The organism is Pseudoalteromonas luteoviolacea DSM 6061 (assembly GCF_001625655.1).
GTDB lineage: Bacteria > Pseudomonadota > Gammaproteobacteria > Enterobacterales > Alteromonadaceae > Pseudoalteromonas > Pseudoalteromonas luteoviolacea.
Genome location: NZ_AUYB01000104.1, coordinates 1 through 57,671, shown reverse-complemented (window position 1 = coordinate 57,671; position 57,671 = coordinate 1). Strand labels below are relative to the sequence as shown.

Here is a 57,671-nt window from a genome sequence, read left to right as displayed (position 1 = left end):
ACTCTAACAGGATTTCAATACTGCCTATAAAGATGAAAAATGCCAGTAGCATAAGCCCATATACATAACTTACCCAAAGACCTAACGCTAAACCTCCTAAACAAGCCAGTAGACCAATCCAAGAGCGCATTGAAAAGCTGATGCTTTTTAATACATGTCCCCCATCCAGTGGCAAAATTGGCAATAAATTAAATAGATTTAAAAGCGCGCTCAGTACCGCAACCCCTGCAAAAATTTCAGCCCCCGTTGCGTAGTAAAGCACCACCCCCAGTATTGAGGTAAATAACCCGAAAGCAGGGCCCATTAAGGAAATGATTACATTTTGCCAACGCGTACTCATTTTATCTTCACTCATAGCAAGGCCACCCACAAAGGGAATAAGATAAAAGCCTTTGGTTTTAAGACCAAAATACTTCATAGCCCGCACATGTCCGTATTCATGAACAACCAAACAAGCCACCAGCATCAATGCGAACTGCCATGAAAATAGCCACGCATATCCGGCAACGGATGCTCCAATCAAAGCCGCTTTAACTACTTTCGCACTTTTAAATAATTTAAACCCTAGAGCAGCTAAGCCGAGCCAATTTCCCTTGCGATCTTCGTTGCCATTTGGCACTTCAACCCATCGCCATGGCGACTGATTAATTGCAACCGCCAACAAGTTTTGAGAAAGCTGCTCGGTGTTTAACTGCAACTTGCTTTGACCCAGATCTACCTCTAGGTGATGCACATTATCCTCATCTATCGGTATTGACTGCTGTTCTTTAAATACTTGGACCACGTTATGACGATTTACTATCACTGATACCGTCATGCCATCAATTGGCAATTCAATTCTGACCATTGCACGTATAATTAAGTAAAGTTTTTTCTATTATCCTAAATTCAGGGTTTCGATTGAAGAGACAATGAGTGAATTATTGCCAACTTGTACTACGCTTAGTGTGTTGTGCAAGCAGAGCCTGTTACGACCTCTTTGTAACTAAAGCGTGATAGATTGTGAGTGAGTTAAGCTTCGCGTTGCCGACACAAGCATAGACTTCTACTGTGAAATTAGCCCTAGGGATAGGAAACTATGAAAGATCGTAGCCGACGTATACTGGTCGTTGATGATTCACAAGCAATTTTAATCGTAATGCAGGCGATATTATCTGAGCTAGACGTTGAGCATGTCACTGTCGTTAATAGCGCTGTAAAAGCACTGGAAAAAATGCGTCAATCTACCCATCAGTTTGACGCTATATTTACCGATCTAAACATGCCAGAAATGGATGGAATGGAATTTATTCGCCACTTGGGGGAACTACGCTACCCAGGCGGCATCATTATCATTTCTGAAATGGAAAATAGAATTATTGATCTTGCGGCCAATTTAGCTAGACAGCACAATACACACTTGATTGGTAATATCGCAAAGCCCGTCCAGCTTATTGATGTAGAAAGGACATTGAAAAAACTCGATAGCTTTGTGGGAGTTGAGGAAACTTACGAACAACCAATCACCGAGGACCGTTTACTTGAAGCGATCAGCCACCATGAAATAACTCCTTTTTATCAACCTAAAGTGCATAGAGGCACCAAACAAATAAAAAGTATTGAGGTGTTGGCCAGAATCGTGTCCAAAGAAGAAGGGCAAGTGATGCTGCCAAAACGCTTTATCGGCGTAGCAGAAGATTTAGACCTCGTAAACTTGCTGACCTTTCAGCTTTTCGAAAAGGCAGCCAATGAATTTCAGCGTATCCGCAATGAGTTAAACTACCCATTTAAATTGGCTTTTAATCTCTCCCCTATTCAACTCAATGATACAAGTTGCCCCGATAAGCTGGCTTTGATTCTAGAATTGAACCGTTTAAAACCTCAGGAAGTTATCGTAGAGATAACGGAGAACCAGCCAATTATTTCCAATGTCCAACTTGAAACAATAAATCGCTTGCGTCTGCGCGGGTTTGATCTGGCGCTAGACGATTTTGGCACTGGTTTCACTAATTTACAGCAGCTCAAAACGCTCCCGTTTACTGAAATAAAAATAGACCGCTCGTTAATTACTTATATCGAGTCAGATCGATTCTCTCAAGTGCTAGTAGATAGCCTAATCGATATTGCACAAAATGAGCATCTTGATATTGTCGCTGAGGGAATTGAGCGCATTGAGGAACTACAGTATTTAGAGCGCTATAAGTTCAGCCTGCTCATGCAGGGGTATTTAATTAGCCGACCAAAAGCGCTCAACGAATTTATCCGTTGGATCCATTCTTGGCAAAGAATGATTAACTCAAATCCATAACTAGAAATGAAAGTGGACCCTATCAGGGTCCGCTTTCAAGCTTTGAACTAGCTTTTATCACTCGTCTTTGGCTTTGTATCTGCCTCTTTTTCAGGCTCGTTTTCAGTCACTATTAAATGACTATGATTATCCACTCGTTGCTGCCATTTCTGCTTAGCCGCAGCCTGCATGTCGCTGGTTTGCTCTCGTTCATCAACGATATCCATCCCCATCAATGACTCAAGTAAGTCCTCTAGAGTAACAATGCCTTGAATATCGCCATATTCATCAATGACCAAGGCAATGTGAATACGCTTTTCAAGTAGGGTTTGAAACAGTGTCGGTGCAGCCAATGTTTCGGGAACCGTATAAAGTGGCTTCATCAGCTTACTAATTTTATACTCTTCACCTAGACGGTGATAAGCCAGCATAATGTCATTTTTATGCACGAAGCCAACGATGTCATCACTATTTTGATCAAACACTAAAACACGTGAAAATGAAACTGAGCCGTGTTCCGCTAAATAGTCATGTACAGACATGTCTTTGTGCACCTTAAATAAAACAGTGCGCGGTGTCATCAAGTTTTCAAGTTTGGCATGTCTAAATTGTAGTAAGCTACGAATTGTTGCTGACTCTTCTTCTTTTAGGGCACCGGCCTGTGACCCCATCTCCGCCATCGCTTCTATTTCTTGGCGAATATAGATGGACTCATCTCCCTTTTTGCCAATCAGTTTTGTTAACTGATCAGACATCCACACAAATGGTTTTAATAGCCTAACTAGCCAAACTAATGCGAAGCTCACACTCGGAGTTAAACCTCGCCAATACGTCGCACCTAATGTTTTAGGAATGATTTCGGACAACACTAATACCAATAATGTCATCACCGCAGAAGCTAGACCTACCGCAGCATCACCAAAAACCACTGCGGCTTGAGCTCCCACTCCTGCGGCACCGGCCGTGTGTGCTACCGTATTCAGCGTTAAAATCGCAGCAAGCGGTTTATCAATATTATCTTTCAATTTTTGTACTCGCGATGCCAGTGCAGGATTTTGCTGTTTCATCATTCCTACGTGGCTGGGAGTGATACTTAACAGCACTGCCTCCATCACAGAACATATAAAAGAAATCGCAATAGCTAGTAACATGTAGCTAATTAACAAAAACAAGGTCTACTCCTCACGTAATAACCGTTTACTTATATCTTAGCTGTACGGCACTTAATCGCACAGCGCCTATTAATTCTTATTAATATGTTATATTAACGCATATTTTACCTACAATAGGCGCACACTATGAAATTAAAATCAGCGGTAACTTTACTATTTTCCGCAATAGCTACGCAACTGAGCGCAGCGCCAATCGATCCGGCAAATATCCAGTTTATAGGCCCAATTGGACAAAATATCCAAACTAAGCCTCACCACACAGGTCACCAGTCGGCAATTGTGGGTAACCTCCTTGGAAAGCTTAGTAGCGATGCAAAATCACTGGATGTATTTGGCCAAACCATCAAGTGGCAACCTTTTGAAGATGTAACTGCATTAACGATGGGTGGTTTGCAAGCGCTAAAAATGGAGTTTTCTACCCCACGCTTTGTTCAAGGTACCTTACAAGTAAGTGGCATTGAAAAAGGCCATGTATTTTTAAATGGCCAACTTCTTGATAGCAAGTCAGATTATCAGCTAAATGCAGTAACTGGTGATCACCAGCTCCTCATCATTGCAGAACAAGTCAGTGACTGGAAAAAAGTAACAGTGGAATTCAAGGGCAAAGAAGCCCACGACACACTTACTTTCAACAACAAAGAAACCAAAGCTCTGTCAGCAAAACAGCTTTTTGATTCCCCGACTATCAGTGCGATTTCTGTTTCTCCTGATGCAAACTACTATGTTGCAACTACCCAACACTATCAAGATAATCAAGGAAACAAAGCACTAAACGACACCACTATCCACAATGAAGATGGTGACGTTATTTACCGACTACCTGGTGTGAATGCAGGGACAGTACATTGGCGTAAAGATGCTAAAGAGCTCGTTTTTGTTCAAAATAAGCAACTTAAAACGCTTAACATTAAGAGCCTAAAAGAAAACGTCATTGCTGAAGGCCTAGCCGGTGCCAGCGGATTCAAGTACTTCAACGACAATAGTTTAATTTTTACTTGGACCAAACAAGCGCCGAAGGGCGATAAAATAGTTAAGCACCTAAAAGGTCTTGAAGATCGCTGGTCTTATGCCCGTAATAAGAGTCAGGTATTTCTAATTGATATCAGCACAGGCCTGATTCAAGCGGTAACTGAGCATAATTTAAGCCATAGCCTAGAAGACTTTGATAGTAAAAACGGACGCATTCTTGCTTCTCGTAATCCGCAAAATTACTCAGCGCCCTATCATGGTGTCACTGAGCTTGTTGAATTTGATATTAAAAATAATAGCCACAAAGTGATTGGCCAATATGGCACCTTTAACGACGCGCGTTATGGTAATGATGGGATATATATCTCTGCCGGTGCTGAGTTCAATAATGGTGCAGGTCGTGTTGTGGCAGACGGAGTACTAGCGAACAACTACGATACACAACTTTATTGGACCAATAGTGATGGCGCGCAAGTCAAAGCCCTTAGCAAACAGTTTGACCCTTCTATAGATTCATTTAAAGTGCTGAATAATGGTGACTTAATACTCAAAGTTACAGATGAAGATCGCAAAAAGCTGTACTTCTATGACGAAAGCAAGGCCAAGTTTAAAGCGTTAAACACTAAACTAGATGTGGTTGATAGGTATAGCATTGCCGACAAGCGTAGTCCGATTGTTTTCGCTACAGGTACTACAGCTTCAGCACCGCAGAAGTTGATTCAACTAAGCGTTAAAAATAATCGTGCAAAAACGCTATGGGATTCTAAGCCTATCGCATATAAAAATGCAGAGATCGCGACATTAGAAGAGTTCAACTTCACCAATTCAGCAGGTACTGAGATTAAAGGCCGCGTGTATATCCCACATGGCTTAGATAAGTCCAAACAGCACCCTGCGCTCATTTATTACTATGGCGGTACATCACCGGTGTCACGTGGTTTTACTGGTCGTTATCCATTTAATTTCTGGGCAACAAATGGCTATGTGGTTTACGTTCTACAACCTTCTGGTGCAACAGGGTTTGGCCAAGACTTTTCAGCTAAGCATGTCAATGATTGGGGCAACCGAGCAGCAGACGACATTATTGAGGGGACTAAAGCCTTTCTAGATTCATATCAGTTTGTTGATAAAGATCGCCTAGGTAACTTAGGTGCGTCATATGGTGGCTTCATGACAATGACACTAGCCACTAAAACAGATATGTTTAGTGCTTCTATCTCACATGCTGGGATCTCAAACTTAACGTCTTATTGGGGTCATGGCTGGTGGGGTTATCTATATTCATCAGAAGCCTCTAAAAACAGCTACCCGTGGAACAATATGAAGTTATACAGTGAGCAAAGTCCTGTATTCAATGCCGATAAAGTTAAAACGCCACTTTTACTGATCCACGGTGATGCAGATACCAATGTACCTGTTGGCGAAAGCCATATCATGTACACTGCTTTGAAATTACTCAATCAAGACGTTGAAATGATTGAGTACAAAGGCGCCGATCACCAAATTTTTGCCCGCGACCGCCGCTTCCAATGGTGGGACACTATGCTGGCTTACTTCGACAAACACCTAAAAGATGAGCCACAATGGTGGCAACATATGTACGGTAAATAAGAAGAGATAGCAGCACTAAAGTGCTGCTATTTTTTTATGTGCAAATAATAAATAGCTAAAACTATTTCATTATTTTTAATAAGTGGTTATTAAGCGCACGATTTACTGTCAATTTTCATTAGAGTTTTTATATAAAAATAGATAACTTATGGTTCTCAGCCGAGAATTCTCGGTGCTAAGATATATATTAATTATTGAATAAGTTTCGAAACCATGAGCATAAACGTATTATTAGTCGAGGACGACGAGTTATTGGCTAAACGAGTCGAAAGCCATTTTGCACAAACGGAATTTCAAATCACCGTAGATAATACCGGTGCTCGCACGCTTGAACAGGTTCAGGAGCAAGCACAGACCGGTAATCCTTTTGTGATGGCGATCATAGATATTGTATTACCAGCCACTGACGGCTTGCAGCTTGCTAAAGAGCTCAACACTTTAACTGATCTTGGCGTGATAATGTTATCTAGCCGAGACTCTCAAGCAGATAGAATTGCAGGGCTCGCCCAAGGTGCTGATGACTATGTATGCAAACCTGTAGACCTTCTGGAACTAGAACTACGGATGCGCGCATTATATAAGCGCCTTGCAGGCTCCAAAGGTGAAGATGAATCGGAAGAGTTCATCGAATATGCTGACTTTAAGCTGCATCCAGATAACCGCACACTGATCAACCCTAATGGCGATGAAGCTCGACTTACAGAGGCCGAGCACAAAGTGCTAATTTGTTTAATCGCCAATGCGGGTAAAGCCACTTCGCGTGCAAAAATATCCGAAGATATTGGACAACCTGATTGGAGCCCGAGTGACCGTACCGTAGATGTCCTTATTGGCCGACTACGTAAAAAGCTCGGAGATGAGAAAGATCAAAAGCGCATAGTGACAGTACGCGGTAAAGGCTACATGCTGTCGACTTAGTTCAACCAGTTAGCTGAGCAAGTAAGCGTTCAAACGCTCGGTAGCTCAGCGCTTCTTTCAAGTCATTTAAAGTAATTTCTTCATTGCCGGATAAATCCGCAATTGTTCTAGATACCTTGATCACACGGTGATACGAGCGCGGTGACAAATGCAGTTTGTCGGTGGCTTTCGCCAAAAAAGCAGCCACGGATTCAGACAACCGACAATACCTGTCAATCTCTTTGCTTGATAGCTGCGCGTTTACTTTGCCTTGCCTTTGTAGCGCCAAACAACACGCTCGTTCAACCCTCAAACGAATAGTCTCACTGCTTTCTTCAGATGCGGTTGATTGCAACTCTGTGGTACTAAGTCTCGGCAGTTCTATTTGCAGGTCAATACGATCGACAAAAGGCCCAGATACTTTGCTCAAGTATTTAAGAACCTGTTCAGGTGTGGCACGTTTATCCGTATGGCTGCCTGTCGGACTCGGGTTTAGCGCTGCTATCAACTGAAAACGAGCAGGAAAATCAACTTGCTGTGCTGCACGTGAAATACTCACCATACCGGTTTCCATTGGCTCACGTAAAGAATCCAAGACCTTACGTTCATACTCTGGGAGTTCATCCAAAAACAAGATGCCATTATGTGCCAATGAAATCTCGCCTGGTTTTGGGTTTGACGAACCGCCAACCAATGCCACGGCCGAGCATGTATGGTGAGGTGCACGAAAAGGCCTTTGCCGCCAATTGTCAGGATTAATTTCTTTACCAATAATTGAGTAAACGGATGCTGTTTCCAAAGCTTGCTGCATCTCCATCGCAGGCATAATGGTAGGCATTCGCTGCGCAAGCATAGACTTGCCAGTACCCGGTGGGCCCAAAAAAAGCACGTTATGTCCGCCAGTTGCTGCAATCTCAAGTACGCGCTTTGCAGCCCCTTGCCCTTTAACGTCATTCATATCCGTATTTGCTTCTAACGTAAACACCGCAGAACATGGAGTCTCTTCATCCCATGGCAAAGCCTGCTGCCCACATAAGTCAGCCCATACTTCTCTCAAACAGGTAACAACTTTACGGCGGCTCATAGAAACTAGCCGAGCCATCATTTCATTGGGTTTTGGGATATAACAGCAGTGATGGAGATTTGTCGCGGCAATTAACGCGGGGACCAATGCTGTGATCTCTCTAATCTCACCGTTTAATGCCAACTCCCCATAAAACTCACACTGCTGAATCTCTGGATTTTGAATTTGACCAGAAGCGACTAAAATGCCGATAGCAATCGCTAAATCATACCGCCCGCCTTGTTTTGGCAAATCTGCGGGAGCTAAATTAACGGTAATACGCTGCTCAGGGAATAAAAAGTGGCTATTGCTAAGCGCGCATCGAACACGTTCTTTTGATTCTTTGACCGAGGTCTCCGGTAACCCAACAATATTAAAGGCTGGCAAGCCATTACTGAGGTGTACTTCCACAGTTACTAATGGCGCGTTTATGCCGACTTGAGCTCGCGTATAAGTTTTTGCTAATGACATTCCTTGTCTCATTCCCCTGGCTACAAACTCTAGGGTTATCTATCACATTCTGTTTTAAAATTTCGTATTAAAAACTTTAAACCTTTTATCCGATCCAGCTTGTTAGTCCCTGTATTTAAAAACATGGAGGACCAATTTCCAGCGTATTGCTGCCAAACGTAACATGAGAATACTGATCATTGCGCTCAGCATAGTGATTTCAAGAGATAAACCTAGATGCGATAATTGTGTGTACACTACCCCACCTAAAATACAGGTTATCGCATACAATTCCCCCTTAAGTAACATAGGGATTTCATCCGCTAAAACGTCGCGTATGACACCCCCAAAACAGCCAGTCAAGACACCCATAATAATGACAGTCGTATCTGGCATACCAATACTCATGGCTTTTTGCATGCCCATTACTGCAAAGAACGCCAAACCAAACGCGTCGGCGGTTAATAGCAATTGCATGGGCACAGTTCTTTGCCGATTGAGCCACCAGATACTCACCGCAACCGCGGCAAAAATTGCAAAGAAATAACTGCTGTCGTGCAACCAAAATACCGGAGTATCTAAAATCACATCTCGAATGGTACCACCACCAATGCCAGTAACAGTCGCTAGCACCACCACACCGAACCCATCCATATGTTTGCGGTGTGCGAGCAACGTTCCTGAAATGGCAAATACCATTACACCTAACAAATCAAACCAATGGTAAAGTTCTGTCATACAAGTCACTATGCATCCATAAAAACTAAATGTTAGCCGACTTTTCAGCCTCTCACCAAGCTTAATTTATTGTTTTATTGACAATAAATATGAAATACCCACATGTACTCTACATTTGGTTTTTCGGTACACTTGTATGTTTACATTTGAATTCAGCTAAAGATAAAAACAAATTAAGTGTAAATTAAAGCATCCATGCGTATCGCTCTTATTTCAGCAATCCATCGCCTCAATCGAATACTAAGTGGGTTACCCATATACGGACAGTTTGGCCACCCTCCCGTTCCCACACAATTCGCCCTAAAACTGGTCAATAAATAAAAAGTAGGGAAGAGCAATACGGTTAGCAACATTGATAAATATGAGTGACTATAACTACACAACCACCAGTTATAGCATCTCATCCGCAAGAGAATGTATTTGCTAACTGCCGCTAAAAGTATCAATTAAAATGGGAAGCATTCTTACCAATTCAAAATCAAAATTCACATTAAAAATAATTAAATTAATAAGTTAGCGAAAACCATGCATCATCAGGAAGTGTAATGAATTAATTAATTTCAAACTTTTTTGAAGTTATTTTAGGCGTGTAATTTAAGTGGGTAAAAAACACACGCCATATATGCGATGAGAGTATCACGCTTGCACTTTTCCATCATAAAAGAGTACAACTGGCTCAGAGTAGTTCGGTACGTCATCATAGCTAAATACAGCATAGTATTTATCTAAGTTAGGGTTACCAAAATTATCCAACGTATATTCATCTTTCCCCCCATACAATTTTACTCCGTCAAAAGGGGAGCGAGGGGGGTGAAAACGATTACGCACTACAAAACAACCCACAAAGTCCTCATCATCAGGGTTTTGCCAAGTTAATTTCACCACCCCCCCTTCGACTTGAGCAGTTAAACCTTGAGGTGCTTGTAATGGGTTCTTACGACGATTGATATAGCCAATTTTTAACTCTGCGGGGTGTTGATCCTGACATGCAGTCCAGTTGATCAGCGCATTTGTCGCCTGCGACTCAGAGGTTGCACGAATGATAAAGTAAAAGGGTGTATGAGCCTGATGAAGTCGCTCTAGCGCTTGAAGGCTATAACTATCAAAAATAAAGTGGTGTTCGGCGCGCTCTTTGAGTTGCTCGTTACTCACTTCATATCCAATATATTCTATTTTTTGCCTTTGTTTTACAGCTTGAAAGTCCACATCTTGAAGCTCCACTAGCTCTATGGTGAAGCGCATATCTTTAGCACTGGCAATGCTATTGCAGCTGCGTAACGTAAGGCACGCATGTCTAAATACAGTTTTCTCAACTGGTAGGTCGGCATTTAACTCAAACGCCATTTGTCCATATACTATCTCGCCTGCTTCATCAAAGCCCGACGCAAGTCGATCTGGTAAAACGCGATCTTTGAAGATGGTATTGCATCTTGTAGGACTCAAAGCCAATAGCTTTTCAGGCACTTGGTACACCAACTCCAAATTCGGACGATAATGTAGCCCACTACCAAATGGTCCGTAACCGATGTCAAATTGCATCACTTGCGAATCATTACCCAGAGGGAGCTCCTTAGGTCCCTGCAACCGCAAAAGCAAAGAGTTTTTTGCAACTAACTCAGTGAGTAACGTACGTTCCACACCATTAAAAAGCCACTTCATCCAGATCCCTTGAGTCATTTTGTCTGACTCAAATGTCTGCCCAAGCGTGTGTAAAGGTTTGGCTTCATTCACCTCTTTGAAATCATAAATATCAGAAATACTATCCGCGTCCAAAATCGCCACTGACCACTCGCCATATTTTTCTATTTTAGCTGCGACTCGGTTCATCGGATATAAAAAGAATTCAGCTCGCTCTATGTGCGATCCGCTTGGCAAACTACTCAGATCAAATTGCACAACTCCTAAACTGACGCCACGCTTTTTATCTACCCCAATGAACATTGAGTTATATCCAAAATGTTCTTTGTTTTTGCTCAAATAATTTTCTGACAAGTAGCCCACCAACTCCCTTGAAGGAAATAAGGTACGCGCACTTTGATGGCGTGCTAAATGGGTCTTTAACCTAAGCTCAGGGCTAAATGGCGATTTAATTTTTGTGACCTTATCTACAGCGCGGATATTATAAAAGTAGCTTTGGCCGCTTGTTAGTTGAGAGTCTCTAAAAGACAAAGACTTAGTGATTGCAATTAGGCTCTCTTCACCACAGGGACTCTTATTGTTTTCACTTCTGTAAAGTTCAAAATATATGTCATCTCGATCGACATATTGCCATTCCAGTTCTACCCCTTCATGGTCCACCGATTTGATAGTAAAATTGGCCACTCTTTGCGGTGCTAGTGGTGAGTAATTAATGGCTTCACTCAACGCACATAACACAGCGGGAATATTTTCAGCGACACTTTCAGACATGTTTTTCATGTAGTCTGGAATATTGCGGGTTCCTACCTCAACGACAGTTGCAATGATGCCTTTTCTATAATAGTACTCTCGGCCGCTACCATGAATAAGCTGCGCAGGCGGTTTGCCGCGATGAATACCATATTGCCGACCTGTCACTTTTTTGATCTCATGGTTCATGTTAGCGCATAGAATATTGAGATCTGCACCTTCAATTTCTACTTCATGATTAAACTTATGTGCGGGGAAAAATACATTACCTTGAGAGTGATAATCTAGCGCAATACGAATGTTATCATGGGCTTCCACAAAGTCTCTGATAGCACAAGTTTCTGGTTCAGAGAAAGCATGTGGTCCCCCATACGTGTTGGAGCCCGTATTTTGATTGCGCATAAACTTTGCGTCAAAGTTGCGATTTAGATCCACCCCGAAGGTGCCATCACCATTATTGCGACGATTTTTACGCCAAAACGAAAAATGATTACGAGAATACTCGAACCCATCTGGATTTAAACAAGGCACCATATACAGAGTGTTGCGTGTAAGGGCGGTCTGTAACTTTGGATTAAATCGATAGTTGTCTATTACATACTGGATGAATTTGAGAGCCAGTTCATTACCAATCCACTCTCTCGCATGAATCGAGCCTGTGTATAACAGTGCCGGCTTATCATCTGCATAAGTAACATCCAATGACACCGTCACTAACATGATCGGTCGCCCTTCCCAAGTCTCTCCAATGCTTTGTAAGCGAATTAAGTGTGGATGTTCATTCATGGCTTTTTGCAGCGCATCGATTGTGTCTTGGTAAGACGCATATTGAATTTTCATGTAGGTGGCTCTCAGTCAGGCTCATAGCGACAGCTCGTAGCTGTCGCATAGTTGAATTATAGGGATAAAAGTACTAGTGGATTTGCGCTACATGGCTTTGCCAATGCTCGACAATCTTCTCGAGCTTTTTATCTTTGAGATTTTTTACAGCACAGAGCTTTTGTGGATCTGTATTGAGTGCCTCAACCACACCATGGGCGCCAAATGTGGACATAATGTCATCCAACATTTTTTCACCAATTCCTTTTACACCACTCAAAATTTCTCGGATCTGCTCCTCGTCAAAGGTCGGAGCTTGATAACTGTTTAAATCAACACCAAGCTCATCGCTTGAAGGAACTGTCTGTAATATTTTTGCTTCTACTGCTTTGGCTCTGAGCACAAAATTATCTTGCAGGTTCCATACTTCACTTGGCCACTCTTCGCCATGCTTTAACTCGGTATCCAAGATCGGAAAGTGATGCTCATCTATTTGGTTAAAAATTTCACCCGAATCTTGGCTCGGCGTATAAGATGAAAATCCGATATGACGCATTGTTCGCAACATTCGCGAGTCAATTTTACCGAGCTCCTCCCAATTATAGAGAGGAATAGATGGCTTTCTAAAATAACCATCTGATAACAGCCACATTAGGTACTGGCCAATCCAATCTCGAATATAGGGGAAAGCAGCAAAAGCGGTCGCACACTCTAAGATCCTTAATTTTCCATCCTTACCCAATGCGATATCGCATGCCCAATACTCAGCATTAGCAGCTTTAGAAGCCGCTGTCGCCAGCTTAAGTACGGACTTAGGTACAGCTTGATAGTCCATACTGCCACCTTGACTGGTATTCGTCAGCCACTCACCTTCAGGGGGACGACGCCAAAAAGCACAAACAGGTTTATGCCCTATCAACATGACACGTATATCGGCTTCCATAGGCACAAAATCTTGCACATACACTGGGTAATAACGCTTTTCACCAAGCAAGTTCATTGCTTCCTCAAAGTTGTCCACTTTATGTACAAAATAGCCGCCGTAGTTTGATGGGCCATAAGAGCGCTTAATGATTTTGGGGTACTGTGCGTTAGACAAATACTGCTGTGCTTTTTCAGGAATATAGAATATTTCAGTATTTGGAGCAGGGAGCTTATACTTTCGGCAAAAGTGCGTCACATTTTCTTTCGATTTATTTGAAAATTGGCTATCTAGAGAAGGTAAAAAGCGTACTTCGGGTAAAGCCCGCGCTATTTCTCTAAAAGCCTCGTAGGCTGTCGCAGGAATATTTCCAATCAGTACGTCAATTTTCTTTCTCTTTACTTCAGCAATAAAGCGAGCCTTATCATTACCCCAGTGATATACCACAGTTTCAATCTTATCCGGCCAACCTTTAAAGTTAGACTTGTCAAAGAAACGCAGTACATAGTCCAGATAAAGTAATCCAATTTTCGGGAGTTTAGTTTGTGTTGTCATAAAATTAAGCCACCTTGGCTGATTGGAATGAAGTTTTCTTTGCCACTGTTTTTTCGATCAAATTGACCATGGCCTGGATCTTTGCTTTATTGAACATGAGCCCAAGTTGTTCTTGTTCAGGTGTTGCAAATGCGGGGATGGTGTTGACTTCAAGCACCACATATTGCTCTCGTTCGCGATCGTAGATCAGATCAACTCCGGCAATTTCCAATCCCAACGTCTTAGTTGCATGCAGTGCTAACTCTATGACCTCGTCATTAGCTTCTCGGACAAACACCGTGCCGCCGCTGGTTACGTTGGTTTTCCAGTCATCCTTTGGCGCTTTCCTGCCGTAACATCCAACAAACTCACCATCAACAACATCTACACGAAAATCAGTGTTGTCGTAATTGATAAAGCGCTCTACGTAGAAATAACGGAGATCTGTACGACTCAAAAATGGCATGATCATATCGAGTGCTTGTTCACCTTCAATTTTCACGATACCTACACCACCCCAACCATCCGTGGGCTTGTAAACCAATTTGCCACCAAAATCATGTAGCGCTGCGCGCAATCCAGCCATATCATTTTTGTGACACAACCTATAATCCGGCGTACAAATTCCGTGACTGTTAAGCAAATGTGCGGTGCGAAATTTATCTTCCGCTAGCGCGAATGAGCGATAATTGTTTAAGGTAGGAATCGTTTCATTCAAAGTTTCGTATAAATAGAGCTGATACTGAGTCTGCTGACCTGCGTTGTAACTTAAAAAAGCATCCAATTGCTCCATTGCCACACCATTACACTCAATTCCACCATCTCGCGCTCTGGCATCACGTAAGTTAAGGCCTGTACTGGCTAAGATCCCACGCTCGGCTAGCGCGTGCACCAACTGCTGTTCAATTTCTTTTCCTCCGCCATTTTCGTACATCCAAATACCAACATGAGGCGCCTGCGATACGGCTGTCATAGAATATCTCCTTGGTTCTAAAATAGGTGCTTAATTATTGAACGGTCATATTAGTTAAGAACATCTGTGTGACAGTATTTTGATCCTTTTAATGATCTGAAAACTGTTCATAAAAGCTTCACTGAACTGCAACCGAAAAACGCCACGATGAGGCCAAACCTTAGCAGGGAGAAGATTAAGATGAATCTGGACTATGCAGAATTAGCAGAGTTAATACGCTGTAACTCGCACAGTAAAAATAAGATCGGAGTGGATCAACATGGCGAGCAAATGATCGCTCTCATTGAACCATTGGGGTTTTCACTAACACGATACCAAAGAGAGCATATCGGTGATCATTTACTCTTTCGCTCAGCGCGCGGTAATGGAAAACGGATTCTGCTACTTGGGCATTTAGACACGGTATTTCCTAAAGATACATTTACCGAGTTTCGAGAAGACGATCACTATGTTTACGGCCCGGGTGTTTGCGATATGAAAGGTGGTAACTGGGTTGCTCTCAATGTACTGAGAAACCTAAAGGTGCAGTTTGGTCACTTAGAAAATATCGATTGGTTACTGGTGAGTGATGAAGAAATTGGGAGCGATGACAGTCAAGCTTTAACGCGGAAAATAGCCAAACAGTATGATGCTTGCTTTGTTTTTGAGGCAGCAGGTAAAGAACATGAACTGGTGGTTGCGAGAAAAGGCATTGCGACCTATCACATCACTGTCACGGGAAAACCAGCCCATGCAGGCAATCACTACCGTGATGGCATTGACGCCAATTTCGCTATGGCTAATATGTTAATGGAAATGACATCATTAACTGACCTTAAAAAAGGCAGCACAGTAAATGTTGGTAAAGTGCAAGGCGGAATTGGCGCAAACACGATTTCGGGTAAAGCTACAATGCAAGTTGAAGCACGATTTACCAACCAAGCTGAGCAACAGCGCTTATTAGAAGGTATCGAAAACATCTGCATGGCAATTGAAATAACAGGTGTCACCGTCGATGTCCAAGGTGGGCTACAACGTACGGTTATGGCACCAAACGATGGCCAACAAAAACTGTTGGACGCGATTAACCAAATTCTTGGCCACGACCAGCCAGTTGAACACCGTGGTGGTGTATCAGATGCAAATACAGCAGCTTCAACAGGCACGGCAACGCTAGACGGATTTGGCCCTTATGGAGATGGCGATCACACCATGAATGAGCGAGCGCTCAAGTCGAGCTTTCAATTACGAATTGAGCAAATGACGGCCATCTTGTCACGCCTGTGCTACCGTACACAGCAAGTCAAGCAAACCGCCGGTCATATATAATTGAGCGAGGTCAGCGCTGGCACTTTTTACAATAAACAGTACTGCGTTGGCCTAAACGAACTTCTTGTAATTCAGAGCCACATACCACACATGGTTGACCTTTACGTCCATATACGAGTAACTCTTGTGCAAAATAACCAGGTTTACCATCACTTTGCGCAAAGTCTTTAAGTGTCGTGCCGCCTTGTAAAATTGCAGCAGCTAAGGTGTCTTTAATAATGGGGGTTAATTTCTGGTACCGCGCCAAAGATATTTTACCTGCTTCTCTTTTGGGATTGATGCCAGCTTTAAACAACGATTCATTGGCATAGATATTACCTACACCAACTACAACATGGTTATCCATTATAAATTGCTTAACAGCCACTTTTTTGCCTCTACTAGATTCATATAAGTGCTTAGCATCAAATGCATCTGTCAGCGGTTCAGGACCAAGCTTGGCAAAAACAGCATGCTGCTCGTCGGGAGCTTGCCATAAAAACGCACCAAATCTTCGTGGGTCATTGAGCCGTAATGAGAGCCCATTCTCGAAGATTAGCTCAATATGATCGTGCTTTTTTAGTGGCTCTGACTTTTCAACTACGCGTAGACTTCCTGACATACCCAAATGAAGAATAGCAGAGCCAACTTTACTCTCTAATAAAAGGTATTTAGCTCTTCGATGCACCACGTTAATTGTTTTACCAGATAAGAGTTTGACGTCATCTGGCACTGGCCAACGTAAACGACCATTGTGGATACGTACTTCAGTAACTACTTTTTGTTTAATGTGGGGCTCAATCCCCTGTCGACTAACTTCGACCTCTGGTAATTCAGGCATAACTAAACTTCTATTGGTTTAAATAACTGCTGTGCTTGTTGCGGACTCAACTGCAACCAGCGTTGACTCCTTTTGGCAAACAAAATGTACTGACCATTTAGCAGATATAATTGGTAACTAAGCGGTAGCTCCTCAGCAGCTAGCCAAAATGTTGCCACTGATACCGCTTGTTCGGTGTTCACTTTAGGTGCACTGATCATCTCCAGTTCGCTGTTCTGCCAGAGCTTTATAATCCCGATTAGGTCTTGCTCAGTATAAAGCTGGCTGCCATCGTGCGGCAATTCAGACTCAATTCTCCATGATGTGCCAATACGCTCAATTTTGACACCAGGGTACGCTAACGCGAGTATAAAACTCTGCTCAGGGAGTATAAGTACTCTGCCTAGCTCCTCTTCAGGCGGATTAAGCTTGTGATGCAACCCATTTAAGAAAAAGATCATGATGAGCATGGAGAAGATCACCACATTATTCCATGCTTTTCGGCTCAAACCCATACAGGCTCCAATGATACTAATTGTTCTGATATTTAGATCACCCTACTATACCTTACTCGTGGTATGACAACAGCTTCAAGCTAAAAAAACCCGACACTTTATAGCCGTATCAAAACCAATAAGACTATAAGCTAAGATCCAAAATACCGCTTTGATGCTGTATTAATGTGATTAAATTTTGCTAAAATAGGCAGCAAAATTTTTGAGGAGTCCGTCAATGGCAATGTATGTAGTGGGTCATAAAATCCCAGATTCAGATTCAATTTGTGGTGCAATTGCACTTTCTTATCTTAAAAACCAAATCGGTGAAGAAGCAATCCCAACACGCCTTGGTGATGTATCACCTGAAACACAATTTATTCTGGATCGTTTTGGCTTTGAAGCACCTGAGCTGAAAATGAACTACGCAGGCGAAGACGTATATATTGTCGATCACACTGAAAAAACTCAAGCACCTGATGACATTGATGAAGCAACTGTTGTTGGTGTTGTAGATCACCACAAACTAGGTGACCTAACTACCTCAACTCCACTAGAATGCTGGATCCGTCCAGTAGGCTGTAGTAACACCATTATCAAGATGATGTACGATTTTTATAGCGTAGAGATCCCAAAAGACATCGCAGGCCTTATGTTAGGCGCTATTCTTTCTGATACTGTTATTTTTAAATCTCCAACTTGTACAACTGCAGACATCAAATGTGTTGAGGTCCTAGCTGAAATTGCAGGCATTGAAGACTACAAAGCATTTGGAATGGAAATGTTTAAAGTTAAGTCAGCTGTTGAAGGCACACCAGCACGTGATCTTGTAATGCGTGATTTCAAAGACTTCAATATGAATGGCAATCTTGTGGGTATTGGCCAGCTTGAAGTTATTGACCTATCAGTATTTGACACAATCAAAGCCGACCTTGAAGCAGACATTGTGAAGCTGAAAGAAGAAGGTGGCCGTCACTCAGTACTATTGCTACTTACAGACATCATGAAAGAAGGTTCTCAAATGCTGATTGCCTCTGATGATGAGGGCATCATCGAAAAAGCTTACGGCGAAACACCTGAGCAAAGCCGTGTATGGCTAGATGGTGTATTAAGCCGTAAGAAGCAAGTAGTACCACCACTACAAGATGCATTTGCATAAACAAATTTAAAAAGCCGGGATTTCCCGGCTTTATTAATTAATGCACATTCAACCAGGTATTTTTGCCGTATATACGCGCGTGATTGACACAGCGCCTCATCGCCACCACCAAATTCAGTTAACGCTGCCAAACGAGAGCTGCACACTATATTGTGAACAAGGTATTCTAAATGGCGCGCATATCATACCTAGCAATTGCCCCCATCAACTTAAGATGGATAAAGGGTGGGTCATACTTATAGAGCCACACTCAGACATGGGCCAGCAGCTCAATCAAAATTACTGCTCAAATCAAGCCAATCTGCTACACGACGAAATACTCCAAGTGGATCATAACACCCCCTTAAGCACTCTAATGGATGTGCTAAGGCTTGATTACAGCAAGCAATATACTGCGCTGGATCCCCGTATAGCTTTGATAGTGGCGCAACTTGATAACAGCTTTAAACATGCAACTCTACTTGAACCCAAGCACTGGCGGGCATGTAAAATAGCAGCACAAACTCACCTCTCTGAAAGTCGTTTTTTGCACCTGTTTCGTGAGGAAATGGGCATTGCATGGCGGCCTTATTTACTTTGGAAACGCCTCATTTGTGCAATCGGCTACTTGCGGCAACAGCAAAATATTACGGTGGCTGCCACACACGCTGGCTTTTCGGACTCAGCGCACTTTAGCCGCAGCTTTAAAAAGCAGTTTGGGATCAGCCCAAAAGAAGCTTTGCGGCGGGTTGAGAGGTAACTCGACACCTCCAAATTTTAAGCAATAAAAAACCCAGCACAAGGCTGGGTTTTTTTAATCCGAAAAGCGAAATTATTTGATTTTCGCTTCTTTGAAGATCACGTGCTTACGTACTTTAGGATCGTACTTTTTGATCTCCATTTTTTCAGGCATGTTACGCTTGTTCTTGTCGGTAGTGTAGAAATAACCAGTACCAGCAGTTGAAACTAAACGGATCTTATCACGCATGATTTAAGCTCCTTATACTTTTTCGCCGCGAGCACGGATATCTACTAATACCGCGTCGATGCCTTTTTTATCGATAATACGCATACCTTTAGTAGTAGTGCGTAGAGTAACGAAACGCTTTTCGCTTTCAACCCAGAAACGGTGTGTTTGTAGGTTAGGTAGGAAACGACGCTTAGTTGCGTTGCGCGCGTGTGAACGGTTGTTACCAACAACCGGGCGCTTACCTGTAACTTGACAGACTTTAGACATGTCTATGTATCTCCAATAACTTCGCTCGAGCTTAATTTCCCCTTAGGCCTTACACTGGTGTGCCCCGGGTAAAATCAAAGGGCGCTCTTTATACAGCATCTGCAGGCAGAGATCAAGGATCTGATGATATCCTAGTCAGCTCATGGGTAAATTTGATAGCGGCCAATTATAATGATCATAGGGCCATGTGGAAAGTAAAAACTGCATTTAAATTAAACTATTTTATAATTTTTAGGCTAAATAAAGGGTTGCGGGCTAAAAAGCACCCACTAATCGCTCAAAGTAAGCCCATTCCAGCAAATGAAGAATGTCGATTTCCAGCCACAATGATGTGATCTAACACTTTGATATCTAAAAGCGACAGAGCTTTTTGCAATTTCTCCGTCAAAACTTTATCTGCGTAGCTCGGCTCACACACTCCAGATGGATGATTATGTGCAAAAATAATCCCCGCAGCATTGTGCTTTAACGCCGCTTTTATCACTTCTCTCGGATAAACTGATGCAGCATTAATTGTACCGTTAAATAATATTTCATCTTTAATCAACCGGTTTTGACTATCGAGATACAATGCCATAAACACCTCGTGCTCAAGACCCTTTAATTGAATGCTCAGGTAATCATAGACTCGCTCAGGTTTATCAAAGCATATTTCGCGGCAGCAACCCTCTTTCAGGTAGCGTTTACATAACTCCAAAACGGCTTGAAATTGCACATATTTTGCGTCACCCACCCCTTTAAGTTTAACAAAATCATGTTGAGAGCTGTTAAATAACCTCTGTAGAGAACCTCGTTGATCCAAAAGTGACTCTGCAAGCTCAATGGCATTCATTCCAGTAACTCCGGTTCGTAAAAAAATTGCCAACAACTCTGCATCACTTAAAGATGCGGGCCCTAAAGCCAATAATTTTTCCCTAGGCCGAGACTGCTTAGGTAGTGCATTCATTTGCATATCAATTCCTTTAAACATCTTCACTCTGATGCGCCACCTCATATTTATCACTTATGATGATAAAAAAACCGCCCACTGGGTGTGTAAATTTTCAATTTCTACGGCTTCGCACTGCGAACATTTCAAAACTGACCATTGGCTATGATATCTTAGAGACTGTTTGAGTCGTGAGAATTGTTGAAAATGAACTTATCGGGCAAAAAAATTGTTTTAGGGATAAGCGGTGGGATTGCCGCTTACAAATGCGCAGAGTTAGTAAGACGCTTAAAAGAGCGTCAGTGCGAAGTCAAAGTTGTTATGACTGACTCCGCGAAACATTTTATTACCCCGCTTACTATGCAAGCAGTATCTGGTGAACCTGTGTCAGACTCCCTGCTAGACCCAAATGCAGAAGCAGCCATGGGGCACATTGAGTTTGCAAAATGGGCAGACCTTATCCTTGTAGCTCCAGCAACGAGCAACATGATTGCTAAGATGGCCAGTGGTATTGCCGATGACCTCCTCACGACACTTTTACTAGCAACCCCAGCTAAAGTTGCTGTAGCACCAGCAATGAATCAACAAATGTATGCACACCCTGCAACACAACGCAATTTGGCAACATTGGCAAATGACGGTATTGAAATTTGGGGTCCAGGGCAAGGCGAGCAAGCATGTGGCGATATAGGCAAAGGACGCATGCTGGAACCAAATGAATTGGTCGAATTGTGTACCTCTACTCTCCTTCCAGCTGCGCAACCTTTGTTGGGTAAAGTAGTTACAATCACAGCGGGCCCAACAAGAGAAGCACTGGATCCTGTGCGCTACATTAGCAACCATAGCTCTGGGAAAATGGGCTATGGACTCGCACAAGCTGCGCAAAAAATGGGAGCTACCGTTAATCTAATATCAGGCCCTGTGAAACTAAACGCCCCATCAAACGTACAAGTGAGCTACGTAAATAGCGCAATTGAAATGCGTGATGAAGCAATTCGCTTAGCTATTGAATCTGATATTTTTATTGGCTGCGCCGCTGTTGCTGATTATCGTGCCGCAGATATCGCAGAGCAAAAAATAAAAAAGCAGGGCGATGAAATGACACTAACATTAGTTAAAAACCCAGATATCATTGCTGAAGTCGCAGCTTTGACCAAGGACCGCCCGTATACAGTGGGTTTTGCGGCAGAAACACAGGATGTTGAACAATATGCACGAGGCAAACTGAAGAATAAAAAACTCGACATGATTTGTGCTAACGACGTATCACAAGCAGGCCTAGGTTTTAACTCAGATAACAATGCTTTAACTTTATTTTGGCAAGATGACCAAGTTTCCTTGCCGACTTCAAACAAAAATGAGTTAGCACTTACTGTCGTCAAAGCAATTGCAAGTAAACTTGATTGAGTTGATGTTAAAAGGCTGGAAAGAAGCTGAATAAAACATTAACATAGGTCCTTACTTAGTATGGACCTAATAAAAATACACCATACAGACCAGAATAACGATAATTATTAAAGGAAAGTTCATGCCAGCGACCAAACGCAGTAATCGCAAAGAGCAAATACTTCAATCTCTTGCGCAAATGCTTGAAACTAGCCCGGGTCAAAGAATCACAACTGCAAAGTTAGCAGCTGAAGTTGGCGTATCTGAAGCAGCCTTATATCGCCATTTTCCTAGCAAGGCACGCATGTTTGAAGGACTCATTGAGTTTATTGAAGATACACTACTTTCTCGCATTAACTTAATTTTAGAAAATGAAAAAGATACACAAAGCCGTGTCTATAATATTTTAACGCTACTTTTGACCTTCTCTGAGAAAAACCCTGGTATTACCCGTATTCTAACAGGCGATGCACTGCAAGGTGAGCAAGAACGTTTAAGGGAGCGTGTTCAAAGCCTGTTCGAGAAACTTGAAACTCAATTTAAGCAAGTCTTGAGGGAAAGGAAATTACGCGAGGGCAAAACCTTTAATATTGATGAGACCGCACTGGCTAACCTATTCCTCGCCCATGTAGAAGGCAAGATGAATCAATTTGTTCGCAGTGACTTCAAAGCTAAACCGACGGCGACTTTCGCTATCCAATGGCAAGAACTACAACGTATTTGGTTATAAAAAAAGCGGTGAAAAGCCGCTTTCATCGATTTTTCACTCCCACACAACGCAGCATGATTTTGTTTGCCTGTTAAAAGTGTTACAAAGAAACAAATTTATAATACAAGAACAGATAAAATCATGAAGCTTGCATACTCGCTCGTCGCGGCAGCTTTGTTTTCTGGCCAAGTAATGGCCAACAAAGCGCCATTAAAATTTGACGATGTTTTCGACTTTAAATACGCACATTCAACACAACTTGCTGAAGATGGTAAATTTTTAGCCTTCAGTGCCAAACCATATCGCGGTAATGCTCAAGGCCAAGTTTATAACCTCACAAACAATACACTAATTACCACTGTTGAACGAGGCACCAAAGCACATATCAATAGATCGTCAACTTGGGTTGCTTTCACTCAAATTCCGACTCTGCTTGAATCAGAAACAGCGACGAAAAAAGAACGCAAGGCACTAAAAAATAATTTAGTTTTGGTCGATACACAAACAGGCCAACAACAACTATTTGAGCATGTTAAAGATTATCAATTAAGTGATGATGGCCGTTGGTTGGCTTATCGAGAGGATATCGAAAAGAACAAAGCGGAAGACAAGCCTAAACAAGAAAAGTCCGCGATTAAGGCCGATAAGAAAGACAAGCCACTGACTTTAGTTGTATTAGATTTGCACACTAAAAAAACACAACGCTTTGAAAATGTAATTTCTTACGGACTAAGCCCTGCAGAATACGGAGTCTTGTTTAGCCAACACGATTCTGTAACGGCAAATAATCAAGTGAAATACCTCGATTTAAGCACCCAATCAGTGGATGCTTTGTTTAATGAACCAGGTGTTACTGTGAGCGCTATCGCATGGCACCCCTACTCCAGCATCGTGGCATTTAACCTAAGCAATTATGTCAATGAAGATAAGCGCCGTCGCAGCTACGATGTGACTCTTTGGGATGCGAGTACCAATAAAATCACTAAAATTGAGAACCCCAGCGGCTGGTACAGTGCCAAAACGGCAAAATTGAAATGGTCAGAGCAGGGTGAAAGACTGTACTTTGAAAATAGACCATTGCTCGACAACAAAGTCGAGGCTCAAAAATATCATGACGAAGCTTCCCTACGTGATTTTGATACCATTCGAGAGCAGTCAGGGCTGAAACTTTGGCATAATAACGACCCTGAAATCAAACCGCGTGAACAGCATACGTGGAAAAAGACCAACCGAGACCGCCAGTACCAAGCGGTATACCATATAGAATCTCAAAAAGTCATACAGCTAGCCGATGAAACAGTGCGAGATGTCACACTCAATACTGAAGCAGACTTTATGCTTGGTCGTAATGACCAACCATATCTTAAAAAGATAATGTACGATGGCTTTTATGCTGATTACTATGCTGTAAAAGTGAGTACAGGAGCCAAAGGTTACATCGTAAAAGACAGCCCTAACCGCCCCAGCCTATCACCAACTGGGCGACATGCAGCTTACTTTTTACATGATCAGCTTTGGCTGAAGGACCTGCACGAACAAAAAGAGCACGCTGTAAGTAAAGCAGTACGCAACGCCATTTTTGCCGACGATAGACACGATTATCCAGAGCCAAACCCGGGCTATGGATTTGCAGGCTGGCAACTTGATGGCAGCAAGCTATATGCATACAGTAAATACGATATTTGGGCATTTGATAGCAAGAGCGGTGAAGCAAACAGGCTGACACAAGGTAAAGAGTCCAGTACACAATATCGTGTAATTAAATTGGACAAGAAACAAGTAGGGTTCGAAGCAAACGAAACCCTCTACTTATCAGCGCACAACTTGGAAAACAAGCAAACCCATATCGCGAAGCTTAATTTGAAAACAGGCTTGCTCACCACTGTACTAAAAGGCGATGCTCGTTTTGACTTAGTAAAAAAAGCTAAGCATGCTGACAAATTGATATTTACAGAGCAAACATATCACCAGTTCCCTGACTTTTGGCAAACCTCTAGTCAGTTTGACACGCCTCAAAGAGTAACTCATTTGAACCCACAGATCGCTAATTTTGCTTGGGGTCAAAAACCAGAGCTAGTGCAATATCAAGGTTATAATGGCGAGAAGATGCAAGGAGTTCTGATCAAGCCAGCCAATTATGTACCTGGCCATAAACTGCCTGTGGTTATTTATTTCTATCGCTATATGAGTCAACGCATGTATGACTTCCCAAAAATGGAGCTAAACCATAGGCCTAATTTCCCGATGTTTACATCAAATGGATACGCTGTTTTCCTACCTGATATTCGTTTTGAAATAGGTAAACCTGGCCCCTCCTCTACGCAGACACTGATTAATGCTGCGCAGAAATTGGTTGATATGGGCGTTGCGGATAAAAATCGCATCGGCCTTCAAGGCCACTCTTGGGCTGGCTACCAGAGCGCATTTGCCGTCACACAGACAGACATGTTTAAAGCCGTTGTTTCTGGCGCGCCAGTATCGAATATGACATCAGCATACAGCGGTATCCGACTGAAAACGGGTTTGGCCAGACAATTCCAATACGAATCTGGACAAAGCCGTATTGGACAGCCACTAACAGCGGCACCAGATCTATACATTGAGAATTCACCAGTATTTTTCGCTGATAAGGTGAATACCCCAATTCTGCTTATGTTCGGAGATAAAGATGGTGCGGTTCCGTGGCAAGAAGGCATCCAGTACTACTTGGCCCTACGCCGCCATGATAAAGATGCCATCTTTCTACAGTATGAAGGTGAGCCGCATCACTTGAAGAAATTTCCAAATCAGGTCGATTTCTCAGTAAGAATGATGGAGTACTTTGACCACTACTTACGCGGTATGCCAGCAGCGGAGTGGATCAAGTCAGGCAAGCCACACCGTCCGGAAGAGTAACTTTTAAATCGTCCTCCTTCAGTGAGGGCTGTGACGCAAAGAAAAAGCCGCTTGTAAAAGCGGCTTTTTCATTAATGGTGAGTTGGCTTTTTGTTATTTGGTTTTCGCTTGTTTTTACCCACTCGAGGCTTGGTGTTTGCTTGATTAAACTGGCTAAAACCAGTGTGTTTAGTGAGCGCCTTATTACCGCGCCTACTACCACTTTTACTATTTCGCTCACGACTGTTTTCATCTGGCACCAAGCACTCTGGACCGCGTCCAATCAAGTGTGCTTTGCCCATTTCTTTTAGCGCTTCACGGATCAAAGGCCACCCAGCTGGGTCATGATATCGCAAAATAGCTTTATGTAAGCGGCGTTGACGAGCCCCTTTTGGTACTGGGACTTGCTCATGGTTATTTTTAATATTTCGCAGCGAGTTCATCTCAGTGTGATAGATTGTGGTGGCATTTGCCATCGGTGATGGGTAAAAGTTTTGCACCTGATCTAGCTTAAAGTCATGGGCTTTAAGCCACAACGCCATATTCACCATATCTTCATCCGTTGTACCTGGATGAGCTGATATAAAATAGGGGATTAAATACTGCTTTTTACCCGCTTCTTTGGAGTACTTGTCAAATAACTCTTTGAACTTATCGTAGGTGCCCATACCTGGCTTCATCATTTTAGATAAGGGCCCAGTTTCCGTATGCTCTGGTGCAATTTTTAGATAACCACCAACGTGATGCGACACTAACTCCTTTACATAACGAGGGTCCTCAATTGCTAAATCATAACGAACGCCTGACGCAATGAGGATTTTCTTCACCCCCTCAACATCACGCGCTTTGCGGTATAGCTCAATTGTGGGTGTATGGTCTGTATCCATGTGCTTACAAATATCTGGATAAACACATGATAAACGTCGACAAGTACTCTCTGCTTTTTTGCTCTTGCAACGTAGTTTATACATATTGGCAGTGGGTCCACCCAGATCTGATATTACGCCAGTAAAACCAGGTACTTTATCGCGAATTTGTTCAATCTCTTCAATGATTGATTCTTCGGAGCGGCTCTGAATAATGCGTCCTTCGTGTTCGGTAATCGAACAGAAGCTACATCCGCCAAAGCAACCACGCATAATATTAACCGACGTCTTGATCATGTCATACGCAGGAATTTTTTCGTCCCCATAAGTTGGATGAGGAATTCGCTGATAAGGCAAACCAAACACGTGGTCCATCTCTTCTGTTTCGAGCGGAAATGCTGGTGGGTTGACCCATACAGAGCGATCCCCATGACGCTGGAACAGCGCTCTTGCACAGCCGGGATTCGTTTCTTGATGCAAGATACGTGATGCATGGGCATACAATGGTTTGTTAACACTCACTTGTTCGAATGCAGGTAATTTAACGTAAACTTTTTCCCAAGGCTTTAAACGCGGAGGCTGAACGGTAATTGGTTTTGCAAGGTCAGCTTTTAAATCAATGCCCGCTTTTGCAAACTCAGACTTGCTGCACCCCATATCATCAGCGCCATAAGGGTTTGGAATAGGGTCAATCTTTCCAACTTTATCAATTGCTGTCGAGTCGCTACCTCGCCACCCTTCTAACGGAGATTTGCGGATAACAGCGGTACCACGCACATCCTGAATGGTGTCAATCATTTCACCATTGGCAATACGGTGTGCAACCTCGACTAATGGGCGCTCCGCATTGCCATAGATAAGAATATCGGCTTTTGCGTCGAATATTACGCTACGCCGTACTTTTTCTTGCCAGTAATCATAATGCGCAATTCGACGCAAACTCGCTTCAATGCCCCCAATGATGACAGGCACATCTTTATATGCTTCTCGACACCTTTGACTATAAACAACCACAGCACGATCTGGACGTTTACCACCAAGGTTTCCAGGGGTATACGCATCATCATGACGCATACGTTTTTCTGCTGTATAGCGATTAATCATCGAGTCCATATTACCCGCTGTAACACCAAAAAATAAATTTGGCTTACCCAAAGATTCAAACGCGCTTTTATCCGACCAATCAGGTTGTGCAATAATACCTACTCGGAACCCTTGTGCTTCCAAAACCCGCCCAATAACAGCCATGCCAAAACTTGGATGATCGACATAGGCGTCCCCTGTGACAATAATGATATCGCAGCTATCCCAACCAAGCGCATCCATTTCTGCTCGGCAAGTTGGCAAAAAAGGCGCTGGACCGAAACATTCAGCCCAATACTTTGGATAAGAAAATAACGAGCGCTCAGCTTGAAGTGGTGCGGCTTTTGATGTGTTCATAGAGTGACGGCTCTGAGTAAAAAAGATCCAGATTATATCTTAATTAGGTAGAAAATTCCCTGCCATCACAACTTTTAGAAAAAATAATGAAAATGCTATTTAGAATGCAGCTATTTAAGCGTCAACTACCTTTTATCCTTAATATGCTAATAAGAAGTAAACGAGCTTATTAATTTATTTATAAAACAACGAATAACACAATAAAAGCCAGTTTATTCAGCTACATTTTATGTAAAAAATAATTGAAACTAGAGTGGTAGTTGTATCATCGATATAAAGTCGCTAAGGTAGGTATATGTGGTGAAAAATAACCCAACTTTTTGCCGCTGATACAATTAACTTATAAAAATAGAGGGAGTTTGATATGAAAATGATACCAATATCACTTGCAATTGCTCTACTTGCAGGGTGTAACTCAACAACATCTACGGAAAACCAAAGTGCAACTGCAGATCAAAACACTACTGCGGACAATGGATTAATTTGCTCAAGAGAAGCCAGAACAGGAACACGTTTCGGTAAGCGTACATGCCGTACCCAAGAACAGATTGATCGCCAAGAGGAAGAAGCAAAGCGGATGCTAGATTCTCGAGGTAATAACACTGGAGCACAAGGTGGCCTTTAATTCTATCTAAACTTTGATAACGAAGTTAGTGAGAAACTCACCTAAAGGCTAATGTTTGTATATACTTTTTTCGTAATCAACAGGCAACAAAAAGCAAACCTAGAGGTTTGCTTTTTTAATGGCGTTTATAAAGTAAGCTCTACTACCTACTTTATTGCTTTGATACTTAGAATCTAAATGTTGCGCCAGCGAACAGGTAACGACCTAATGCATCGTATTGACCTGGGTACGTATTACCGTTTGCTTCACCTGCTGGACCATTTGGCACAAGTGGTGGTGTTACATCAAATAGGTTGTTAATACCCGCTCTAAGTGTAATGCTGTCTGTAGCATTCCACGTTGCAGCTAAGTCAAAGTATGTCATAGCTTTAAGCGTAGTCGGACCATCTGAAACAACGTTATTAGCATCTTTAGTGTATTCATTCACCTCACCATAGTAACGAACTGTTGCTGTAATATTTGCATCCCAAGGTGTGATCCAAGTCGTTGCTAAGTTCTGACGTAGTTCTGGTACTGGCACTTCACAGGTGTTTCTATCCCAATAACCAGTACAATCATCAGCAGGGCGACCTGGGTAGTTCTGAGTAGAATACTTATCTAACCAAGTACCCTTAAGAGAGAAGCGAAGAGAACCTAAATCGTTGATATCATAACGGTAAGTAATATCATAATCGATACCTGAAGTTTCGATGAAACCGATATTTCTATCTAAAGAAGTAATGGCATTTGTACCAATCCAAAGGTTACCATTGTTAGGATCACGAGAAATCGCCGCACATGAATCAGCATTACCAGCAACACACTCTGCGTGAACATCACCTTCTGGTACTTGGGTAATCGCCTTTTCAACAGAGATATCAAAGTAATCTATAACAATATCTAAACCTTCAACAAACTCAGGTGACCAAAGAATACCGTAAGAGTATGTATCTGACACTTCAGGCTCAAGTAAAGGGTTACCACCATTTACAGCATTGTACTGACCTGCTGGGTTCGCAGGAACTCTGCCATATTGGTCAGCTGTCACACCAGTTTTAGCACAATCAGCTTGTGACATTGTAGGAGATGCACCACTACAAGGGTCTACCCAGTTAAATAAGCCTTGAGCCGTTGGACGGAATAACTCACGAATATTACCAGCACGTACCGCACGTTGGTAGCTCGCACGCACACCTAAGCTATCGCTAAAGCGAACGTCAAATGCTGTTTTATAAGTGTCTGTCGTTTTACCTGTTGAGTAATCAGAATAACGATAAGCAAGTTCTAGCGTTAAGTTGTCAACAAAGCTTGTATCTTCTAAAAGAGGAATATTAAGCTCAGTGAAGAACTCATCTACATCATACTCACCAGCTACAGGTGCAGTTGGACCACCTTGACCCGCACCATCACCAATTTGGAAGTTGCGGTCTGGACGAAGTACTAGCTCTTCTTTACGATGTTCCAAACCAAGAACAACACCAAGACCAGTAGAAGTGCCTGGTACCATAATGCCGTATTCAGTTAAGTCACCAGCCACATAACCACTGACTTGCTTAGACTTGGTTTCACCACGAGAATAAAGTGGAATGATTAGGTAATCTAACTGCTCTTGAGTAACTTTGCCTGTTTCAAAAATATTCCAAGGCACACAGTTCGTGTCATAACCTTCAACAACTGAACGACAAACAATGTTACCATCAGCATCTTTAACAGCGTCTAACGCTCTTGCGATGTTAGTGATAGACAAGTCATTTTCATACGTTTGAACATAAGATACTTCACCAAAGTTCACGTACGCATCATACGTCCAACTATCGTTAATTTCACCTTTTACACCAAACACATAACGTGTAGATGTGTGACGTCTATCGTCTTGACGAGGACCACCCTCAACATTACGCTTACCGATGAAAGCGCCTTCAACAAGTGCGTCTGCTGCTAAACCACGATCTGTACATAACACTTTAACTTGCTGCGCTGAGAAAAGCGGGTTATTACAGTAAATATTCACACCGTCAGGGAAAAATGCACCAGAAGGCGCGATTTGCGCAACAGTACGGTTATCCATGTAGCTTAATTCAGTATAAACGGTCGCATTGTCATTCAGGTCATAGTGACCAATCATGCCCATTGTTTTACGTTTATCAGGACGTTGGAAGTAGTTTAACGGACCGTAGTTGAACAACGTACCATCACGAGGCACAAACTCGTCGCCAGCTACTTTAAAATCGAAAGTATCGAAGTCTGTAATACGACCATCTGGAATGGTGCCCGAACCAAAACATGCACGATTACCATCTGCGTCTAAGTTCATAGCACAAGCACTGAAGTCACGGCTGTCTTGCGTAATAGCGTCAATTTCACGATAAGTCGCGTAAGCAACAACGTTACCACGACCGTCCGCAGTATTCGCACCAAACATGATAGTGAAGTCTTCTGAGCGACCATCTGTTACGCTTGACTCTGGGTTTTCAAAGCCACGTGCAGCAACAGCGGCTTGCATTTCATCGTGATCATTGTTGTGTTGGTACATACCTGTCTGGTATTCAAACTGGAAGCCTTCAAAGTCATCTTTTAAAATGAAGTTAACAACACCTGCAACCGCATCAGAACCATAGGTTGCCGATGAACCACCTGTTAGTACATCAACACGTTTAACAAGTGCTGCCGGAATTTGGTTCAAGTCCGCGCCGATACCACCTGCTGATGGAGAACCAGCTGGTAAACGACGACCGTTTAATAGAACCAAAGTACGTTCAGGGCCTAAGTTACGTAAATCAACCGTTGCTGTACCCGTTGCACCATTCGCTGTACCAGATGTTTGGCCTGCAAATACCGCTGGCATATCATTTAGGATATCTTCAATACGTGTGATACCCGCAACTTTGATATCTTCCGCCGATACGGTCGTTACTGGACTAGCACCTTCAAGCGCGATACGTTTAATACGGCTTCCGGTTACCTCAATACGTTCAACCTTGCCTTCAGCACCGGCCTCTTCAGCGACTGCTAATTGTGAAAAACCTGTTGTTAAAATAGAACCCGCGATTAACGAGGTCTTGATCGATTGAGACAGTTTAGAGTATCTCATTGATATTTCCTTATTAAAAAATTACGTTTTTTTTATAGTACATGTGAAATATCTTCATCCCACGTTATAGAAGTTACTAATTTACCCACCTACAGTCAACAGCATGTAAATAGGTACATTGCATATATTACGGAAAAAAACTTGTAACTTTATAAATAAGAAAAGAAATAACCCAAAAAACAAAATCTTGATTATTGCAAAAAATAAAAATATTAATATCGAGACACTAATTTATAAAAAAATTAATATTTAAAAAGGGGAAAAATATTAAATTAAAAAATTAATATTTATAAATAAAAAAGAAGGTGCAGCGAGTGCTAACACCTATTGTCGGAATACCTTTAAGTGTTTTGTGCTAAAAACTCTAATAGCTCTTTTTTAGGCATCGGTTTAGCAAGTAAAAATCCTTGTACTTCATCACAGCCTAAATCTTTTAAAATTTTTGCTTGAGCTTGCGTTTCAACTCCCTCTGCGATTGTTTTTAAACCAAGATGACGGCCCAGAGAAATCACCAGTTCAGCTATTGCTCCACTATCCGTATCAGGAATATCCTTCACAAAAGCGCGATCTATTTTTAAACGTGCCAAAGGTAGTTGTTGAAGATAACTGAGAGAGGAAAAGCCTGTGCCGAAATCATCAATAGCCACTTCAACACCAAAAGACTTTAGCTCGGTTAGTGTCTCTATAACTGTGTTAATCTCATCCATTACCACACTTTCAGTCACTTCTAGCTCAATCTTGTTTGGTTCTACACCGTGGTTTAAAATAGTTTCTTTCACAAGCTCCGCGTAATTACTTACCTTGAACTGGGGCACTGAAACATTCACAGCCACACTCAGATCGAGCCCTCGTTCGGTAAATTGCTGTTGTAATTTGCACGCTTGTTCCAACACCCACTGTCCAATATCAACAATTAAGCCTGCATCTTCTGCCAGCGGAACAAAGATCCCTGGAGAAATATAATCCCCATTACCAGATGGCCAGCGTAATAATGCTTCGCATCCAATGACTTTGTTTGAAGAAAGACTAAATTGAGGTTGATACCAAACTTCCAGCTTATTTAATTCAAAGTCTTGTCTCAATTGGCGAATCAAACCCAGTCGCCATGCCATTTTTTCTTCTAGATCGGGTGTATATCTATCAAGAACTGTTCGCGCCTGCTTAGCTTGATTGAGCGCAATATAAGCCAACTTTAAGGTTTCTAAACCAAGTGGATGAAAATCTGCTTGATTACATACGCCGATATGGAAGTGCATAGTCAGCACATGCTCTCCAACTTGGTAGGGAACTGTAATGGCTTCTATAAATCTTTGTTCATCAAAAGTGTGCGAGGGTAACAATAGTCCAAAAACATCTGCCCCAATGCGAGATAACAGCTGGCATTCTGGAAACTCCAGTCGCAAACGCTCTTTGACCGCAAGCAACAATAGATTACCAACCTCCTGCCCCAAACCATTATTAATATCAGAAAACTGAGCAATATCGAGTAGCACAAAAACCAGCCCATCATTATCAGGTTGATAATATTTAGCGATGGAGTCTACGAAATTTGCTCTATTTGGTAGTCTAGTGAGAGTGTCTTTATATGCAACATCTCTTAATTCATTTATTAATTTAATATTGTCAACGCCAACACTGACATTTGCTAGAAATATCTCAGCAAATTGCAATTGGGCAGCACTAGGTGAGTGATCTATTTCAATATAAATAGCCGCTCTGCGACTTTTACCTTGTAATAAAAAAGTAATATCGTGTTCAGTATGTTGATGAACTTCTCGATCAAAGCAGTTTTGAACCTGCATTATAACTCGACCGTTGTCTAACTGTTCTAATCCGTCTCCAAAAAACTCAACGTAATTTTGTGTACCACCAAAAATAATTACTCGTGAGCTACCCGTAATCCCCGCAACAATGCCATTTTCTGGCGCGCCGATAATTTTCGCTATCTGTTGCACCACAGCTTGGCTGAAAGACACCATATCTGTATGACCCAGAATAGCTTGTGAAGCCTCTAAGATATTTGTTAACGCAACACTTTGTTGCTCAAGTTCACATATCTGTTGATATGATCGTATTGCAGTCATCAATGAGGTAACGAGCTTTCCTCTTGTCAGCTCCGTTTTCATTTTATAGTCATTGATGTCATATTCACGAATAACTTTTTCTTCAGGGGCATAGCCTGGTTGGCCTGTGCGCAGAATAATTCGCACAGCATGGTTACCTATATCCTCTCTGACTTGTTTAACAACATTTAGCCCTGCATCGTCGCTTTCCATTACAACATCGAGAAGCAACACACAAACGTCTGGGTTGTTTTTTAACGCTGTCACAGCTTCCTGACCTGAGTAGGCGTGATGAAAGCGTAAGGTTCTTCCCCAAAACTCCACACCAGATAAAGCCAGTTTGGTCACTGAATGGATCTCTGGGTCGTCATCCACAACCAATACATCCCAAAAGCCAGTATCAACCTCTTGGGCCTCGTGAGACACTTCTTGATCTGCAAACAAAAAATCTTCTTGCTCAGACGCCATCATCCACCTTATGCTAAATCACATCATTATCTGCAAGAGCAGCTTTCTCTATGGTTCATCTTATAAAATATGATAGATTTTTACTATCACGATCCGCATCCATTAACACCTAAGTAATATTATAGACGATGTTCAAATACTTGCGCTTGCTTCATACGCAAATAAAACGACAAAGGTGGCGTTGTGCAGCTATTTAAAACAACTCTTAAATGTGCAGCTTTTGCTTTTGTTTTCATACTACTTGCTATAAATGCACTGCCAACCACGTACCAAATATCAACAACAGTCCCTTTCACAGAGCAATCGGCGCAGAGATCTGAATTCATGCTTTCGACCAAGCAGTGGGTACAGGCAATTAACGTTCTACAGTCAAGTCATATCAATTTAATTTCACTCGAAAATAGCGAAAATGTTGGCGGTTTTGTAGCATTTGAACACGCAAGAGGAAAAGTCGACGCGACACTTGTCTCACGTCGAAACAACGAAGTGCAATTTCATTTGCGCTTTAATGAAGAGCACCAAGCTCGGTTGCAAATAGCATTGCAACCGACCTTAAATCAAGTCACTATAAACGTAAATGGCGAAGTACTGACTCCCATTATTGGTAGCCTAATCGCATTGCTTACCAAACATTACTTAACGCAAATACTCCAAACCGCAGCAAACGAAATGAGTTCTGAACTTCGGTTACAACAGGTAGAGTCTTAAAAAATGACTATAAAGAATGCGCAAGCTCGATCCAGTTTGGCTTTACTAATTGAAGAAAAGCTCGGCTACGCCATGACAAAGCAAGTTAAACCTGTTTCCACTAACAGCCGTTATAGTCACACAACTTCGCAGAATAACTTCTCTATTCAAAGCCCTCACGGAACATTAAAAAGAGCTTTAAAACGTAGCCAACTGCAGCGTATTCAGCGCCAACAAAACATTGAAAGCATTATGGGCATGTCATTAACCTTATGTCCTGATGTTACAAGCCGAGGTAGGCCTGATCCTGATTGGCTTGAGCATTTCATTACACTCGCCGAAGACATTGCAAATCAAACAATGCAAAAGCTCTGGGCAAAAATATTGGTAGGTGAATCAATTGCTCCTGGCACATTTTCCATAAAGAGCTTACAAACTCTCAAGTTAATGACGCAAAGGGAAGCTGAAGCGTTACAAAAGTGTGCATCCCTCTGTGGCTACTTGGAAAAAGAAGACAGTTATCTCATTATTCTTGGATATTACAAAAAGCCTTCAATATTAGATTTGCTGCGTAAAGGCAGTACAGAGACCATGAATTTGTCACAGGCTGGCTTAAGTTTTCCACAAATCCTAACCTTGATGGATATCAATTTGATGTACAGACAAGAGATTGAATCTGCCAGCTTACAAAAAGGACAGTCATTAACTCTGGTATATCAAAATAAAAGAATAAATTTTGAAGCGAAAAGTAATGACTTGGTACTGAGCTATTATAAGCTGACTCAAACAGGAGATGAGTTAAAAAAACTAATTAACACACCAGTGAATAAGGCTTACAAACAACTTCTGAGCAAAACATTAGAAGAAGAGTTCAACTTAGTGTGGGAATAACAAAACAGTCATCGGCCTCATAGAGCAAGAATAGATGAGACCGATAACCTGACTTTGAATCTTATTGAGTCGATTTAGAAGTGTACTTGTAACCCTGCAAACGGACCTGATGCATCAATATCAGAATCAAAATCGTCAATGTCATCAAGTTCTAATACAAGAGAGCGATAGCCCGCTCTTAACGCCACATCAACCGCTAGGTTATCAATAAACTCCCATGCAATGCCAATTTGATAGTCTTGAATTTTACTATCATCAATGGCCAGTAAGCTGCCCTCTGCAAACACACTCAATCCAGTCAGCGGGAGTCCAACTTCTGCACGTAAATAGCCAAGGGGTACGAAACCTGAAAAATCCACAGTTTCTGTTACTTGGGCGCCGTTTACTTCACCAGTTACAGTAACGTCTGCATCAAACTGTTTCGCATTGATACCAAAGTCAAAAGATACCAGATCATTGTCAAACAACTCGTAATACAGGATGTAGTCAATATGGCTTAAATCCGCTACTGTATTTGCAGTTGTACCAACAGTGAAGTTACTACCACCGAACTCGAAGGTGTCTGTCAGAGTTGTATTACCTGTTAACTCAAGTTCAGTGTACTTCAATTTAACATTTGGCACTAAAGGAACTGGGTGTTCCAATGAGGCGTATAAACTTGTGTATGTCTCATCTTCAAAGTTAAACTCTTGAAGGTTACCTTTTTCTGCAAAGCTACCTTCCGGTTCACTTTGCCAACCTTCGGCTCCCAAATACAAACCTAACAAAGTATCAGCATGTGCTGCAGGTGTAAGGCAAGCCAAAGACAACGCTGCCGCTAAACAATACTTTTTCATTTTTTTATCCTTGCGCTAAAAGTTCACTGAGTTCTATAAGAGCCGCATTCGCTCTTGAAATATAATTAGCCATCACTAACGAGTGATTAGCAACAAATCCAAAACCACTACCATTTAAAATCATCGGGCTCCATACTGTCTCTTGAGTTGCCTCAAGCTCCCGAATAATTTGCTGTAAGCTAATCTTAGCATTCTTCTTTTCTAATACATCGGAAAAGTCATGCTCTACTGCTTTTAAAAAGTGTATAAGCGCCCATGTGGCACCGCGAGACTCATAGAAAACATCATCTATTTGCCACCAAGACGTTTTTACTATTGTTTGCTCCATACCTGAAGTCGCTTGCAAAGCCGCGCTGTCTCCGGCTAGATCTGTATTAATACGCTCTTGCCCTACACTTGCACTTAAACGCTGGCTCAAACTTCCCAGGCGTTTTTCAGCTTCTTTTAACCAACCTCTTAAGTTGTCAGCACGCGCATAAAATTGGCTACCGACTTCAGCCTGATTAGCAATTTGAGTCTGATATTCACGTAAGTAATTTATACCTACTTGGTATTCACCTTCTGCACTTGGTAAAATCCATGCAGTCGAACTGATATTAAACTTTGGCTGCGCCTTTTTTAAGCTTGGGTGCTCAGTAGATTGTGACTGCGATCGACTAAAGTCTTTTCGCATTGACAATGCCAAATCCCGTGACATTTCTAACACACCAAATTCCCAAGCTGGCATATTGTCCATTATAACACTCGGTGGCAGCACATCATTTGACAGGTACCCACCCGGCTTATCTAGCAAAGTCTGCATCACCTCTATTAGAGTGTTGGTTGTTACATAGCCAGTTACAAGCTTTGCATTTTGTTCTTGGGCTTGTGCTTTTGCTCGCTCAACAACATCAAACTGCTCAGGTTCAAAACTCCAATACACCGCAAGAATATATCCAATCAACAGCAATCCTGCGAGTGCAGAGAATACCTTGCCCTTATGTTCGTTCATCCTATCTCCTAATGATGATGGTGTGACTCAGATGAAAACGCATCTTTTAGAGAAACAACTTTAATTTCATTTTCAACTTTCTCACCATTTGAAAAATATAGTGTGAGTTTACGGGTTTCGCCTACTTTTAACTTTACTTTTGGCTCAAAGCCCATCAGGTGGTAACCACCAGGTTTGAATTCTACTTGTCCATTTGCCGGTACGACTAGCTTTTTGACTGGCTGCATTTTCATCATGCCATTGCTATGTATATGCTCATGAATTTCAACACGGCCCAGTCCTTCAATCTTTGCTTTTACGATGGTAACTGACTCTTTCGTACCATTATTTATGGTCATATAACCAGCAGTTGACTTTGCGGCCGGTAAAAACGCGCGAATTTTTGCGTTTGAAACCTGAAGACTTGCTGAATTATGCTGGGCGTGTTGATGAGCACCATGTTGGTGACCATCATGTTGATGATTATGCGCAATGCCATAACCAGAGAAAGAAACAAGCGAGATAAGTGCAACAGTTCTAAGCATGATTGGATTCCTATAATTCTGACTAAACCAGTATTGGATATGCTAAGTATACCGTTGTTATACACTGAATTCACAGCAAAATACTCATTTCATAACCATCTACCTATGCCCTAACACAATGACCACTCATCACTAATTAGCCACGCGAATATAATCAGCAAACACAGCGGTAAAGCAATTACGACTGATCCGAATAACAGCGCTAACACTAGCCCAATGAGCACTACTAAACCAACACCCAGTATTCCTATACTGAGCAACGCAACCACCGCAAAAAACACTAAGATCAATGCCAAAAACCCGCCAAGTTCCATTCCTACCCAACTCATTTCATAAACGAATTCAGGCATGCTTAGTACTGCAACTGGAGCAGAAAGCCAGGACATTGCTGACAAAGCCAGCAACAAAAATACAATAGCAACTGCCGCTTTCATAATTTCTCCTACCTGTCATCTGACAAACACAACCAACCTATCCCATAACCAACAATACAAAGCCATGTAAATTTCAATGCGAGTAATACAAGCAAAACCCTCACTAGCCATACCGGTAAATCAAATCGCTTAGCAATTTGAATACAGACTCCTGCCAGCTTTTTCTTTGGCGCTTTTTGGAATTGAGATTTGTAATATTGCGAATCCATGTGGCCTCCTAATTAGCTGTTGTCGTGCGTGATGAAGCAGAAGCCAGCTTTTCCTTTAAAGACTTCAGCGTAGATTCTACCTTTTCATGTTTGAGCAATTCATTAAACGCACTCTTTGTTTGATTTGTTTGTGTTTCCGTTGCCTCAAAGCTCTCAACTTTCGACTCTGCTTTTTGCAACTTCCTCTCCAACAATTCAAGTTGAGCAGCGACTCCTTGGATCACGGGGTTGTGCAATAATTCCTTGATTTTTAGCCGTGCCAAAACGGCTTGCTCTTTCACCGGTTGCGTTGAATTTGGTCGGGTATTTAGGTGAATTTTCTCTTTAAGAGTCGCAATGTCACTGTCCAATTTTTCTATCGCCGAAGATAACTCACTCAACTGATGCTGCGCATGGTCAAGAGATTGCTCACACTTGTGCTTTTCTATGATTGCAGCTTTGGCCAGATCTTCTCTTTCTTTTTCCAGTGCATACTGGGCTTTGTCATACCAATCTTGTGCTTGGCTAGTTTGATGTTTAATCTGTCGCTCAACCGTTTTCTTTTCACAGATAAGTCTTGCTGACAACGCTCTGCACGAGTCCAAAGCGTCTTGTAGCTCTCGATAAGAGCATTGGCGGGATTTATTCGGGCACTCTGATTTATCTAAAAGTGCGTTGAATTCCGATTTGATGAAATCTTCAATACGATTAATTAAAGCCATAACATGTTCCTTTAAGACATATAATGACTTTAATATTCCAATCATTGTGCCAAAATAAAAAGTAAAATAATTTCAGATAGTTAGCAAAAAACCATGAAATTCATTTAGTTCAGAAGCACAAAGTATTAGCGAAATTGGCCAATAAGTAGCTTAATGGCCAACACCAATTTAAGTGTTTTCAGGTACAAATGTCAGCGCTTTTTCCATAACATTAATATCAGCATCTTTTTTGTGCCCGTTTTCAGAAAGGTGACGTCTAAACCCTCTCGCACCCGGCTGATTCTGAAAAATACCTAACATATGCCTTGCTATGTGCCAAAAGTTCGCACCGCGGCTCATCTCTTGTTCAAAATAGTCATACATACTGCGAACCACCTCATGACGAGTTTGGCTAAATGGCTTATCACCATAGAGCTTTTCATCTACCTGAGACAGTAAAAATGGGTTGCTGTATGCTTCCCTACCGACCATAACCCCATCAATGTGTGCTAGATGATGCTCACATTCTTCCAGTGTTTTAACGCCACCATTAATACTAATATGAAGATGGGGGTAGTCCTGTTTTAGTTTATATACACGAGGATAATCGAGTGGCGGGATTTCACGATTTTCCTTAGGGCTTAAACCTTGCAGCCATGCTTTTCGAGCATGAATAATAAAATCATCACACCCGATCTCATGTGACGCTTCAATTAAATTGGTCAAAAACTCATACGAGTCTTGCTCATCAATACCAATTCGCGTTTTTACTGTAACTGGTATAGATACTTCGGATTTCATTGCAGCAACACAATCTGCCACTAATTTGGGTTCAGCCATCAAACATGCACCAAAACGACCGTTTTGCACACGATCTGACGGACACCCAACATTCAAGTTAACTTCATTGTACCCATACTCTTGGGCTCGTTTTGCACACTCTGCCAATGCTTTAGGATCAGAACCGCCTAATTGCAACGCAACTGGCATTTCATGCTCACCAAAAGCTAGATAGTCTCCTTTACCAAAGATAATTGCACCTGTGGTAATCATTTCTGTGTACAGCACCGCATGTTTGCTTAATTTACGATGAAAAGTACGGCAATGCCTATCCGTCCAATCCAGCATCGGTGCAACGGAGAAGCGGCGAAACGCCGAATCGCTTATGTTTAGTGGGCTAACGCCTGATTTATCTGAGTTTTGCATACAACCTCAATCCGCCTCAACCCCCTTGAATTTGACCGAATTAGACACTAAAACCACCCTCTATAGGGCCGAAAAGATCAATATCTTGGGGATTAGAAATGGCATCGTTTAGAATTGAAAAACGAAATTAAAATCTGGCGAAGCACGCTAAAAATGCATAGTTCGCGAGAAATCCAAGGGCGTAATTATACACAACGAAAGTAAATTTTTCAGTAAAAATGCCACAGCAAAAATGTGAAGTGCTCTACAGGGTATAAAAAACGAGAAAAGGCGAAAAAGAGGCTTTTAAAACTCCTATAGTGAAGGAGCAAAAACACGATAAAGCAGCATACATCTTGAACATTCTTGCTGCTCTCATGCGGTCATATTTGATATCTATAATTAGGTTGAATATTCGGTATCAGCACAGAACTCAAGACGTAACATATCCATCATTTTACAAGTTCTTTATAGCTGTCAAACTTGGTTTTTATCATTAGTTTTACAGAGTAAATAGCAATAACCATAAACGCCATAACGTTAATGAACATAACCGAAAACTGGTATAGCGGTGATAACCCATTAAAATCAAAGTACCCCCTCGCTACCAGCTGCATCATATGTAATGACACCGAAAACATTGATAAGTAACCTATGCTTTTTGCCACTCGGGAAAATAAGCAGCCCCTAATTGAGTGCAGAATATACAAAGTTGCCATAAATGAGGCCATAATCACCAGCTTGGAAAAGTAAAAAACACGTCTGAGTGCAAATTTCTCCATTGGGAGAGACATAATGTATGCACTGGTTTCCACACCAATGAAGTAGAATAGAAGCGTGCATAAAGCTGTTAAAAAGCAAGAATGGAGCTCATGATCATCTATCGTTTTTAAACTATCTTTTCCACCAAAAAATAAACTAAATCTATGCTTCCAAAATTTAAGTATTAAAAAGCAAATGATAAGTAGCTCAAAAAACCTAATTAGCCATCCCAAATTGTAGAAAAATTCATTCATGTCTTACCTTCCGCGACTCCTTTCAATTCTGGATTATACTGACTAGGATGCCTTATTGTAGCCTGAATCAGCGACTCTCATTGCTTGTGGCGGTTCATAATGGTCTGAACTTGCACTTCCGCCTTTCACCTTTAATAACTGCAGATTAGACAATTGTTTCAACTTAACTTTTTTTAGTTTCATTGCGTTAGTTCCTTATAATAAAATTATTCATATAAAATAACCACCTTTTTTACATAAAGGCAAACAAACCTAATACAACCTTAACATTGAGTGAACTGGCACTAGGTTAGGATTTAAAATATCGAGCCCACAAACTCTAGTGCTTGTGAGCTTAACAATGTGATATTCAGAATTGTGCAATAGCTGGGGGAAATTGTCTAATTTACGACCCATAACCCTGAGGGTTATTTTTCTGCCAGTTCCAAGAATCTGCCATCATCTCATTAATACCCCTTTGTGCCTTCCAGCCTAATTCTTTGTACGCTTTCTCAGGCTCAGCGTAACATGCAGCAATGTCACCATCTCTGCGAGGTTTAATTTCGTAAGGAATAGCTTTGGAAGATGCTTTTTCAAATGCTTTAATCATATCTAAAACAGAATATCCATTACCCGTGCCTAGATTGTAGATGTGCACACCTTTGTCTTTAGCCAGCTTTGACATTGCTTTGAGGTGCCCTATGGCCAAATCAACAACATGAATATAATCTCTTACACCAGTGCCGTCTGCTGTATCATAGTCATCACCAAACACACCTAGACTGGCAAGCTTACCAACTGCAACTTGTGTAATATACGGCAACAAATTATTTGGGATGCCATTTGGATCTTCACCAATTAAACCTGAGCTGTGCGCACCAACAGGGTTAAAGTAACGTAGAATAGCGACTGACCAACGAGGATCTGACTCAGCCAAATCCTTTAATACCAGCTCCACCATTAGCTTTGATGTTCCGTAAGGGTTCGTTGTGCCACCAGTGGGAAAATCTTCCTTTATTGGCAGGCTAGTAGGGTCACCATAAACGGTTGCAGATGAGCTAAATACAATCTTAAATACGTTCGCCGCACGCATTGCATCTAGCAATGTTAAAGTGCCTTGCACATTAGTTTGATAGTACTCGATTGGTTTTACTACCGATTCTCCAACTGCTTTTAAGCCTGCAAAGTGAATTACTTGTTCAATCTGGTGCGCAGAAAATACAGAATCAAGAAATGCTCTATCTAAAACATCCCCTTGGTAAAACTTCACCTCATGTCCTGTGAGTTCGGAAACTCTTTCCAATGAAACCTCAGAAGCGTTGGCTAAGTTATCAATTACAACAACTTCATCACCTTGATTCAAAAGTTCTAAAACGGTATGAGACCCTATATAACCTGCACCACCAGTTACTAAAACAACCATGTTTACCTTACTAATCTATATAATTTACTTGTACAATTTTCGCTTTTGACTGAATGTGTTCGTGAGGATTCACTGACGACATACAAAAGCTAGAGTACCCTCATTATAACTCAGCCGAGTGATGTTTGCCGTACAATAATCCTGTAGATTTCTCCATAAACTAACTCGCTTGGGTTCCGATATTGTGCGTGTGAATATGCGGCTACCAATAGCATAGGCTACGGTGTCTGCGTCAAGCCAAGTGTAATCTCGTACTTTTGTAGGTAAGGCAAAAAGTTTGCTGATCGATTGTAATTGGTTGGAGTATGTTGCAAACCAATGCGTATTATTTTCTGTATAGGTAAAACTATATACGTCTTTTTTTGCATTATACGCTAGGCTTCTACCAATATCGCTCGCCACCCGCTTTGGCAAATGTCCATTTAAGTCTGTAAATTGCAATGTATGTGGCGTCCCTAAAATAAACATCATCACATCCGTGTTTTTACCCCAAACGTGATACCCAACTGGCTCTAAATGTTCAAATATTCGTGACGGCGCCACTCTATCATCACTTGGGTAAAACCACAGTTTTTGCTCTCCTGATGGTTCAACAACGACTGCCGATACACCGTCACCATGTGGGTATAGCGTAGGAGAATATTCAGAAACAGGCGTATTTGTTAAATTGACATGGGCTTTTTCTGTAAAACTATAGAAAAATAAATCCGTCTGAGTTTGTTGTTTATCCATTAATTCTTTTGTGTAGTACACGCCTTTATCCGTCACTAGCGGCTGGTTGTGATAAGCATCAGGCGTTGTTAGCGGCTTAACCACAAACCCGTCCTTTGACTCTTTAGCGAGCCAAATCTGACTCTTGGGCATAGCTGCATATGCAGTAAACATCGAAAAAAAGCAAATCACGCTCAGTGCCTTGAGAGTTTTAACTATCATTGTGCATCCTTTTTATTTTTGATCTTACCTAGGACAAGACACAAAAACCAATAATTTGTCAGTTCAAAGAGTAACTAGATCAAATTGACGCTTTAAGCGCTTGCGAATTTTTCCTCTTGCAGTAACATCGAAAAACGAATAGGCAATTGAAAACTATTATTTTCATGCCTAGCAGGCATCAGAATATGAATTGATAAGTTCGTAAATAACTACTTCTGATAAGATCTCTTTTTGATTTCTGGATAACTTTCATTGAGGTTTCAATGTCACAACAACACCCAATCATAGCGATTACAGGAAGTTCTGGTGCGGGCACAACCACCACGACTAACGCCATTAAGCATATTTTTCGAAGCCTTGATGCCAAAGCTGCGTTTGTGGAAGGTGACAGCTTTCACCGTTATACGCGCCCTGAAATGGACAAGTTAAAACGCGAAGCACTTCAAGAAGGTAAACATTTAAGCTATTTTGGCCAACAAGCCAATGATTTTGAAGCACTGGAAGAGTTGTTTGCCAGCTACGGAAACACAGGAAACGGCAGAATACGTAAGTACTTACATACTTTTGATGATGCTGTTCCCTACAATCAATTACCCGGTACATTTACACCGTATCAAGATCTCGAACAAAATACAGATATGTTGTTTTACGAAGGACTTCATGGCGGTGTCGTTTCAGAACAACATAACGTTGCCAAACATGTTGACCTACTCATTGGCATGGTGCCAATCATCAATCTTGAATGGATCCAAAAACTAATTCGTGACACCCATGAACGAGGGCATTCTCGAGAAGCCGTCATGACATCTATCGTCCGCAGTATGGATGATTATATAAATCATATTACACCGCAGTTTTCACGAACTCATATTAATTTTCAACGGGTTCCAACTGTCGATACTTCCAACCCTTTCAGTGCCAAAGACATCCCTTCTTTAGATGAGAGTTTTGTAGTAATACGCTTTCGCGGTATTGAAGATGTGGATTTCCCATATTACTTGCAAATGATTGAGGGGAGTTTCATGTCTAGGGTAAATACTTTGGTAGTCCCTGGTGGAAAAATGGGGTTAGCGATGGAGCTGGTATTAACTCCCCTTATCAAAGACTTGCTAATTAAAAAGCGAGCTTATGAAAACTTAGCGCCAACTGATTTACCAATTTAATTTGCGTAATCCTTACAGGGATCAGTACACTAGCGATTAAATTTCATAAATAAAAAGACACTATGATAAAGGTGCTTGTGGGTTCAAAAAACCCAGTAAAAATAAACGCAGCAAAAACTATATTTCAACGTTATTTCCCTGAAAGCGAGATCCAATGTGAAGGTCTGCATGCGCCAAGCGGTGTGGCAGATCAACCACTAGGTGAAGATGATACACTCGCAGGTGCAGAAAACCGTGTGGCCTTCTTAAAAGCTAATCACAGCGCAGACTATTATTGCGCCATGGAAGGAGGCGCAGCTAAATTTGCCTATGGCGCTGCTACATTTGCGTTCGTGGTAATTGCAAATCATACACAGTCGATTGTTGGACGAAGCTGCAACTTACCTTTGCCAAATCAAATATATGACGCACTAGAACAGGGTGAAGAGCTCGGCCATGTCATGGATCGCGTTTTTAACACCACTAACATCAAACAAAAAGGCGGGGCGATAGGATTGCTAACAAATAACTTAGCAACGCGGGAAAGCTCTTATACACAAGCCTTAACGTTAGCGATGGCTCCATTTATTCATCAAGAGCTCTACAAATAATGAAATACACACATATACTCTTCGATGCTGATGAAACGTTGTTTCACTTCGATGCATATTTAGGCCTCAAAACACTATTTGCTCAATATGATATTAATTTTAGCCGTGAAGACTTCACTGAGTACCAAAAAGTAAATGCGCCATTGTGGATACAATATCAACAAGGGGAAATCGACGCATATACTTTACAGGTAACACGCTTTACACAATGGGCGAATAAACTCTCTGTTTCACCAGAAACATTGAACAATGGCTTTTTGAATTCAATGGCTCAAATCTGTGCACCACTACCAGGTGCCAAGTCACTTTTAACTGCTTTAAGTCCTAATACTTCTTTGAGTATTATCACCAACGGTTTTAGTGCATTACAGCAAAAACGTTTGGACAAAACCGGCTTTAGTCATTTTTTTGATCAGGTTGTCATATCCGAACAAGTTGGCGTGGCTAAACCTGATCCTCTGGTTTTTGAGCATACTTTCGATCTGTTAGGCAATCCAGATAAAAGCCAAGTATTAATGGTTGGGGATACACCTAAAAGTGATATTCTGGGCGCCAATAGATTTGGTATAGACAGTTGCTGGTTGCAACATGAGGGAATAACTTGTCCTGAAGATGTTAACCCAACCTATCAGGTTACTTCACTTAGCGCACTACAGACTCTACTGCTTAGTTAGAGTCTGCAGTGATTAGAAGCTATAGCTGACGTTGACGTAGCACTTCAAATAGGCACACACCTGTTGCTACTGAAACGTTCAGGCTTGAGACGGTACCAACCATAGGGATTTTCACAAGTAAATCACAGTGCTCTCTCGTTAATCGACGCATACCATCGCCTTCAGCGCCCATGACAATTGCAATTGGCCCTTTTAAATCAGACGTAAAGATCTCACTCTCGGTCTCACCAGCAGTACCTACAACCCATACGCCCGCATCTTTTATTTCACGCAGCGTCCTTGCAAGGTTAGTCACTTGAATAAGAGGCACGGTCTCAGCGGCACCACAAGCCACTTTACGCGCAGTCCCATTGAGCTTGGCTGATTTGTCTTTTGGCACTATCACGGCATGCACACCAGCGGCATCAGCGCTACGTAAACATGCACCTAAATTATGCGGATCCGTTACCCCATCAAGTACAAGAAAAAACGGTGCACTATTCGCGTCAATAATGGCTTTTAGGTCATTTTCGTTTAAGACTCTTGGGGCCTTCACATTGGCTATAATGCCTTGATGCTGCTCCCCTTTGGCTTTATTGTCCAATGCTTTTCTTTGCATAAATTGCACTGAGATACCATATTTGCGCGCTTCATTAACAACCGCACTTAATCGTTTGTCATCTCGCCCTTTTAAGGCGTAGATTTCTAAAAAGCGCTCTGGCTCTTTTGCCAAAATGGCTTCAATAGAGTGAAAGCCAAAAATTAATTCATTACTCAAATCTTATGCTCCAGCACTGTTCTTTTGTCGCTTACGGGCGTTTTTCCCAGGTCTTTTCGCTTTACTCGCTTTTTTACCTGTCGTCTTTTTAGCGGTCTTTTTCGCGCCTGAGGCGCTCGTTTTCTTGCTTTTTTTCAACACACCTTTTGGTGTGGTTTTCTTACGTTTTTTCGCTTTTTTACTGTCTTTTTCTACGTTTTCTTCCGATTTGACAGCCTTACCGCCTGGTATTTTTCCAGCTTTTAACTGAGCTCTAACACTGCCATTTGCGGCTTTCTCTGGTTTAGACTTTTTGCGTCTGCGCGCATAGCGATCCGGTTCAGCTTCGTCAGCTAGCGCAAGGTTGATTCGCCTTTCATCTAAACTGACAGATGCGACGACCACACTTAATTTATCACCTAAACGATAAACGGTCTTACTGTGTTCTCCAATGAGGCAATGCTTCGCTCCATCAAATTGGAAATACTCATGACCTAAATTGCTGACATGAATCAAACCATCAATTTGCAACTCATCCAAGCGCACGAATAAGCCAAAATTAGTCACAGATGAAATCACGCCCGAAAATTCATTGCCCACATGATCTTGCATAAACTCGCATTTGAGCCAATCGGCAACTTCACGGGTCGCATCATCGGCTCTGCGTTCAGTCATTGAGCATTGCTCACCAAGCTGATCAGCTTCATCGTCAGAATAGACATAAGCACCAGAAACCGTTTGTCCCTGCTGTGCTAAAATCCCTTTGATCGCACGGTGCACAACCAAATCAGGATAACGTCTAATCGGCGAAGTAAAATGCGCATAGGCTTTTAGTGCCAAACCATAGTGGCCGATATTGTCTGGCTGATAAACCGCTTGCTTCATAGAACGCAATAACATCGTTTGGATCAGTTCTGTTTCTGGTCGCTCTCCTAACGCATTCAGAGCTTCGGTCAACTCAAGAGGCGTCGGCTCATGTCCGATAATACTCTCGATGCCTAAGTCTTGTAAAAATTGTCTGAAGTGGCTAAGTTTTTCTGGATCTGGCTCATCATGAACACGATACAAGCTGCTTGTATCATGTTTTTCAAGCAGTTTTGCGGCAGATACATTTGCCAAAATCATACACTCTTCAATGAGCTTGTGCGCATCGTTACGTACTACGGGTACAATAGACTCAATTTTACGATAAGCATTAAAAACAAATCGCGTTTCTAATGTTTCAAATTCAATAGCACCACGTACTTGGCGCGCTGACTTCAGCGCCATATACATGTTATGTAACTCGGTTAAATGAGGCACAACTTCAGCGTATTCGTGTCTGAGTTTTTCATCACCCTGCAAAATGCTATGTACTTTGGTATAAGTCATGCGCGCATGGGAATTCATAACCGCTTCATAGAAACGATATCCAGATAAACGCCCAGCTTCAGAAACGGTCATCTCTGCCACCATACAAAGCCTATCCACTTGTGGATTCAAAGAGCACAGACCGTTAGAAAGTACCTTTGGCAGCATGGGTACCACTTGCTCTGGAAAATAAACTGAATTGCCTCGTTCAATGGCTTCTTTGTCTAGAGGGCTATCCTTTTCCACATAGTGAGAGACATCCGCAATCGCAACCCATAAACGCCATCCACCAGCGCGCTTTCTTTCACAGTAAACTGCATCATCAAAGTCTCGCGCATCTTCACCATCAATCGTCAATAGTGGCAAGTTGCGCAAATCAATGCGGCCTTGTTTGTCTCGTTCAGCAACATGCTCTCCATGTTTACTTACTTGATCTTCAACAGCTTGTGGCCAAATATGCGGAATATCGTGATTTCTTAGGGCGACCTCGATTTCCATGCCTGGCGCCATATGATCGCCAATAACATCGGTAACCTTACCCACTGCGTTCATCTGTTTGCTTGGACGCTGGGTAATGTCTACTTGTACCATTTGGTTGTGACGAGCGCCTTTTTCACTACCTGGCAAAATGACGATATCTTGGGTTATACGCGGATCTTCTGGCACCACAACCGCCATGCCATGTTCGACAAAATATCGTCCAATAATTGGCGCACGCTCTCCTTCAAGTACTCTCACAATGCGCGCTTCGACTTTGCCTCCAGAGCCTCGACTAGCTGCTTTGGCAAGTACTAGATCTCCATGCAGCACCTTATCCATTTGATGCTTAGTTATAAACCAATCTTTTTTCTCACCTTCCACTTCTAAAAAGCCAAAGCCATCACGGTGTCCAATCACCTTGCCTTTTACCAAACCGTCATCGCATGGAATGACGTAGCATTTAAATTTGTTGAAGTGCAGTTGACCATCACGCTCCATCGCACGCAGTCGTCTTTTAAAGGCAATTTGCCTCTCTTCTTCAAATACATTCAGAGCTTGGCACAACTGGCTAAAGCTGGTCTTTTTGGTGCTGGCTTTAATGTGTTCTAGAATGTATTCGCGGCTTGGTACCGGATTGTCGTATTTATCTTGTTCTCTTGAGAGATAGGGATCCTGCTTTGGCATGCATTATCTGTTTAAAGGAGTTATAGCTATATTCTAACGCAAAACAGCATAATGACCTAACCCCTAACAGCGCCATTTTTAAGATTAAAAGCTTATAAAAGGTACTGGATGACATCTCATTATGCTATCCAGTACCCGCGGGAGAACCTCTTTTAGTTCAGTTAAAACTTACCCACTAAGTTTAAAAACCACCCTTTAGAGTCGTAGTCTAAATCGGTCAGGTCATCCGAAAAATTAGTAAAGTTATAACCAATACCCAGCTTCATGTGTTCACCAACATGGCGGTGAACGGCTAACAGCGCGCCAGAGCGACTATCCTGTGCAAGGTCAACAGCTAAGTTTCGCCACTCTATGGTTGCATCCCAATGATGCATCATATGGTAATCCGCACGGAAGACACCAAGTGTCGCAGTAGAATCAACCCACTCTCCCGCATCTCGGCCTAGCCTTACTTCACCCACTCGCTGAGCTAACTTAGTGCCAAGCCGCCAACGTTCGGTAAGTTGGTAATCTACGTCAAGCATCCATACTTTACTCCGTTGCTGCGGTGTGTTGTCTAGTCCAATGCCGCTAAGTTGCGATGCTGGTGCTAAATCTTCAAGAAATGTAAAACTTGCCAAGCCTGACCAAGGGCTAGTGCCAACAGGACGATATGCAATACCAAATTGCGCTTCGGTGTAGTCGCTATTAAGCGCACCTGTTGGTTGGCTATCAGCTTTGGAGCTATCACTTTTTGCCCAGTCAAATCTCAATTGCGCACGCCAATCGGTGTTAATTTTGGCCTGCACATTTTGTCGCGTTAACCAAGAAGTGCGTGTTTCTTGACTATTTTCGTCCTCTCTATATTCCAAAGCACCACGCCACTGCCAAGTATCAGTTTGGTAACCAAGAGAAAAAGTGGTGACGTCCCGGCTTATTGTATCTTCCCCTTGTTCTAACTCACCGACTTCAAACCCAAGGCCTGCTTGCCAGCCCGCCGCAAAATGATGTTCGATACCATAAGCATGTGTGAGCCCCGTCTGTGCGCTATCTTGCAGCCAGATTTGCTCTGCATAAACGCTGGTTGCTGAATTAAATCTATGCCGTGTACCCGTTACCCAATTCTTTTGCTTACCATTGGAAAATACGTCACCGCCATCCGGATCCACGCGATATTCAACATATACATTACTATCTTGATGGTATTGCCAATTTGCGCCCAACTTACCGGCTTCGCCTAAGTTACCGTCAGAAAGCTCTGCATTAATCGCAATGTTCTCCGATACTTGGATCTCAGCGCCAACACCCATTCGATTATTCGCATCACGCGTATGCGCTCGTGTCAAAGTGCCCTGCGCATAAACATAAGGCTGCCAATATTCAGCTTTGTACTCTAATTGCACGACAGCATCTGTGCGCAGCCCCTGATCCGAAAACTCACTTTGTGCGTTGCTTTCTACTTGGCGCTGCGACTCTTTCTTTTCTTGGCGTATACCAGAGCTAACTAACCAATTGTTATTGAGTTTATAAACATAACCCAATTCAGCTGCTTCTCGACGTTGTTGGCTTTGTGCATCTTGCACGTCGATTTTTATGTGTAGTGCATGACTATCATTCACTTGCCACTCCCAGAAAGAGCCAAATGAACGGGTGTCAACAGGACTGATTTTCCCTGTAGAATTGAAACCAGCCTCAAGCTGTTGCCAATAAAACTGGCCTTTGCCTTGCTCATTTAATCCAAGGTCGCTCAGTTCAAAGGCGCTTTCAATATGTTTAGCTTGGGCTCGCTTACCCACATCGGATGATTGCTGCTCGGCAAAGTTAATTCCGCCATTAAAAGAGTTGAGCGCATTGCCAACCCCTTCCGATTGAGACACTTCGAGTTTAACGTAAGCACTGTCACTTGCTCGGTACGTTGCATCAAGTGCCAACAGCTTGTCATCAAACGCTGCTTGCTCTTGATGACTAATTGTCGTGCCTAGTTGGAATTTATCATTTAACCAATGACTGAATCGGGCACCGTAAGTCAAGTTATCAAGCCCATCTATACCTGGTGTATATTCATATTGGGCTATCAAGAAAACAGGATTGCTATCAAGGCTTGCTGTTCGCACTAGAAGATCATCTTGTTCAAATGAAGACAACGGACGAGTCAATAGTACGCGCCCTTGTAATGCATCAATATCATAATCTTGCCCTGGGGCTAAGTTCCTTCGAACCAGTACCAAGCCAGTAACTTTGTCTCGCACTTCAATAGCAACTTGCTCTGAGCCCTGGACAATATCTTGGTGTTGTAGGTAATATAGCGAACCGCCTGTAGCACGGTGGGACTCATATGCAGCTAGGGTTTCAGCTTGCGCTGCAAACACCTGTACTTGAGTATTACTCTCGCCATCTAAATTCACGCTCTCACTGTCGTACCTAGCTTGCAAACCATATAAACCTCGCTCTACACGTGCCAACTCTGTGTCACTGATGCGTGTATGGAAGTTACCCCATAATATATGGGACTTTGATTTTTCTACCTTTAAATATACTTTCCCGTTACTCGGTGCATCATCAATAACGGTAGAATCATCACCATATTCTGTCGGATACTGCTCTTCTTCTAGGCGACGGAACAAGCTTTTTGGGTCTTTTTCATGAAGCCCTGATAGCAGCTTGTTAAGTGGTTGCTCGCGTGTATCGATGCGTGCAGTCACTTGATATTCATCTTGCCACTTTCCAGTGATATACCCACTTAAGCGCCCTTCAGCAAACAAGTTGCCATCACGGTTGTGGTCGCTGCTCAAAAGAGACACCGGACCATTGTGACTATTTTGTCCTATGGTCAAGTCAGCCATCGCCACATAAAACCAGTCACTTGTTGGTAAGGCTAAATCACGATGAATTAAATGGCCTTGCCCCTGCTCGTTGAGCAAAGCAACTTCTGCTCGATGAAATCCACTTGCCACAATTTGCTGATGAACAAATTTCCGCTCGCGATTAACCGCAACAACACGCCCTAAGAAATACACTCGATGATGTAAAGGAACTTGTCGACCATAAAGCGTTAATGTTCCGCCTTGCAATTTAATGTTTTGCTTTGCGAGCATAGATTGCCCGTAACCAGACATTAAATAGCCGTCTAGTTTAGCCTGTTCAATGGCAAAACGGGGTCTAAAGTCTGCCTGAGCTAGGCTCGTTTCATCAAAACGACCTTGCTTGTTATACACTCTGAAGCGATATTGCAGACTCATGCCCAGTAAGTTACTCGGTAAACGCCAACGCCCTGACAATGATTCATCAAGCGCCACTTTGGCCAGTACTCTTTGACTATTGGGTGCCAAGATTTGTACTTCAGCATAATCAAAAAAGCTGTGGTAGTTACTGTAACCTTTGAGGTTTAACATCAGCGTATTACCGGACTTAGTCAAGGCATGCTGAATATGTAACTTGGGCAAAGCATTTAAAGGGTCATACTTGAGCTGCAAATCAAAACCGGCCAAATTCATGTCTGCACAACGTTGATTGTCTGCGTTATTAGTACCATCTTTAAGGTCAAACGCTTCACCATCTAGAGTGATATTTAATGGCCTTTTATGCTCAATTTGGTTGCCACACAAATTCGTGCGCACCGGCGGATCAATCGTTTGAGTGCCTTCGACTATGCGTGTTTCGGTGTAAATCGCAATCACTTCTACGCGGCGGTTTCTTGCCATACCATCAAGTGTCGAGTTACTGGCGATAGGCTCACGATTGGAACGGCCTTCGGTTGTGGTAGCAGAGTCTGTCAACCCAAGCTGTTCTCGAAAATAGGCCGCAACAATATTAGCCCTATGCTCAGATAGCCCTTGGTTTGTTTTGTAGATCTTTTTTGCATTGGCACTTAGTCGCTGAGAATCGGCGTGACCAATAAAGTGTAATTTAATATCTTGCTTCCCCTGTAAGGCACCAATGATGCGATCCATCTCAAGCTTTGTTGTGCCTGTTAAATAGTGCTTACCAGATACAAACCGAATCGCAGAGTCCTTAACAAACTCAGCAGATTTATTCTCTTTAATAGTGCGATCTAATTTCACTATTTTCGCTTTAGGCTCAGATAAACCACTAAATACAAAATGCTTTTGAACTAGAACTTGCTCTGTATTAACTGGCATTTTGACGACTCTTTGAGCACTTGTAAGTTCAGATTGCGTCAACGCAGTACTTGTGGCGGACACAGTTAACGCAAGCGAACAAAAAGCTGCTACGGGAGAAAGCATAAAGCGACTAGTCATTGCTTACTCCTACCGCTCTGGTGGCAGGGATTGCAGGGATATAAAATGGGATCATTTCAGTTTCAATAGTAATAGATAATTGGCGCTTTGAAGCATTTACTTTCAGCCAAGCTACTAAATTATTTAGTTTTTTATCGGCTTTTTTAACGTGCTCTTCTTCAGTCAGTTGATAAGCAACACGTAAAATTGTTGGGGTTTGTTTAAGTACATCTAGTAACTGCAACATCTGTCGCTGGTGGTTTAATTGGATCTCATCATCAGCAAACAGTTCACCCGTTACTTCTATTCTGGCTACCCTGTGAATACTCGCCGCAAAATTAAGTTGTTGTGATTTACCACGTGTCAAACGTACAACTCTTGGGTTTTCTGTGATGACACGATATCCAGACGGTAAACTACGCTCATCCAGCTTAACAATAAAATTACTGCCTCTCGAAGCGTGTGGAATATCTGCACAGGCTAAGTGATAGCGACCATACTGATCTGTTGTGATCCAAAGGCCTTGAGCCGTCGCTAGGCGTACTGCGGGTAACCCCAATTCACCATCATCTTGGAAACCATTGCGATTACGATCGTCAAAGACTTTACCGCTTAAATCACTACAGTCGAAGATTGGGTCTGGCACAACCTGAACCGCTGCAGTGCCTATATTAGACACTCTATTACCCCCAGACTGATACAGTCCGCCAACAAACTCAACCCAAGCTTGGTTAGTGTATTTGCCTTCGCTTACACCACTGCCTACAACAGCCAACAACTCAATGGACACAGACTGCTGTGGTTGCAATGTATGACCCGTCCAACGTAGTTGCCGACCTGTCTGTGTTGGGTCGAGTATTTGGCCATCCAGCCTCGCACTACCTTCAACGTACTTTAGGCCCGCTGGAAGTTGGTCTACAAAAGTAAGTGGTGCCAATAACTGCTCAGATTGATTAGTCAGCTTAATGCGATAAGGCACAATTTCGCCAACAACAACATCTTGTTTTAGCGCTTGTTTGCTTACGCTCACCAAATCATCACCAAATGCGTCGAGTGGGATATGATTGTTAACTACATTGCCAGATGGCAACTTTGGCTCAATGTAAAACCTTTGATAGTACTGCGTCGTATGCATATTTTGCAGTACTTGATCGGAATGCTCAGCACACAGGTCTGGATCATGCTCCGGTGCATCTAATGTCGGAACAGTCTCTTCCACGTAAATAGTAATAGGTAGTTCGCGCGCGCCCACTCTCAAAGTGTTATTACACACAGGTAGTAGTTCTGAGCCCTGTGACTTGTAACCATTTGGTGCAGTTACATGCAGCTCATAAATACCCGCAGGTGCTTGCGCAAATAACAGGAATTGATAGTAACCATCATCGCTGGTGGTTTGTTCAACATTAGCCTCGCCACCAACCAAATGAAATTCTGGTATAAAACCTTGTGGGCCCGTTATCTTAATCTTGGCACCCGTTATTGGTTGGCGTAACTTTGAGTCGTAAATGACGCCAGATGGGTCTACAGGCAATGACTGATTCTGAACGTTTTCTCCAGCACTAACACGCAAGTTTAAGATCGTGCCTTTCTCTGTACTCGCATCTGGATCATCAGATACAGGTAGTCCATAGATCACACCGCCTTTAGGGTGTCTGAATCTAACCTCATAAGTGCCGACAGGTAAGCCATAGAATGTATATTCACCATTCTCATCAGATTCAATAGTCGCTAAAGGCTCTGCATCTAGCGGGTTACCCTCACCCGTCATAGGATCCGGAAGCAATTCAACAATCCATCCACTTTGACCATTGCTGTCATCCTTTTCTCGGTTATGGTTTTTGTCCAACCAAACCAAACCGGAGATACTAGCGGGGTCCATAAGTTGCTCGCCGAAGTTATAAGAATGAGCTTTGGTTACGTGGCGCTCAATGTGGATCTGCGAAATTTGATCATCACCAAGTACACCTCCTATATTGCCCACACTATCTAGCCCATCTTGGGTATTTTCTGGTTGGAATTCAGTCACTGTGAAGCCACTGGCTGATGATAATGGCAAATCAGCAAACTCATAACGACCATAAGCATCTGTGCGTATCTCTCGACTTACAGGTTGATTATCAAGGTCGGCACCTTCAATAACCAATTTCACGCCGCTGAGGCCCATCTCATAGGTATCTTGTGTACCATTGTCATTCAAATCAACATACACTCTTCCAGCAAGATCACTGCCACGTTCCGCAAAGTTGTAGCCCGATGCTTGCTGTCCTAAGGCGATTATGATGTCTGTAAATTGATCTTCACCAACTTGGCCGCCACCGTTGCCTAGTTGCTCTTTGCCATCCAACCAAGCTGTTGGCTGAGTTTGTTTAATGTGGTAGGTACCTGGGTATAGATAATTGAACTCATAACGACCAAGTTCATCAGTCAAAACTTGAATATCAACCGTTTGATTGTCCAATGTCGTGCCCGTTAAACGCACTTTAACGGCAGCGATACGTAACGGCTCACCATTTTCCAGCAAACCATTTTCATCTGCGTCAACCCATACTTCCCCACTAATTGAAGCGGTCGGTAATTCAGCGAAATCAAAATACCCATATTGTTTGATTTCTCTCAGTACACCAACTTCTATTGAGTCAACCCCCTTAGAATTTTCAATCACGACACCACTTTTTGACTCGCGGCCATCTAGGTAAGCACTTGGCTGTTGGGTTTGAGAAACTATGTAGCCATCAGAATTAGACGGTGGTAATTGTGAGAATAAATAAACACCTTGCTCATTAGTAAGAACACGGCGCTCCACTGGGTTATCACTGTGGTCACGCCCGCTCAGCTTTATCTCATTACCTGCAATTACAGTTTCAACGCGATCTGAATAAAGGCCTGAATCTGAAGTATCAAGGAATACACGCCCACTAACAGCAATACCAAACCCTTCAGTGAAGTTTTGTGCTGTGAGCTCTGCGCCTTGTGTGAGTACCAACCCTGATATTTCATCAGACTGATTTGAGCCTTCAAGCAAAATGCCATTTTGGAATTCATAGCCATCTACATACAACGCAAGCTGAGTCTGTGTGAGGGTGTAACCTTGACCATCACTTTGTGGTAGCTGTGTAAATTCAAACTGTCCACTGTTCGTTGTGGTTGTCTTTAGCTCAATGCGTTGGCCATTTAAATCGTAACCAGTAAGACTGATTACATTATTTTCAATCGCTTCGTCTTCGCTAGATAAGTAGCCATCCGAGTCCTTGTCCACAAACACTGCACCACTGATCCTGCCTCGATAAAGTTCTGCAAAATGATAGCCTGACCGCTGTTCACTGACACCAAGATGCACAGTAAACATATCGTTGTTATCTTCTACTACAACACCATTGATTGATTCAGCCCCATCTTTAAACTCTCTGGGTTGCTGCTGAACAATTACATAGCCCGAGTTGTCACTCGCCACCAAGTTAGCAAAGGTAAACACACCTTGATTGTTGGTCTGGGTCTCTAACTCCAATGCCTCACCATATTTTGTCGTCCCAGATAAGGTTAGCGTGATCCCAGTGATACCCATCTCATCAGCCGACCAGATACCACTAGCATCGCTGTCAGCAAAGACCAAACCTCGAATTTCACCATCTGTGTACAACTGCTCAGTGAATATAACCTCTGATGATGTAAGGGACTCTTCGGCCAATGTCAGCATCACTTCACTTTGGGAGCCAAATTGATCTGGGGTTGACCCCCTATAATCCTGACCTTCAAGATAATCAGTCTCACCTTGTGTGATCCTA

Annotated in this window: 45 protein-coding genes (1 of these 45 running past the window's edge); 15 read left to right on the top strand and 30 right to left on the bottom strand. The window is 42.3% G+C overall.

The features are described from left to right. Positions 1-847, bottom strand: the 5' portion of a protein-coding gene (locus N475_RS13705) for a site-2 protease family protein (RefSeq protein WP_063365438.1). Its footprint begins 167 nt before the window's first position; only the first 847 of its 1,014 coding nucleotides appear in the window; the start codon lies at positions 845-847; its stop codon lies off the left edge, out of view. A gap of 231 nt (positions 848-1,078) precedes the next feature. On the opposite strand from N475_RS13705, the gene N475_RS13700 reads away from it, so the two are divergent. After that, a complete protein-coding gene (locus N475_RS13700; protein ID WP_063355588.1) occupies positions 1,079-2,287 on the top strand; it encodes an EAL domain-containing response regulator in 1,209 nt (402 codons plus the stop codon). A 47-nt stretch (positions 2,288-2,334) separates the two neighbouring features. On the opposite strand, the gene N475_RS13695 is transcribed toward N475_RS13700, so the two are convergent. Continuing rightward, positions 2,335-3,438 (bottom strand): hemolysin family protein, encoded by a 1,104-nt coding sequence (locus N475_RS13695; protein ID WP_063355589.1) that lies wholly within the window; start codon positions 3,436-3,438, stop codon positions 2,335-2,337. A 126-nt stretch (positions 3,439-3,564) separates the two neighbouring features. Here N475_RS13695 and N475_RS13690 point away from each other — a divergent pair, with 126 nt between their 5' ends. Together N475_RS13690 and N475_RS13685 are read left to right on the top strand one after the other, a co-directional pair. Beyond that, a complete protein-coding gene (locus tag N475_RS13690; protein ID WP_063355590.1) occupies positions 3,565-6,018 on the top strand; it encodes an alpha/beta hydrolase family protein in 2,454 nt (817 codons plus the stop codon). A 213-nt stretch (positions 6,019-6,231) separates the two neighbouring features. Beyond that, a complete protein-coding gene (locus tag N475_RS13685; protein WP_063355591.1) occupies positions 6,232-6,936 on the top strand; it encodes a response regulator transcription factor in 705 nt (234 codons plus the stop codon). Position 6,937: 1 nt separating this feature from the next. Here N475_RS13685 and N475_RS13680 read toward each other — a convergent pair whose 3' ends face one another. The 5 genes from N475_RS13680 to N475_RS13660 form a co-directional block, all read right to left on the bottom strand. Further along, positions 6,938-8,449 carry a YifB family Mg chelatase-like AAA ATPase gene (locus N475_RS13680; RefSeq protein WP_063355592.1) on the bottom strand — a complete coding sequence of 504 codons (1,512 nt, stop codon included), beginning with the start codon at positions 8,447-8,449 and terminating at the stop codon, positions 6,938-6,940. Positions 8,450-8,551: 102 nt separating this feature from the next. Then, positions 8,552-9,166 (bottom strand): trimeric intracellular cation channel family protein, encoded by a 615-nt coding sequence (locus tag N475_RS13675; protein ID WP_063355593.1) that lies wholly within the window; start codon positions 9,164-9,166, stop codon positions 8,552-8,554. 636 nt (positions 9,167-9,802) lie between these two features. After that, positions 9,803-12,394: a M14 family zinc carboxypeptidase gene (locus N475_RS13670; RefSeq protein ID WP_063355594.1), complete on the bottom strand. Its 2,592-nt coding sequence runs from the start codon at positions 12,392-12,394 to the stop codon at positions 9,803-9,805. 73 nt (positions 12,395-12,467) lie between these two features. After that, positions 12,468-13,850: an ATP-grasp domain-containing protein gene (locus N475_RS13665; RefSeq protein WP_063365437.1), complete on the bottom strand. Its 1,383-nt coding sequence runs from the start codon at positions 13,848-13,850 to the stop codon at positions 12,468-12,470. Positions 13,851-13,854: 4 nt separating this feature from the next. After that, a complete protein-coding gene (locus tag N475_RS13660) occupies positions 13,855-14,802 on the bottom strand; it encodes an ATP-grasp domain-containing protein (protein ID WP_063365436.1) in 948 nt (315 codons plus the stop codon). Between the two features lie 180 nt (positions 14,803-14,982). On the opposite strand from N475_RS13660, the gene N475_RS13655 reads away from it, so the two are divergent. After that, positions 14,983-16,110: a M20 family metallopeptidase gene (locus N475_RS13655; RefSeq protein WP_063355597.1), complete on the top strand. Its 1,128-nt coding sequence runs from the start codon at positions 14,983-14,985 to the stop codon at positions 16,108-16,110. A 10-nt stretch (positions 16,111-16,120) separates the two neighbouring features. Here N475_RS13655 and mutM read toward each other — a convergent pair whose 3' ends face one another. Together mutM and N475_RS13645 are read right to left on the bottom strand one after the other, a co-directional pair. Continuing rightward, positions 16,121-16,930, bottom strand: a complete 810-nt coding sequence (gene mutM / locus N475_RS13650) for a bifunctional DNA-formamidopyrimidine glycosylase/DNA-(apurinic or apyrimidinic site) lyase (RefSeq protein ID WP_063365435.1) — start codon at positions 16,928-16,930, stop codon at positions 16,121-16,123. A 2-nt stretch (positions 16,931-16,932) separates the two neighbouring features. Then, the gene (locus tag N475_RS13645; RefSeq protein ID WP_063365434.1) at positions 16,933-17,424 is read right to left on the bottom strand and encodes a hypothetical protein; all 492 of its coding nucleotides are present in this window, start codon (positions 17,422-17,424) and stop codon (positions 16,933-16,935) included. Between the two features lie 217 nt (positions 17,425-17,641). On the opposite strand from N475_RS13645, the gene N475_RS13640 reads away from it, so the two are divergent. Further along, positions 17,642-18,562: a manganese-dependent inorganic pyrophosphatase gene (locus N475_RS13640; protein ID WP_063365433.1), complete on the top strand. Its 921-nt coding sequence runs from the start codon at positions 17,642-17,644 to the stop codon at positions 18,560-18,562. 40 nt (positions 18,563-18,602) lie between these two features. Beyond that, on the top strand, positions 18,603-19,301 hold the full coding sequence (locus tag N475_RS13635; RefSeq protein ID WP_063355601.1) for a helix-turn-helix domain-containing protein: 699 nt from the start codon (positions 18,603-18,605) through the stop codon (positions 19,299-19,301). A 72-nt stretch (positions 19,302-19,373) separates the two neighbouring features. On the opposite strand, the gene rpmG is transcribed toward N475_RS13635, so the two are convergent. The 3 genes from rpmG to radC all read right to left on the bottom strand — a co-directional run bounded on the left by rpmG (position 19,374) and on the right by radC (position 20,730). Continuing rightward, a complete protein-coding gene (rpmG, locus tag N475_RS13630; protein WP_005493124.1) occupies positions 19,374-19,529 on the bottom strand; it encodes a 50S ribosomal protein L33 in 156 nt (51 codons plus the stop codon). A 12-nt stretch (positions 19,530-19,541) separates the two neighbouring features. After that, complete coding sequence (gene rpmB, locus N475_RS13625) at positions 19,542-19,778, bottom strand: 50S ribosomal protein L28 (RefSeq protein WP_023397288.1); 237 nt, start codon at positions 19,776-19,778, stop codon at positions 19,542-19,544. A gap of 277 nt (positions 19,779-20,055) precedes the next feature. Beyond that, positions 20,056-20,730, bottom strand: coding sequence for a RadC family protein (radC, locus tag N475_RS13620; protein ID WP_063355602.1), 675 nt, complete (start codon positions 20,728-20,730; stop codon positions 20,056-20,058). Positions 20,731-20,913: 183 nt separating this feature from the next. Here radC and coaBC point away from each other — a divergent pair, with 183 nt between their 5' ends. The 3 genes from coaBC (at position 20,914) to N475_RS13605 (ending at position 25,696) form a co-directional block, all read left to right on the top strand. After that, the gene (gene coaBC, locus N475_RS13615; protein ID WP_063365432.1) at positions 20,914-22,113 is read left to right on the top strand and encodes a bifunctional phosphopantothenoylcysteine decarboxylase/phosphopantothenate--cysteine ligase CoaBC; all 1,200 of its coding nucleotides are present in this window, start codon (positions 20,914-20,916) and stop codon (positions 22,111-22,113) included. A 121-nt stretch (positions 22,114-22,234) separates the two neighbouring features. After that, the gene (gene slmA, locus N475_RS13610) at positions 22,235-22,822 is read left to right on the top strand and encodes a nucleoid occlusion factor SlmA (protein ID WP_063355604.1); all 588 of its coding nucleotides are present in this window, start codon (positions 22,235-22,237) and stop codon (positions 22,820-22,822) included. Between the two features lie 120 nt (positions 22,823-22,942). Then, positions 22,943-25,696 carry an alpha/beta hydrolase family protein gene (locus N475_RS13605; RefSeq protein WP_063355605.1) on the top strand — a complete coding sequence of 918 codons (2,754 nt, stop codon included), beginning with the start codon at positions 22,943-22,945 and terminating at the stop codon, positions 25,694-25,696. 71 nt (positions 25,697-25,767) lie between these two features. Here N475_RS13605 and N475_RS13600 read toward each other — a convergent pair whose 3' ends face one another. Continuing rightward, a complete protein-coding gene (locus N475_RS13600; RefSeq protein WP_063355606.1) occupies positions 25,768-27,981 on the bottom strand; it encodes a YgiQ family radical SAM protein in 2,214 nt (737 codons plus the stop codon). Positions 27,982-28,345: 364 nt separating this feature from the next. On the opposite strand from N475_RS13600, the gene N475_RS13595 reads away from it, so the two are divergent. Then, a complete protein-coding gene (locus N475_RS13595; RefSeq protein ID WP_063355607.1) occupies positions 28,346-28,606 on the top strand; it encodes a hypothetical protein in 261 nt (86 codons plus the stop codon). A gap of 166 nt (positions 28,607-28,772) precedes the next feature. Here N475_RS13595 and N475_RS13590 read toward each other — a convergent pair whose 3' ends face one another. The 3 genes from N475_RS13590 to N475_RS25515 form a co-directional block, all read right to left on the bottom strand. Beyond that, a complete protein-coding gene (locus N475_RS13590) occupies positions 28,773-31,676 on the bottom strand; it encodes a TonB-dependent receptor domain-containing protein (RefSeq protein WP_063355608.1) in 2,904 nt (967 codons plus the stop codon). 341 nt (positions 31,677-32,017) lie between these two features. Continuing rightward, positions 32,018-34,207, bottom strand: coding sequence for an EAL domain-containing response regulator (locus tag N475_RS13585; protein WP_063355609.1), 2,190 nt, complete (start codon positions 34,205-34,207; stop codon positions 32,018-32,020). A gap of 119 nt (positions 34,208-34,326) precedes the next feature. Beyond that, a complete protein-coding gene (locus N475_RS25515; RefSeq protein ID WP_142050824.1) occupies positions 34,327-34,533 on the bottom strand; it encodes a hypothetical protein in 207 nt (68 codons plus the stop codon). Between N475_RS25515 and N475_RS13580 the strand changes: the two genes are divergently transcribed. Further along, positions 34,532-34,915 (top strand): hypothetical protein, encoded by a 384-nt coding sequence (locus N475_RS13580; RefSeq protein ID WP_142050827.1) that lies wholly within the window; start codon positions 34,532-34,534, stop codon positions 34,913-34,915. The genes N475_RS25515 and N475_RS13580 overlap by 2 nt on opposite strands. Before the next feature lie 3 nt (positions 34,916-34,918). Beyond that, positions 34,919-35,785 carry a TIGR03899 family protein gene (locus N475_RS13575; protein ID WP_063365430.1) on the top strand — a complete coding sequence of 289 codons (867 nt, stop codon included), beginning with the start codon at positions 34,919-34,921 and terminating at the stop codon, positions 35,783-35,785. Between the two features lie 74 nt (positions 35,786-35,859). Here the strand turns inward: N475_RS13575 and N475_RS13570 are convergent, their stop codons facing one another. The 10 genes from N475_RS13570 to N475_RS13525 all read right to left on the bottom strand — a co-directional run bounded on the left by N475_RS13570 (position 35,860) and on the right by N475_RS13525 (position 43,995). Continuing rightward, positions 35,860-36,621 carry a TIGR04219 family outer membrane beta-barrel protein gene (locus N475_RS13570; RefSeq protein WP_063365429.1) on the bottom strand — a complete coding sequence of 254 codons (762 nt, stop codon included), beginning with the start codon at positions 36,619-36,621 and terminating at the stop codon, positions 35,860-35,862. A gap of 4 nt (positions 36,622-36,625) precedes the next feature. Further along, positions 36,626-37,612 carry a DUF2333 family protein gene (locus tag N475_RS13565; RefSeq protein ID WP_063355613.1) on the bottom strand — a complete coding sequence of 329 codons (987 nt, stop codon included), beginning with the start codon at positions 37,610-37,612 and terminating at the stop codon, positions 36,626-36,628. Positions 37,613-37,620: 8 nt separating this feature from the next. Beyond that, on the bottom strand, positions 37,621-38,136 hold the full coding sequence (locus tag N475_RS13560; protein WP_063355614.1) for a copper chaperone PCu(A)C: 516 nt from the start codon (positions 38,134-38,136) through the stop codon (positions 37,621-37,623). Between the two features lie 110 nt (positions 38,137-38,246). After that, positions 38,247-38,570: a hypothetical protein gene (locus N475_RS13555; protein ID WP_063355615.1), complete on the bottom strand. Its 324-nt coding sequence runs from the start codon at positions 38,568-38,570 to the stop codon at positions 38,247-38,249. A gap of 8 nt (positions 38,571-38,578) precedes the next feature. Beyond that, complete coding sequence (locus N475_RS13550) at positions 38,579-38,779, bottom strand: PspC domain-containing protein (RefSeq protein ID WP_063355616.1); 201 nt, start codon at positions 38,777-38,779, stop codon at positions 38,579-38,581. A gap of 8 nt (positions 38,780-38,787) precedes the next feature. Then, positions 38,788-39,480, bottom strand: coding sequence for a PspA/IM30 family protein (locus N475_RS13545; protein WP_063355617.1), 693 nt, complete (start codon positions 39,478-39,480; stop codon positions 38,788-38,790). Between the two features lie 168 nt (positions 39,481-39,648). Then, positions 39,649-40,665: a tRNA dihydrouridine(20/20a) synthase DusA gene (gene dusA, locus N475_RS13540; protein ID WP_063355618.1), complete on the bottom strand. Its 1,017-nt coding sequence runs from the start codon at positions 40,663-40,665 to the stop codon at positions 39,649-39,651. 1,037 nt (positions 40,666-41,702) lie between these two features. Next, complete coding sequence (locus N475_RS25510) at positions 41,703-41,843, bottom strand: hypothetical protein (protein WP_155730823.1); 141 nt, start codon at positions 41,841-41,843, stop codon at positions 41,703-41,705. Positions 41,844-42,045: 202 nt separating this feature from the next. Beyond that, complete coding sequence (gene galE, locus N475_RS13530) at positions 42,046-43,062, bottom strand: UDP-glucose 4-epimerase GalE (protein ID WP_063355620.1); 1,017 nt, start codon at positions 43,060-43,062, stop codon at positions 42,046-42,048. Between the two features lie 69 nt (positions 43,063-43,131). Further along, a complete protein-coding gene (locus N475_RS13525) occupies positions 43,132-43,995 on the bottom strand; it encodes a hypothetical protein (protein ID WP_063355621.1) in 864 nt (287 codons plus the stop codon). A gap of 263 nt (positions 43,996-44,258) precedes the next feature. Here N475_RS13525 and N475_RS13520 point away from each other — a divergent pair, with 263 nt between their 5' ends. From N475_RS13520 to yjjG, 3 genes are all read left to right on the top strand, one after another. Further along, on the top strand, positions 44,259-45,158 hold the full coding sequence (locus N475_RS13520; RefSeq protein WP_063355622.1) for a phosphoribulokinase: 900 nt from the start codon (positions 44,259-44,261) through the stop codon (positions 45,156-45,158). Positions 45,159-45,220: 62 nt separating this feature from the next. Continuing rightward, on the top strand, positions 45,221-45,748 hold the full coding sequence (gene yjjX / locus N475_RS13515; protein ID WP_063355623.1) for an inosine/xanthosine triphosphatase: 528 nt from the start codon (positions 45,221-45,223) through the stop codon (positions 45,746-45,748). Then, positions 45,748-46,422 carry a pyrimidine 5'-nucleotidase gene (gene yjjG, locus N475_RS13510; protein ID WP_063355624.1) on the top strand — a complete coding sequence of 225 codons (675 nt, stop codon included), beginning with the start codon at positions 45,748-45,750 and terminating at the stop codon, positions 46,420-46,422. Before yjjX ends, yjjG begins: the two co-directional genes overlap by 1 nt. Positions 46,423-46,441: 19 nt before the next feature. Here the strand turns inward: yjjG and rlmB are convergent, their stop codons facing one another. From rlmB to N475_RS13490, 4 genes are all read right to left on the bottom strand, one after another. Beyond that, positions 46,442-47,179, bottom strand: a complete 738-nt coding sequence (gene rlmB, locus N475_RS13505) for a 23S rRNA (guanosine(2251)-2'-O)-methyltransferase RlmB (protein WP_063355625.1) — start codon at positions 47,177-47,179, stop codon at positions 46,442-46,444. Positions 47,180-47,182: 3 nt separating this feature from the next. Next, entirely contained in the window at positions 47,183-49,672 is a 2,490-nt protein-coding gene (rnr, locus tag N475_RS13500; protein ID WP_063355626.1) for a ribonuclease R, read from the bottom strand. Positions 49,673-49,833: 161 nt separating this feature from the next. Further along, the gene (locus N475_RS13495; RefSeq protein WP_063365428.1) at positions 49,834-53,910 is read right to left on the bottom strand and encodes an OmpA family protein; all 4,077 of its coding nucleotides are present in this window, start codon (positions 53,908-53,910) and stop codon (positions 49,834-49,836) included. After that, positions 53,903-57,671 (bottom strand): SdrD B-like domain-containing protein (locus N475_RS13490; protein ID WP_155732579.1); only part of this gene is annotated, 3,769 nt, incomplete at its 5' end. The genes N475_RS13490 and N475_RS13495, both read right to left, overlap by 8 nt.

Coding starts and splice junctions, on each gene's coding strand:
- N475_RS13550 (WP_063355616.1), bottom strand. CDS start 38,779: ATGGATTCGCAATATTACAAATCTCAATTCCAAAAAGCGCCAAAGAAA.
- galE (WP_063355620.1), bottom strand. CDS start 43,062: ATGGTTGTTTTAGTAACTGGTGGTGCAGGTTATATAGGGTCTCATACC.
- N475_RS13545 (WP_063355617.1), bottom strand. CDS start 39,480: ATGGCTTTAATTAATCGTATTGAAGATTTCATCAAATCGGAATTCAAC.
- N475_RS13575 (WP_063365430.1), top strand. CDS start 34,919: ATGACTATAAAGAATGCGCAAGCTCGATCCAGTTTGGCTTTACTAATT.
- radC (WP_063355602.1), bottom strand. CDS start 20,730: ATGCAAATGAATGCACTACCTAAGCAGTCTCGGCCTAGGGAAAAATTA.
- N475_RS13665 (WP_063365437.1), bottom strand. CDS start 13,850: ATGACAACACAAACTAAACTCCCGAAAATTGGATTACTTTATCTGGAC.
- N475_RS13585 (WP_063355609.1), bottom strand. CDS start 34,207: ATGGCGTCTGAGCAAGAAGATTTTTTGTTTGCAGATCAAGAAGTGTCT.
- yjjX (WP_063355623.1), top strand. CDS start 45,221: ATGATAAAGGTGCTTGTGGGTTCAAAAAACCCAGTAAAAATAAACGCA.
- N475_RS13640 (WP_063365433.1), top strand. CDS start 17,642: ATGGCAATGTATGTAGTGGGTCATAAAATCCCAGATTCAGATTCAATT.
- N475_RS13520 (WP_063355622.1), top strand. CDS start 44,259: ATGTCACAACAACACCCAATCATAGCGATTACAGGAAGTTCTGGTGCG.
- N475_RS13560 (WP_063355614.1), bottom strand. CDS start 38,136: ATGCTTAGAACTGTTGCACTTATCTCGCTTGTTTCTTTCTCTGGTTAT.
- rpmB (WP_023397288.1), bottom strand. CDS start 19,778: ATGTCTAAAGTCTGTCAAGTTACAGGTAAGCGCCCGGTTGTTGGTAAC.
- yjjG (WP_063355624.1), top strand. CDS start 45,748: ATGAAATACACACATATACTCTTCGATGCTGATGAAACGTTGTTTCAC.
- dusA (WP_063355618.1), bottom strand. CDS start 40,665: ATGCAAAACTCAGATAAATCAGGCGTTAGCCCACTAAACATAAGCGAT.
- rnr (WP_063355626.1), bottom strand. CDS start 49,672: ATGCCAAAGCAGGATCCCTATCTCTCAAGAGAACAAGATAAATACGAC.
- N475_RS13655 (WP_063355597.1), top strand. CDS start 14,983: ATGAATCTGGACTATGCAGAATTAGCAGAGTTAATACGCTGTAACTCG.
- N475_RS13600 (WP_063355606.1), bottom strand. CDS start 27,981: ATGAACACATCAAAAGCCGCACCACTTCAAGCTGAGCGCTCGTTATTT.
- N475_RS13580 (WP_142050827.1), top strand. CDS start 34,532: ATGCTTTCGACCAAGCAGTGGGTACAGGCAATTAACGTTCTACAGTCA.
- N475_RS13645 (WP_063365434.1), bottom strand. CDS start 17,424: ATGGGTTTGAGCCGAAAAGCATGGAATAATGTGGTGATCTTCTCCATG.
- N475_RS13680 (WP_063355592.1), bottom strand. CDS start 8,449: ATGTCATTAGCAAAAACTTATACGCGAGCTCAAGTCGGCATAAACGCG.
- N475_RS13555 (WP_063355615.1), bottom strand. CDS start 38,570: ATGAAAGCGGCAGTTGCTATTGTATTTTTGTTGCTGGCTTTGTCAGCA.
- N475_RS25515 (WP_142050824.1), bottom strand. CDS start 34,533: ATGAATTCAGATCTCTGCGCCGATTGCTCTGTGAAAGGGACTGTTGTT.
- N475_RS13495 (WP_063365428.1), bottom strand. CDS start 53,910: ATGACTAGTCGCTTTATGCTTTCTCCCGTAGCAGCTTTTTGTTCGCTT.
- N475_RS13690 (WP_063355590.1), top strand. CDS start 3,565: ATGAAATTAAAATCAGCGGTAACTTTACTATTTTCCGCAATAGCTACG.
- N475_RS13595 (WP_063355607.1), top strand. CDS start 28,346: ATGAAAATGATACCAATATCACTTGCAATTGCTCTACTTGCAGGGTGT.
- N475_RS13675 (WP_063355593.1), bottom strand. CDS start 9,166: ATGACAGAACTTTACCATTGGTTTGATTTGTTAGGTGTAATGGTATTT.
- N475_RS13660 (WP_063365436.1), bottom strand. CDS start 14,802: ATGACAGCCGTATCGCAGGCGCCTCATGTTGGTATTTGGATGTACGAA.
- N475_RS13700 (WP_063355588.1), top strand. CDS start 1,079: ATGAAAGATCGTAGCCGACGTATACTGGTCGTTGATGATTCACAAGCA.
- N475_RS13565 (WP_063355613.1), bottom strand. CDS start 37,612: ATGAACGAACATAAGGGCAAGGTATTCTCTGCACTCGCAGGATTGCTG.
- N475_RS13525 (WP_063355621.1), bottom strand. CDS start 43,995: ATGATAGTTAAAACTCTCAAGGCACTGAGCGTGATTTGCTTTTTTTCG.
- N475_RS13570 (WP_063365429.1), bottom strand. CDS start 36,621: ATGAAAAAGTATTGTTTAGCGGCAGCGTTGTCTTTGGCTTGCCTTACA.
- coaBC (WP_063365432.1), top strand. CDS start 20,914: ATGAACTTATCGGGCAAAAAAATTGTTTTAGGGATAAGCGGTGGGATT.
- mutM (WP_063365435.1), bottom strand. CDS start 16,930: ATGCCTGAATTACCAGAGGTCGAAGTTAGTCGACAGGGGATTGAGCCC.
- N475_RS13685 (WP_063355591.1), top strand. CDS start 6,232: ATGAGCATAAACGTATTATTAGTCGAGGACGACGAGTTATTGGCTAAA.
- rpmG (WP_005493124.1), bottom strand. CDS start 19,529: ATGCGTGATAAGATCCGTTTAGTTTCAACTGCTGGTACTGGTTATTTC.
- N475_RS13605 (WP_063355605.1), top strand. CDS start 22,943: ATGAAGCTTGCATACTCGCTCGTCGCGGCAGCTTTGTTTTCTGGCCAA.
- N475_RS13670 (WP_063355594.1), bottom strand. CDS start 12,394: ATGAAAATTCAATATGCGTCTTACCAAGACACAATCGATGCGCTGCAA.
- N475_RS13590 (WP_063355608.1), bottom strand. CDS start 31,676: ATGAGATACTCTAAACTGTCTCAATCGATCAAGACCTCGTTAATCGCG.
- slmA (WP_063355604.1), top strand. CDS start 22,235: ATGCCAGCGACCAAACGCAGTAATCGCAAAGAGCAAATACTTCAATCT.
- N475_RS13635 (WP_063355601.1), top strand. CDS start 18,603: ATGCACATTCAACCAGGTATTTTTGCCGTATATACGCGCGTGATTGAC.
- N475_RS25510 (WP_155730823.1), bottom strand. CDS start 41,843: ATGAAACTAAAAAAAGTTAAGTTGAAACAATTGTCTAATCTGCAGTTA.